The sequence below is a fragment of the Terrabacter sp. NPDC000476 genome (assembly GCF_040300125.1).
In the GTDB taxonomy this organism is placed as follows: Bacteria; Actinomycetota; Actinomycetes; order Actinomycetales; family Dermatophilaceae; genus Terrabacter.
The window spans coordinates 731683-772955 of the sequence record NZ_JBEPDF010000002.1 but is presented as its reverse complement, the minus strand read 5'-3'; the positions used below and the strand labels follow the sequence as shown (position 1 = coordinate 772955).

General features: G+C 72.6%; 40 protein-coding genes, 1 rRNA gene and 1 riboswitch (1 of these 42 running past the window's edge). Of the genes, 24 read left to right on the top strand and 17 right to left on the bottom strand.

Going from position 1 to position 41273, the window contains the following annotated elements:
• The 5 genes from ABT295_RS16030 to ABT295_RS16010 form a co-directional block, all read right to left on the bottom strand.
• Positions 1 to 79 (bottom strand): 16S ribosomal RNA (locus ABT295_RS16030); the annotation flags it as partial.
• A gap of 458 nt (positions 80 to 537) precedes the next feature.
• Complete coding sequence (locus ABT295_RS16025) at positions 538 to 1482, bottom strand: glycoside hydrolase family protein (RefSeq protein ID WP_352395394.1); 945 nt, start codon at positions 1480 to 1482, stop codon at positions 538 to 540.
• Between the two features lie 3 nt (positions 1483 to 1485).
• Complete coding sequence (locus ABT295_RS16020; RefSeq protein WP_502991175.1) at positions 1486 to 2448, bottom strand: carbohydrate ABC transporter permease; 963 nt, start codon at positions 2446 to 2448, stop codon at positions 1486 to 1488.
• The gene (locus tag ABT295_RS16015; RefSeq protein WP_502991174.1) at positions 2445 to 3380 is read right to left on the bottom strand and encodes a carbohydrate ABC transporter permease; all 936 of its coding nucleotides are present in this window, start codon (positions 3378 to 3380) and stop codon (positions 2445 to 2447) included. The genes ABT295_RS16020 and ABT295_RS16015 overlap by 4 nt, the downstream gene beginning before the upstream one ends.
• Before the next feature lie 9 nt (positions 3381 to 3389).
• Complete coding sequence (locus ABT295_RS16010; protein WP_352395393.1) at positions 3390 to 4685, bottom strand: ABC transporter substrate-binding protein; 1296 nt, start codon at positions 4683 to 4685, stop codon at positions 3390 to 3392.
• Between the two features lie 225 nt (positions 4686 to 4910).
• Here ABT295_RS16010 and ABT295_RS16005 point away from each other — a divergent pair, with 225 nt between their 5' ends.
• A complete protein-coding gene (locus ABT295_RS16005) occupies positions 4911 to 5939 on the top strand; it encodes a LacI family DNA-binding transcriptional regulator (RefSeq protein ID WP_352395392.1) in 1029 nt (342 codons plus the stop codon).
• A 67-nt stretch (positions 5940 to 6006) separates the two neighbouring features.
• Positions 6007 to 7812, top strand: a complete 1806-nt coding sequence (locus ABT295_RS16000; protein WP_352395391.1) for an HNH endonuclease signature motif containing protein — start codon at positions 6007 to 6009, stop codon at positions 7810 to 7812.
• A gap of 153 nt (positions 7813 to 7965) precedes the next feature.
• Here ABT295_RS16000 and ABT295_RS15995 read toward each other — a convergent pair whose 3' ends face one another.
• Both ABT295_RS15995 and ABT295_RS15990 read right to left on the bottom strand, forming a co-directional pair.
• Positions 7966 to 9009: a cation diffusion facilitator family transporter gene (locus tag ABT295_RS15995; RefSeq protein ID WP_352395390.1), complete on the bottom strand. Its 1044-nt coding sequence runs from the start codon at positions 9007 to 9009 to the stop codon at positions 7966 to 7968.
• 114 nt (positions 9010 to 9123) lie between these two features.
• Positions 9124 to 11457, bottom strand: a complete 2334-nt coding sequence (locus tag ABT295_RS15990; RefSeq protein WP_352395389.1) for a glycoside hydrolase family 31 protein — start codon at positions 11455 to 11457, stop codon at positions 9124 to 9126.
• Between the two features lie 64 nt (positions 11458 to 11521).
• Between ABT295_RS15990 and ABT295_RS15985 the strand changes: the two genes are divergently transcribed.
• The 3 genes from ABT295_RS15985 to ABT295_RS15975 all read left to right on the top strand — a co-directional run bounded on the left by ABT295_RS15985 (position 11522) and on the right by ABT295_RS15975 (position 13200).
• Positions 11522 to 11974: a cupin domain-containing protein gene (locus tag ABT295_RS15985; protein WP_352395388.1), complete on the top strand. Its 453-nt coding sequence runs from the start codon at positions 11522 to 11524 to the stop codon at positions 11972 to 11974.
• A complete protein-coding gene (locus ABT295_RS15980) occupies positions 11974 to 12372 on the top strand; it encodes an SRPBCC family protein (RefSeq protein WP_352395387.1) in 399 nt (132 codons plus the stop codon). The genes ABT295_RS15985 and ABT295_RS15980 overlap by 1 nt, the downstream gene beginning before the upstream one ends.
• Positions 12373 to 12555: 183 nt before the next feature.
• Complete coding sequence (locus tag ABT295_RS15975; protein ID WP_352395386.1) at positions 12556 to 13200, top strand: hypothetical protein; 645 nt, start codon at positions 12556 to 12558, stop codon at positions 13198 to 13200.
• Here ABT295_RS15975 and ABT295_RS15970 read toward each other — a convergent pair.
• Positions 13172 to 14521 (bottom strand): MFS transporter, encoded by a 1350-nt coding sequence (locus ABT295_RS15970; RefSeq protein ID WP_352395385.1) that lies wholly within the window; start codon positions 14519 to 14521, stop codon positions 13172 to 13174. The two genes, ABT295_RS15975 and ABT295_RS15970, sit on opposite strands and share 29 nt — an antisense overlap.
• 48 nt (positions 14522 to 14569) lie before the next feature.
• Here ABT295_RS15970 and ABT295_RS15965 point away from each other — a divergent pair, with 48 nt between their 5' ends.
• From ABT295_RS15965 to ABT295_RS15950, 4 genes are all read left to right on the top strand, one after another.
• The gene (locus ABT295_RS15965) at positions 14570 to 15598 is read left to right on the top strand and encodes a pirin family protein (protein ID WP_352395384.1); all 1029 of its coding nucleotides are present in this window, start codon (positions 14570 to 14572) and stop codon (positions 15596 to 15598) included.
• A gap of 115 nt (positions 15599 to 15713) precedes the next feature.
• Positions 15714 to 16730, top strand: a complete 1017-nt coding sequence (locus ABT295_RS15960; RefSeq protein ID WP_352395383.1) for a zinc-dependent alcohol dehydrogenase family protein — start codon at positions 15714 to 15716, stop codon at positions 16728 to 16730.
• Between the two features lie 92 nt (positions 16731 to 16822).
• A complete protein-coding gene (locus ABT295_RS15955) occupies positions 16823 to 17539 on the top strand; it encodes an alpha/beta fold hydrolase (protein WP_352395382.1) in 717 nt (238 codons plus the stop codon).
• A 140-nt stretch (positions 17540 to 17679) separates the two neighbouring features.
• Complete coding sequence (locus ABT295_RS15950; protein ID WP_352395381.1) at positions 17680 to 18066, top strand: iron chaperone; 387 nt, start codon at positions 17680 to 17682, stop codon at positions 18064 to 18066.
• A gap of 4 nt (positions 18067 to 18070) precedes the next feature.
• Here ABT295_RS15950 and ABT295_RS15945 read toward each other — a convergent pair whose 3' ends face one another.
• On the bottom strand, positions 18071 to 18478 hold the full coding sequence (locus ABT295_RS15945; protein WP_352395380.1) for a VOC family protein: 408 nt from the start codon (positions 18476 to 18478) through the stop codon (positions 18071 to 18073).
• 225 nt (positions 18479 to 18703) lie between these two features.
• On the opposite strand from ABT295_RS15945, the gene ABT295_RS15940 reads away from it, so the two are divergent.
• From ABT295_RS15940 to ABT295_RS15925, 4 genes are all read left to right on the top strand, one after another.
• A complete protein-coding gene (locus ABT295_RS15940) occupies positions 18704 to 19483 on the top strand; it encodes a CHRD domain-containing protein (RefSeq protein WP_352395379.1) in 780 nt (259 codons plus the stop codon).
• A 15-nt stretch (positions 19484 to 19498) separates the two neighbouring features.
• Positions 19499 to 20302, top strand: a complete 804-nt coding sequence (locus ABT295_RS15935) for a sortase domain-containing protein (protein ID WP_352395378.1) — start codon at positions 19499 to 19501, stop codon at positions 20300 to 20302.
• A gap of 231 nt (positions 20303 to 20533) precedes the next feature.
• Positions 20534 to 20726, top strand: a riboswitch (cyclic di-AMP (ydaO/yuaA leader).
• A gap of 4 nt (positions 20727 to 20730) precedes the next feature.
• Positions 20731 to 21621: a CHAP domain-containing protein gene (locus tag ABT295_RS15930; protein ID WP_352395377.1), complete on the top strand. Its 891-nt coding sequence runs from the start codon at positions 20731 to 20733 to the stop codon at positions 21619 to 21621.
• A 311-nt stretch (positions 21622 to 21932) separates the two neighbouring features.
• Complete coding sequence (locus tag ABT295_RS15925) at positions 21933 to 23003, top strand: alkene reductase (protein WP_352395376.1); 1071 nt, start codon at positions 21933 to 21935, stop codon at positions 23001 to 23003.
• A 367-nt stretch (positions 23004 to 23370) separates the two neighbouring features.
• On the opposite strand, the gene ABT295_RS15920 is transcribed toward ABT295_RS15925, so the two are convergent.
• On the bottom strand, positions 23371 to 23997 hold the full coding sequence (locus ABT295_RS15920) for a GNAT family N-acetyltransferase (RefSeq protein ID WP_352395375.1): 627 nt from the start codon (positions 23995 to 23997) through the stop codon (positions 23371 to 23373).
• A 98-nt stretch (positions 23998 to 24095) separates the two neighbouring features.
• Between ABT295_RS15920 and ABT295_RS15915 the strand changes: the two genes are divergently transcribed.
• On the top strand, positions 24096 to 25094 hold the full coding sequence (locus ABT295_RS15915; RefSeq protein WP_352395374.1) for a DUF389 domain-containing protein: 999 nt from the start codon (positions 24096 to 24098) through the stop codon (positions 25092 to 25094).
• Positions 25095 to 25140: 46 nt separating this feature from the next.
• On the opposite strand, the gene ABT295_RS15910 is transcribed toward ABT295_RS15915, so the two are convergent.
• Complete coding sequence (locus ABT295_RS15910; RefSeq protein WP_352395373.1) at positions 25141 to 25872, bottom strand: potassium channel family protein; 732 nt, start codon at positions 25870 to 25872, stop codon at positions 25141 to 25143.
• Positions 25873 to 25987: 115 nt separating this feature from the next.
• Here ABT295_RS15910 and ABT295_RS15905 point away from each other — a divergent pair, with 115 nt between their 5' ends.
• From ABT295_RS15905 to yidC, 3 genes are all read left to right on the top strand, one after another.
• Positions 25988 to 26560: an AAA family ATPase gene (locus tag ABT295_RS15905; protein WP_352395372.1), complete on the top strand. Its 573-nt coding sequence runs from the start codon at positions 25988 to 25990 to the stop codon at positions 26558 to 26560.
• A gap of 74 nt (positions 26561 to 26634) precedes the next feature.
• Complete coding sequence (locus tag ABT295_RS15900) at positions 26635 to 26970, top strand: hypothetical protein (protein WP_352395371.1); 336 nt, start codon at positions 26635 to 26637, stop codon at positions 26968 to 26970.
• 92 nt (positions 26971 to 27062) lie between these two features.
• The gene (gene yidC, locus ABT295_RS15895; RefSeq protein WP_352395370.1) at positions 27063 to 27896 is read left to right on the top strand and encodes a membrane protein insertase YidC; all 834 of its coding nucleotides are present in this window, start codon (positions 27063 to 27065) and stop codon (positions 27894 to 27896) included.
• Positions 27897 to 27954: 58 nt separating this feature from the next.
• Here yidC and ABT295_RS15890 read toward each other — a convergent pair whose 3' ends face one another.
• Positions 27955 to 28176 (bottom strand): hypothetical protein, encoded by a 222-nt coding sequence (locus tag ABT295_RS15890; protein ID WP_352395369.1) that lies wholly within the window; start codon positions 28174 to 28176, stop codon positions 27955 to 27957.
• Between the two features lie 82 nt (positions 28177 to 28258).
• Between ABT295_RS15890 and ABT295_RS15885 the strand changes: the two genes are divergently transcribed.
• Complete coding sequence (locus ABT295_RS15885) at positions 28259 to 29788, top strand: sulfatase family protein (RefSeq protein WP_352395368.1); 1530 nt, start codon at positions 28259 to 28261, stop codon at positions 29786 to 29788.
• Here ABT295_RS15885 and ABT295_RS15880 read toward each other — a convergent pair.
• The 4 genes from ABT295_RS15880 to ABT295_RS15865 are packed head-to-tail and all read right to left on the bottom strand — an operon-like array spanning position 29774 to position 34685.
• Positions 29774 to 31474, bottom strand: a complete 1701-nt coding sequence (locus ABT295_RS15880) for a glycoside hydrolase family 13 protein (protein ID WP_352395367.1) — start codon at positions 31472 to 31474, stop codon at positions 29774 to 29776. The two genes, ABT295_RS15885 and ABT295_RS15880, sit on opposite strands and share 15 nt — an antisense overlap.
• A 42-nt stretch (positions 31475 to 31516) precedes the next feature.
• On the bottom strand, positions 31517 to 32341 hold the full coding sequence (locus tag ABT295_RS15875) for a carbohydrate ABC transporter permease (protein WP_352395366.1): 825 nt from the start codon (positions 32339 to 32341) through the stop codon (positions 31517 to 31519).
• Positions 32342 to 32346: 5 nt separating this feature from the next.
• Positions 32347 to 33324 (bottom strand): carbohydrate ABC transporter permease, encoded by a 978-nt coding sequence (locus ABT295_RS15870; RefSeq protein ID WP_352395365.1) that lies wholly within the window; start codon positions 33322 to 33324, stop codon positions 32347 to 32349.
• Complete coding sequence (locus ABT295_RS15865) at positions 33321 to 34685, bottom strand: ABC transporter substrate-binding protein (RefSeq protein WP_352395364.1); 1365 nt, start codon at positions 34683 to 34685, stop codon at positions 33321 to 33323. Before ABT295_RS15865 ends, ABT295_RS15870 begins: the two co-directional genes overlap by 4 nt.
• A 241-nt stretch (positions 34686 to 34926) precedes the next feature.
• Here ABT295_RS15865 and ABT295_RS15860 point away from each other — a divergent pair, with 241 nt between their 5' ends.
• Positions 34927 to 36003, top strand: coding sequence for a LacI family DNA-binding transcriptional regulator (locus ABT295_RS15860; RefSeq protein WP_352395363.1), 1077 nt, complete (start codon positions 34927 to 34929; stop codon positions 36001 to 36003).
• Positions 36004 to 36015: 12 nt separating this feature from the next.
• On the opposite strand, the gene ABT295_RS15855 is transcribed toward ABT295_RS15860, so the two are convergent.
• Positions 36016 to 36969: a CHAD domain-containing protein gene (locus ABT295_RS15855; RefSeq protein ID WP_352395362.1), complete on the bottom strand. Its 954-nt coding sequence runs from the start codon at positions 36967 to 36969 to the stop codon at positions 36016 to 36018.
• Between the two features lie 106 nt (positions 36970 to 37075).
• Here ABT295_RS15855 and ABT295_RS15850 point away from each other — a divergent pair, with 106 nt between their 5' ends.
• The 5 genes in view from ABT295_RS15850 to ABT295_RS15830 are tightly spaced (at most 45 nt apart) and all read left to right on the top strand, a layout consistent with a single transcriptional unit that may run on beyond the window.
• The gene (locus tag ABT295_RS15850; protein ID WP_352395361.1) at positions 37076 to 38020 is read left to right on the top strand and encodes a S1C family serine protease; all 945 of its coding nucleotides are present in this window, start codon (positions 37076 to 37078) and stop codon (positions 38018 to 38020) included.
• Between the two features lie 45 nt (positions 38021 to 38065).
• Positions 38066 to 39217 (top strand): AAA family ATPase, encoded by a 1152-nt coding sequence (locus ABT295_RS15845; protein WP_352395360.1) that lies wholly within the window; start codon positions 38066 to 38068, stop codon positions 39215 to 39217.
• The gene (locus ABT295_RS15840; RefSeq protein WP_352395359.1) at positions 39196 to 40221 is read left to right on the top strand and encodes a DUF58 domain-containing protein; all 1026 of its coding nucleotides are present in this window, start codon (positions 39196 to 39198) and stop codon (positions 40219 to 40221) included. The genes ABT295_RS15845 and ABT295_RS15840 overlap by 22 nt, the downstream gene beginning before the upstream one ends.
• The gene (locus tag ABT295_RS15835; protein ID WP_352395358.1) at positions 40218 to 41225 is read left to right on the top strand and encodes a vWA domain-containing protein; all 1008 of its coding nucleotides are present in this window, start codon (positions 40218 to 40220) and stop codon (positions 41223 to 41225) included. Before ABT295_RS15840 ends, ABT295_RS15835 begins: the two co-directional genes overlap by 4 nt.
• A 1-nt stretch (position 41226) precedes the next feature.
• Positions 41227 to 41273, top strand: the 5' portion of a protein-coding gene (locus tag ABT295_RS15830) for a vWA domain-containing protein (protein WP_352395357.1). Its footprint extends 1108 nt past the window's final position; only the first 47 of its 1155 coding nucleotides appear in the window; the start codon lies at positions 41227 to 41229; its stop codon lies off the right edge, out of view.

Sequence of the window (41273 nt, the reverse complement as noted above, 5' to 3'; positions counted from 1 at the left end):
CCTGTCGTCACCGTTCGACTTGCATGTGTTAAGCACGCCGCCAGCGTTCGTCCTGAGCCAGGATCAAACTCTCCGTTGATGTTCAAACACCCACCAGACCACTCAAGGCCCAGTGAGCAAACTTTGAACCCGTGAAGGGCTCGAAAACCTGACTGAAGTCGAACAACCAGCTCAAAAAGAGTTGATCATTCAGTTTCAACCAAAGGATATTCGTACCGAGGCGCCACAGTCCCCACCCGAACGGATAGAACAATGCGACACTCTCGGGACGAGGTAATTGGCATCGATTTTTGACACGCTGTTGAGTTCTCAAGAATCGGACACACACCATCAACCGTCTCAGCGTGCCGGCCTCCGGGGCAACCCTTCAAACTTACCCGCTAGTAGCTATCAGGACCAAATCCGGCGATCCGGCCTTCAGGCCGTCCCAGAAAGTCCTGCGCAGTCCCAGCGGTTTCTGCTCGAGCAACTCTACACGAGCTTTGGGGGTGCTCTGACCACTCCACGGAGACCCCACGCGGACCCCCACGACGCCCCTCACGACAGGCGCAGGCGGTCGCCCTCCCAGGACACGGCATACGGGTCGGTGATCTCCCCGACGAAGGCCCCGTCGCGGTCGTGCACGAACGCGAGGAACCGCGTCTCGCCCGTCACCCGGTCGGCAACGAACTTGCCGACGTAGAGCGTCGGGTCGTCGACCACCTGAGCGCCGGCGATGTCGTAGGGCCCGAGCGGTGACTTCGCGTCGGCGATCCACACCCCGCCGGCCACGCCCTCGGCGCGAGCGGCCTCCGGCATGTCACCCACCATGCAGTTGAAGAGCAGCACCTGCCGCCCGTCGACGATGAACGGCTGCAGCACCTCGAGCTGGCCGAAGCCGGCGCCCGGCTGCGACAGCGGCTCGCGCAGCTCCCACGTCTCGAGGTCCGCGGACCACGCGTGCCCCACCACACCCCGGTCGACCACGTCACCGTGGTTGGCCCGAGCGGTGATGAGCATGTGCCAGCCCTCGCCGTCCGGGTCCTCGAAGACCCACGGGTCGCGGAACGCCTCGTCGTGCCAGTTGCCGTCCGCGAACTTCTCGTACCAGCGCGCATCGGCCTCGAGCACCGGGCCCGGCGCCTTGTCCCACACGTAGAGGTCGGTCGACACGGCATACCCGATCGACTGCACGTTGGCGCCCGCCTCGTTGAGGCGCGCCCCCGTGTAGAACATGAACCAGCGACCGTCCGGGTGCTGTACGACCGAGCCCGTCCACGTCGCGAGGTCGTCGAACGCCGGGGCGTCCGAGCGCACGAGCGCGTCGGTGACCCGCTCCCACGTGACGAGGTCGGTCGACACCGCGTGGCCCACCGAGGCCCGGTGATGGCGTGCGTGCGGGTCCTTGAGCGCGCGCGACGCGTAGAGGAAGAAGAGGTGGTAGCGCTCCCCGTCGTCGACGGTCCAGAAGTCCCACACCCACGCCTCGGGCAGCTTGAACACGATTCAGCCTTTCACGCCACTGCTGGCGATGGAGTTGATGAACGACCGCTGGAAGGCGATGAACAGGACGAGCACGGGAGCGGTGATCATCGACGCGTACGCCATGATCTGCCCCCACGAGGTGTTGAGCTGCTTGAAGTAGTCGATGCCGACCATGACCGGCCGCAGCTCCTCGCTCTGCACCGACATCAGCGGCCAGAGGTACTGGTTCCACATCGGCAGGAACGTCAGGATCGCGACCGTAGCGACCGCGGGGCCCGACAGCGGCATGACGATGTTGCGGTAGATCCGCCACCACCCCGCGCCGTCGACCTTCGCCGCCTCGTCGAGCTCCTTCGGGATCGAGTCGAAGTACTGGTAGAAGAGGAAGATCGAGAAGGCGTTCGCGATGAACGGCACGATCTGCACCTGGTAGGTGTCGAGCCACCCCTCGCTGAACCCGTCGGGCCCGAGGAACGGCAGCTTGTTCGACCACCACAGCAGCGGCAGCGCCAGCGTCTCGAACGGCACGATGAGCGTCGCGAGGATGATGCCGAGCACCGCCCCCGCGCCGCGGAAGCCGATGCGCGACAAGGCGAACGCCGCCATCGAGTTGACGACGATGCCGAGCACCACCGTGACGACGGTGATGACGACCGAGTTGATCATGAACTGCGCGAACGGAACCCGCCCGAAGACGCCCGAGTAGTTGTCGGTCGACAGGTCGCCCACGGGCAGGAACGCCTTGATGCTGCCGAGGTCGCCGAAGATCTGCAGGTCGGGCTTGAAGCTGCTGACGAACATGAAGAGCAGCGGCAGCCCGAAGACGAGGCAGAGCACGACGCGCAGCAGGATGCCGAGCAGGTGGCGTATGCCGTGTCGTCCCTCCCCGCCCCGGCGCGGCGCCGTCGCGGTGGCCTCGACGACGTGCGCGAGGTGGTCGGAGCCCAGGCCCGGCCCGACGCCGGGGGCGGTCGTGGTGCTCATCGGGCGTCCTTGTCTCGGGTCAGGTAGCGGTTGACGAGGGTGACGGCGAGCACGAGCACGAAGAAGACGAGCGAGATCGCCGAGGCGTAGCCGGTCTGCTGCTGCTGGAAGCCGGTGCGCACCGCCATGAGCACGACCGTCGACGTCGAGTCGAGCGGGCCGCCCTGGGTCATGATGTTGACCTGGGTGAAGAGCGCGAAAGCCGAGATCGTGATGGTGATGAGGATGAAGGTCCGCGTAGCACGCAGCCCGGGCCACGTGACGTAGCGAAACTTCTCCCAGGTGCCGGCGCCGTCGAGCTCGGCCGCCTCGTAGAGCTCTCCCGGGATCGTCTGCAGCCCGGAGAGCCAGATGACCATGTGGAAGCCCATCGCCTGCCACGCCGACATGAGGATGATCGCGAGCAGCGCCGTCTTCGGGTCGCCGAGCCAGTCGGGGCCCTCGATGCCGAAGGTCGTGAGCACCTGGTTGATGAGGCCGTTCTTCTGGTACATGAACAGCCACAGCATCGACACGACGACCATCGAGGTGACGACGGGCAGGAAGTAGACGGTGCGGAAGAAGTTCGTGCCGCGCATCTTGACGTTGACGAGCAGGGCGAGGCCGAGCGCGCACGCCGACTGCACCGGCACGATGACGGCCGCGAAGATGATCGTGTTGCGCAGCGAGGCCCAGAACGTGTCGTCCTCGAAGAGCCGCACGAAGTTGTCGACCCCGATGAACTCCGCCGGCCGCGGCGAGATGAGCCGCGCGTTGGTGAAGGCGAGCCCGAAGGTCAGCCCGATCGGGATGAGCAGGAACGTGATGAGCAGGACCCCGGCCGGCGCCAGCATGAGCAGCGCCGTCGTGGTGGAGGAGCGGGAGCCCTTGACGGGCTCCCGCCTGCGCCCGGTGACGGCCGAGGCGTTCTCGGCCGCGGTGATGGTCGTCATCTCAGTCACTCACTGGAAGTAGCCGTTGGACTTCTGGTTGGCGTCGATGTTCTTGACGGCCTGGTCGAGCGCCGTCTTCGGGTCCGCGCCGTTGAGGATGTCCTGCGCCGTCTTCGTGAACTCCGTGGCGATGAAGGGGTAGCCCGGGGTGACGGGGCGCAGCACCGCGAACTTCTTCGCGTACTCGAGGAAGACCTGGTTCTCGCCGCCCTTCTCGTAGCCCTTGACCTGCGCGGCCGCGGCGTCGGTGGCGGGGATGTTGTTCGTGTCGCGGGCGACGCTCGCGACGTACTTGTCCTGCGCCGCGAACTTCATGTAGTCGAGCGCGCCGGCCGTGTCGGAGCAGTTCTGCGAGATGCCCCACTGCCACGAGCCGCCACCGATCTTCGGGCCGTTGCCGAGGTCCGGCGGCGGGAGGAAGAGGGTGTCCTTGCCGAAGGCCTTGCGGGTGTCGACGGCGGTCCACGTGCCGTTGTAGAGGATCGCGGACTTGCCGTTGATGAAGTCCTTGGCCGGGTCGGCGCCGGACTTGAGCGGTACGAGCCCGTCGGTGACGAGGCTGCGGAACCACGTCGCCCACTCGACGGCCTTGGGACCGTTGAGCACGCCCTCGGCGCTCTTGTAGCCGTCGCGGTTGATGAGGTCGCCGCCGAAGCTCTGCAGCATGGGGCTGTAGGCGTACGGCCACCACTCGCCGGTGAAGCTCGTCGCGATGTCGAGCGGGTTCTGGAAGTCGCCCGAGGCCTTGATCTTCTTGAGGGCCGCGGTGAACTCGTCCTTGGTCCACGGCTTGTCGACCGACGGCACGCGGATGCCGTACTTGTCGAGGATCGTCTTGCGCGTGACCATGACGAGCGCGACGTCGTAGTAGCCGTAGGAGTACGTCTTGCCGTCGACCTTGCCGAGCACGGTCGGCAGGTACTTCGAGAGCGTGTCGTCCATGCCCTCGAGCGGGGCGAGGTAGCCGGCCCACGCCCAGTTCGGCACGTTGGGGCCGTCGATGTCGAGGATGCAGGGCAGCTTCTTGCTGGCCGCGGCCGCGACGACCGACTGGTTGTACGAGTCCTGCGGGAAGGCCTGGATCTTGACCTTGTACTTGCTCTGGCTCGCGTTGTAGTCGTTGACGATCTGGGTGATGGCCCCGAGCTCGCCCTTGTTCCCGGCGTTGTGGGTCCACATGGTCAGCTCACCTCCGGCCGAGTCGGACGAGCTGCTGCCCCCCTTGGCGCACGCTGCCATGGAGAGCGGGAGCGCAGCCGCGAGCAGGCCGACGGCGACGCGCTTGGGGGTGGGGACGAGCTTCATGGGTTCCTCCGTGGGAGTCAGGTCAGCTACGGTGCTAAAACCTTTCAGCACGAGAAGGTAGCGCGTCCCCGGACGGCGCACAAGGGTTTGCTAAAACCATTTCACCTGCGGTGATGCGGCGGAGCGCCGTTACCGGTGGGTTAGGCTGACCGCGGGTGCGTTCCGAACGGGACGCACCCGGCACACGGCCTCGGTGACCGACCGCGGCGACACGAGAGGGACTACGTGAACAAGCGACCGACGCTCGCCGACGTGGCCGAGCGCGCGGGCCTGTCGAAGACGGCCGTGAGCCTCGTGCTCAACGACCGCCCGGGCTCGCGGCTGTCGGCCGACGCCGTCGCGCGCATCCACGAGGCCGCGCGCGAGCTCGACTACCGCCCCAACGCCCAGGCGCGCTCGCTGCGGCTCGGCACCACGGGCACCGTCGGCTTCATCTCCGACGACGTCACCGTCACCCGCTTCGCGTCCGCGATGATCCGCGGGCTGCTCGACGCCGCCGACGACAGCGACCGCGGCGTGCTCATCGCCGAGACCTTCAAGCACCCCAAGCAGCTGCGCAAGGCGATGGAGGCGATGGTCGACCGCCAGGTCGACGGGCTCATCTTCGGCGCCCTCTCCGCGCGACGGATCGACCTGCCCCCGTTGCCTGCCGGCGTGCGCGCGGTCACCGTCAACTGCGTCAACCCCGACGTCCCCATCGCCGTCCTTCCCGACGAGGAGCAGGCTGGGTATGCCGTCACCCGCCGCCTGCTCGACGCCGGCCACCGCGAGGGCATCGCCATCATCGGCAACGCCCCTCTGGCGCGGGCGGATCCGCGCATCTCGGTGACGATCGGCCGTCGTTTCAACGGGATCCACCGGGCGCTCGACGAAGCTGGTGTGACTCCAGTCGCCGTCGCCGACATCGAGTTCTGGGAACCGTGGAACGGCTACGACGCGGTCAAGGGTGTGCTCGCGTCGGGTGCGCCGGTCACCGCCCTGCTCTGCCTGAACGACCGCGTGGCCTTGGGAGCGCAGCAGGCCATGCACGAGAGGGGGATTCGCATCCCCGACGACCTGTCCGTGGCCTCGTTCGACGACGACGAGATCGCCACCTACATGCGTCCTGGCATCACGACGGCACGGCTGCCCTACCTCGAGATGGGCCGCCGCGCGATGGAGCTGCTGCTCGACCCCGCGGCCGAGGAGCGCGAGCACCTGCTCGAGATGCCGGTGCAGGTGCGCGGCTCGATCTGTCCTGTTTCGGGTGGCTGATCCTCGGGTCCGGAGGGCCTGTGGATGAGCGCCGAGGACTGTCGGTGGTCGCCGCTAGCGTGAGGTCATGGCAAGGGAAAGCGAGACGCTCGAGCTCCTGAGGAGCCGGCTGGCCGCCATGGAGGCGGACCAGCACTCCCGGGCCGAGGGCGTCCCGAGCCCCTTCTGGGAGGGCCTCGCCGTCGGTATGCCGGCACCCTCCCGCGCGGCCGATGCCGGCACCGCGCCCGCTTCGGACGGCGACAACGCGACAGCAGCCAGGCAGTCCAAGAAAGAGCCGAAGGCTCGCCAGCGCGCCCGGCAGATCGCCCCTGACACCCGACCGGTGCAGCGCGGGCACGGCCCGTTCTCCGACGTCCCACTCGAGCGGATCCACGGCGCCGAGCAGCTCGGGGACCTCGGCCGAACGCAGCCGTCCGGGCAGACGGCGGAGCAGACGTCCGGACGGGCATCGGAACGGACGGGGTCGGGGCTGGGGCCGGGCGGGTTCGAGGCCATGGTCGACGACCCCGACTGGCTCCGCGCCATGGACGCCTACGCCGACCACCGCGCCGAGCAGATCGCCCGCGGCACCTACACGCCGACCTTCGAACCCGACGTCGGCATCCAGACCGACGCCCTGCTCGGCGCACCCCTGACCCGCCACCACGCACCCGACCTGACCCGGATGGCCGAATGGGTCACCCACCAACGCGCCAGCCACGAGGTCACCCTGCTGGGCATCCTCACCGAGCTCACCGCCCGCGGCGAGGAGCCGCCCGAGGGCCTGTCCCGGGTCGACTGGCTCCGCGCCCACGACGCCACCCTCACCGCCGGCCAGGCCCGCGCCTTCACCACCGTCGCCGCCGCGTTCGCCGACACCTGCACGCGCGCCGACACCAGCCCGACGGACGCCGGCACGCTTGGCATGTCCGACACCGCCGGCAGCCGGTGGGCGCGCCTGCGGCTGCTCGTCACCACCGGACTGGTCACCGTAGCCAAGGCCGCCCAGATCATCGACTTCCACACCCGCACCGCCCCCGTCGCCGACCCCGACGACCTCACCACCGCCCTCGCCGACCTCACCGAGCACGCCACCCGACTCCGCCCCGAAGAGCTCGCCCAGCTCGTGCGCCACCACACCGAGCAGATCCGCCCACCCCGAGACGAGGACGACGGCAGCCGCGACCGGCAGCGTCGTGACGCCCGTGGCCTGTGGTTCACCCAGCCGAACGCCACCGGGATGGTCGGCCTCAAGGGAACGCTCGACCCGGAGGGCGCCGCGATCATCAAGGCCGCCATCGACCCCCTGTCCGCACCCGCGCCCGAGACCGACGAGCAGGGCCGCACGGTCCGCCCCGACGAGCGGCCCGCTGCACGCCGACGCATGGACGCCCTGCTCGGGATCGTCCAGCGCGGCGTCGCTGCCGCCGAGGGGGTGCCCGTCACCGACAAGGCCAAGGTCGTCGTCCTGCTCGACTACGAGACCCTCGCCGGCCAGCTCACCAACGGATCCGGGAACGCGGGTGGCACGGGGACGACCCTCACCGGTGACGTCCTCTCACCGCGGACCGTGCGCCGGATGGCGTGCGACGCCGAGATCCTCCCGATGGTCCTCGGCGGAGACGGCGAGCTGCTCGACCTCGGCCGCAGCCGGCGCCTCTTCACCCGCGGACAGCGCCTCGCGCTCATCGCTCGGGACAGGGGCTGCAGCTTCCCCGGGTGCACCGTGCCCGCGACGTGGTGCGACGCCCACCACGTGCTGCCCTGGCAGCACGGCGGACGGACCTGCGTGTCGAACGGGGCCCTGCTCTGCCCGCGGCACCACACCACGGTGCACGAGCGCGACCTCACCGCGACGGTCACAGCCCGCGGCGTCACCTGGCACACCTGAGGCCCACGCCCCGCACCCCGCCCATCCCGGGCGGGGTCATCGGCACGTCTGGCGCCGGTCGCTCGGCTGGCGCCCGACCCCACAACTGGCGCCGACCCCTCAGCTGGAGCCGCCCCTCAGCACTCGAACAGCCCACGCCGTCGCACGAGCGGCTCAGGACATCCGTCCGCCGGCGGGCCGCGTCGCCGGCGTCGCGGCCTCGTCGGGGTCCAGCGTCGCCGCGTCGGGCCGAGACAGCGTGATCATGGCGCGCTCGACGAGCTCGCGCTCCTCGACGCGGCGTCCGAGCTCGGCCAGGCGGACGGCCACCTGCGACTCGGAGTCGTCACCGGTCAGGTCGACGGCAGCGACGAGGAAGACCCGTCCCGGGCCGACGAACTCGAGGTGCAGGAAGGTCACCCGCTCGACGTCCTCGCTGCCCGACAGGTCGTCGAAGGCGCGGCGCCACAGCTCGGGGCGCACCGCCTGGCCGACGAGGTAGTCGCGGTTGCGGCCGATGAGGAAGATCGCCACCACGCCGAGCAGCAGCCCGACGAGGATCGAACCGATGGCGTCCCACATCGCGTTGCCGGTCACCTGGTGCAGCACGATGCCGAGACCGGCGATGACGAGGCCGATCAGGGCCGCGGCGTCCTCGGCGAAGACCGCGCGCAGCGTCGGGTTCGAGGTGTCGGCGATGAACTTGAGCGGGCGCAGGCCCCGCGCCTTGGCCTCCGAGCGGGCCTGGCGCGTCGCCTGCACGAACGAGACGCTCTCGAGCACGAACGCGATGGCGAGCACGGCGTACGCCCACGTGTACGACGTCTCCGGCTCCTCGTGCCCGAGCACCGAGACGCCGTGCCACACCGACACGACCGCGCCCGCGCCGAAGAGCCCGAACGCCGCGAACATCGACCAGACGTACGCCTCGCGGCCGTAGCCGAAGGGGTGGGTCGCGTCACGCGGCTTGCCCGCCCTTCGCTCGGCCGTGAGCAGGAAGATCTCGTTGCCGGCGTCGGCCCACGAGTGCGCGGCCTCGGCGACCATCGACGCCGAACCGGTGATCACCGCGACCACCGACTTCGCGATGGCGATGAGCGTGTTCGCCGCGAGCGCGATGAGGACGGTGAGCAGGCTCTCGCTCGCCTGCCCCTGCTCCTTCGCGGGTGCGCCGCCCTGTCCGGGGGCGCCAGCCGTGCCCGATGCCGTGTCAGCCATGCTCGCCAGTCTTCCGCTCGGGAGGTCGCCCGCTCAAGGGACGTGCGAGGGGCACCGAACGGCATACCCGATGGGGGCGTATGCCGTTCGGTGCGGTCGCGCCGCGACGCCGGGTCAGGCGGGGGTGTGGTGCACGAGCTCGAAGCGGGTGCGCGCGTGACCGGCATACCCCGGCCCCGTGGTCTCGTGCTCGACGGTCACCTCGCCCGCGGCGCGCGCCACGGTGACGGCCGTCGTGAGCCGCTCCGGCGCGCCCTCGGCGACGGTGAGGCCGTCGTCCTCGACGAGCCGCGACTCCCAGCGGCCGTCGACGACGGGCTCGAACACGTGCAGCTCGACGGTCTCGGGGCGGTAGCCGTCGGTCGAGGCGGGCGCCTCGGTCCACATCGGGATCGCCGAGCCGGCGCGCGCGAAGAGCGGGATGCGCTCGAGCGGCGTGTCGACGGAGATCCGCTGGCCGCCGGGGTGCAGCTCGCCGGTGTGCCAGTCGTACCAGTCGCCCTCGGGGAGGTAGACGCTGCGCGTGCTCTGGCCCTGCTCGGTGACCGGCGCGACGAGCAGGTCGCGGCCGAAGAGGTACTCGTCGTCGAGGTCCACGACGTTCGGGTCGCCCTGGAAGTCGAGCACCAGCGGGCGCTGCACCGGCTCGCCCGTCTCGGTGGCGCGGACGAAGGCGGAGTAGATGTAGGGCATCAGCCGGTAGCGCAGCCGGACGGCCTCGCGGGCCAGGTCGTGCACCTCGGGACCGAACGACCACGGGTACTGGTCGATGTTGTCGATCTCGGAGTGGTTGCGGCAGAACGGCGTCAGCGTCCCCATCTGCATCCAGCGCAGGAACAGCTCGGGGTTGGTGTCGCCCTGGAAGCCGCCGATGTCGGCGCCGACGAAGGGCTGGCCCGACAGGCCGACGCCGCACGCCATCGGCATGCTGACCCAGAGGTGGTCCCAGCGGGCCTGGTTGTCGCCCATCCAGTTCGCGGCGTAGCGCTGGATGCCGGCGAAGCCCGCGCGGGAGAGCACGAAGGTGCGCGCCTCGGGCCGGGCGGCCTTGAGCCCCTCGATGGTGCCCATTGCCATGAGCAGCGCGTACTGGTTGTGGAAGCGCTCGTGCTTGGCCCGGCCCTTGTCGAAGAGCATCGCCTCGGCGGGGATGTTGCCGGTGGCGGGCTCGTTCATGTCGTTCCAGATGCCGGCGAGCCCCGACTCGACGTGCTTGGCGTTGAGCGCGCCCCACCACGAGCGCGCCTCGGGCGTCGCGAAGTCGGGGAAGGCCGTGTTGCCCGGCCACACCTGGCCGATGTAGGTGTCGCCGCCCTCGGTGCGGCAGAAGACGTCCTGCTCGAGGCCGTCGTCGTAGACCGCGTAGCCGGGGTCGTGCTTGACGCCCGGGTCGACGATCGAGATCGTGCGGTAGCCCTGGTTCGCGAGGCCCTTGAGCATGCCCGCGGGGTCGGGGAAGCGGTTCGAGTCCCACGTGAAGACGCGGTAGCCGTCCATGTAGTCGATGTCGAGCCACATCCCGTCGCAGGGGAACTCGTCGTCGCGGTAGCGCTTGGCGTTGCGCTCGACGTCGGCCTGGGTGTACGCGTGCCAGCGGCACTGGTGGTAGCCGAGCGCCCACAGGGGCGGCAGCGTGGCCCGGCCGGTCAGCCACGTGTAGCGCTCGATGATGCCGGCCATCGACGGGCCGGCGAAGACGTACTCGGTCCACTGCCCGCCGTGGAAGGTGACGCGGTAGTCGTCGTCGTGGCTGAACTCGTACTCACCGCGGTAGCCGTTGTCGACGACCGAGCCGACGGCCGCGCCTGTGGCGGCGTCGCGCAGGTGGAAGAAGGGGATCGTCACGTAGTAGGGGTCGAACTCGGTGCTCGTCATGTCGGCGCGCGGGTCGGCCGGGTCGAGCCCGGCGCGGAACTCGGCCGTCGCGTGCTCGTTGAGGACGTCGGTGTTCCACATCGTGAAGTCGCGGCCGCGGCGGTTGTGCCGGCCGCCCTTCTCGCCGAGGCCGTAGACCGCGTCGTCGCGGCCGATGCGGCGCCGGGTCGTCCACGCGTCGTTGAGGGTGGCGTAGGTCCAGTAGCGGCCCTCGGCGTCGGGCGCCGACTCGATGACGACCGAGCCGTCGGCGCGGTGCACGTCGACGCGGAACGGGTCGAGCCACAGCGTCACGACGAGCTCGTCCGTCGTCAGGCGCCATGCGGCGTCCGGGCCCGAGTCAGCACCCACCGGCTGCGCCGACCACGCGACGTCCGCCTCGAACGGGTCGACGCACACGGCATACGTCGGCTTGTCGTCGAAGCGACCGCCGCGGCTCAGCTGGAGCCGCACGACGTCGGGGCGCACGACGTCGACGCGCAGCTGCTCGCCGTGCAGGCGGGCGAGCAGCCCGCGGCCGGTCTCCTCGACGGAGTCGACGCGCTCGAATCGGATGAAGTGGTCGGTCCTCATGCACCAACCCTGTCAAAGTCCGGGGACCGTGACGACAGCGCGTCCACGCGGTTGGATGAGGGGCATGGACCCGCAGCCGGATGCCGCAACCACCGCCGCGACCCCGTGCACGCACGTCTCGCGCGACGCCCTCGAGCCGGCCGACCCGACGCCGGGCATGAGCCGGCAGGTCGCGCTCAGCACGGGAGCGATGTGGTCGGGCACCGTCGACACCGAAGCCGGCGCCGTGTCCGGTTGGCACCACCACGGCGACCACGACACGACGCTCTACGTCGTCTCCGGGCGGATGCGGCTGGAGTCGGGGCCCGACGGGCGCCACGTCGTCGAGGCGGGGCCAGGCGACTTCCTCCGGGTGCCGGCCGGGGCGGTGCACCGCGAGTCCAACCCCGGTGGCGAGACCTCGCGCGCCGTCATCGTGCGCTGCGGGTCGGGCACGCCGACCGTCAACGTCGACGGGCCCGCCGCGGCCGCGCCCGACTCGCCCGCCACACCTGCCCCGCCCGGGCAGGGAGCCTGATGCGCACGACGATCACCGCGACCGGCGACGCCCCGGCCGCGCTGGCGTGGCGGCGCTACGAGGACCTCCGGCTCTGGCGCACGTGGTCGCCGCAGATCCAGGGCGTCGAGGCCGCGCACGAGCACCTGCGGGGCGGGCTCACCGGCATGGTCATCGGCCCGCTCGGGCTGCGGGTGCCGTTCGAGGTCGTGTCGGTCGACCCCGAGGCCATGACGTGGCGGTGGCGCGTGCGACTCGGTCCGGTGCGCGCGGCCCTCGCCCACACCGTGAGCTCCACCGGTGGCGACGTCGCGGGGCCCGGCTGCACGACGACCCTGACGATCGAGGCCCCCGCGGCCGCGGTGCTCGCCTACCGCCCGGTCGCCGCCCTCGCGCTGCACCGCCTCGTCCGCGCCTGAACGGAGCCTCGTCGGCACCAGGTGCCGGAAGGCCTCCACCGTCGACCGTCCGGAACCCTGACGCCCACCTCGGGAGACCTGGCCGACCCCGGCCGGGCACGGGATGCCCCTCAGGGTCGGGTCCGGGGTGGCTGGGGGTCGACCCCGATGGGCCGGCCGTGGCCGGCGCGCCACGCTGGACGCATGACGACGAGCACGGCACCCGCCCCCACGGTCGCGATGACCGGCACGACCGACGTGACCGGCGTGACCGACGTCGCCGGCGTCAGCCGGCCGGTGGTCGCGTCAGGGGACCGCGTGCCGCTGCTCGCGCTGGCCGCGCCGCTCCTGCTCTTCACGCACGGCATCCTCCAGTGGGTCGACGACCTCGGCCGCCCCGCCGACGCGCTGCGGTCCGGCGACGCCACGGGCGCGTGGGGTGTGGCGGCCGGCGCGGTGCTCGTCGCCGCGGTCGCGGCCTTCTGCTGGCTCGCGACGAGCCTCGGCGGGCGCCTGGAGCACCTCGACGTCGCGACGCCGGCCGGCGTGCTCGCGGCCTTCGGCGCCGGGGCCACCGGCACCGTCTGGGTCGGCCACACCGTCGGGTTGCTCGGCGGCGACCTGCCCACGGCGCTCACGGCCGGAGGGCCCGTGCTCGTCGGCGTCGCCGTGGCGACCGTGCTCGGGGCACTGGCCGTCGAGGCCCGGATGCCGGTGCGCTCGCTCGCGCTCGCGGGAGTCGCCGCGCTCGTGCTCGCGCTGCCGTGGGGGCTCGAGCCGCTCGGCGCGCTGCTGCTGCTCATCGCCTTCGCGCCGCTGCTCAACCAGCCGGAGCCTCAGGCCGCGTGACACCTGCACCCGACGCACCCGAGGCATCCGGCGCGCCAGCCGCACCACCGGCCCGCACCGAACGCAGCGTCCGCAGCAGCAGGCCGAGCGCCACGAGCTGACTCACCGCGACGAGCACGACGAGCCCCGTGACCGAGCGGTCGTAGAGCCACCCGGAGACGAGCCCGCCGACGACCGCGAAGGCTCCCTGGATGCCCGCGAAGACGCCGTACGCGCTCGCCCGCCTGGGCGCGTCGACGACCTCGGCGACGAGGGCCTTCACCGTCGAGTCCTGGATGCCGTAGGCCAGGCCCCACACGCCGACGCCGGCGAGCGCGACCCAGGGCGTGCGGGTCAGCGCGAGCACGGGGACGAGGGCCACGAGCAGGGGCACCACGGTGAGCACGGCCGCGCCGCGGCGGTCGTAGACGAGGCCGACACCGAGGGCGGCGAGCGCCTCGACAGCCATCGCGCCGGCATACACGACCGGCACGGCGGCCACGGGCAGGAGGCCCGCGACGGTGAGGTGGTAGCCGAGGATGCCGAAGGTGACGAGGCCCCCGGTCATGAGACCGGCGGCGACGGCATACGCGAAGAAGGCGCGGGGCAGGTGCGACCCGACGGCGTCCGCGAGCCAGCCTCGCACGCCGCGACGGGGAGCCGTCCCGTCGGCGCGCGGCGGGGCCGGGGTGGGGGCGTCGGACGGAGCCGGGTCGTAGACCGACGGGTCGGGCACGCGCGCCCGCAGGACGGCGAGGAGCAGCATCGCGACCGCACCGGGCACGGCGAGGACGAGCAGGCCGGGCCAGATGGCGCCCGCGGCGGCGACGACCGCGGCCACGACGAGCGGCCCGGCGAAGGCGCCGACCTGGTCGAGCGCCTTGTGCACGCCGAAGCCGCGGCCACGGCCGACCGAGGCCGCCACGTGCGCGAGCAGCGCCGACTTCGACGGGCTGCGCACGGCCTTGCCCGAGCGCTCGAGCAGGATCAGCACGGCCGCGAGCGCGAGGCCCGCGCCGCCGACGAACGGCGTGACGGCGAGGAGCGGCACGCAGACCGCGGTGAGCCCGTAGCCGACGATCGTCAGGCCCCAGTAGCGGCCGGTGCGGTCGGCGAGCGGCCCGAAGACGAGCCGGAGCACGAGCGCCATCGCCTCGCCGGCGCCGGTCACGAGCCCGACGACGAGGGCGGTGGCCCCGAGGGAGGCGAGGAGCGGGCCGTACATCGCGCGGGCGCCCTCGTAGACCATGTCGGCGGCGAGGCTGACGAAGCCGAACCACCAGACGACGCGCCACGCCGACCAGCGGGCGGCGGGGAGCCGGGGGGCGTCGGGCTGGGTCACGCGGTGAAGGTAGCAACCCCGGCTGCGAGCGCGGCCTAGCCTGAGGGGGTGAGCAACCCGGACCGCCACCCCACCGAGGTCGTCTGCGGCGAGAACCCGCCGCCCCCGCACGCCGTGGAGCCCCGCCGGTCGGAGCAGCCGGCCGTGCTGCTGCCCTTCCGCGAGGTGCCGCTCGGCGGTCCGCGGGCGATGCCCGTGCGACGCAGCCTGCCGCAGCGCGAGCGCTCGCTCATCGGCGCGTGGTGCTTCGTCGACCACTACGGGCCCGACGACGTGTCGCAGACGGGCGGCATGGTGGTGCCCGGCCATCCGCACACCGGCCTGCAGACGGTGTCGTGGCTCTTCTCGGGCGAGGTCGAGCACCGCGACACGACGGGCGTGCACGCGTTCGTGCGGCCCGGCGAGCTCAATCTCATGACGGCGGGGTCGGGCATCGCCCACTCCGAGTACTCGACGCCCACCACGACCGTGCTGCACGGGGCGCAGCTCTGGGTGGCGCTGCCGGACGAGCACCGCGACACCGACCCGGGGTTCGAGCACTACGCACCGCCGGTGACGCGCTACGGCGGCGCCCGCGTGCTCGTCTTCCTCGGCAGCCTCTTCGGCCAGTCGTCGCCGGTGACGATGTTCAGCGACCTCGTCGGTGCCGAGGTGACGCTCGAGGCCGGCGCCTCGCTCGCCTTCGACGTCGACCCGGCGCACGAGCACGGGCTGCTCTGCGACGCCGGCGTGCTCACCGTCGACGACGTGGCGGCCAAGCCGGGCGAGATCGCGTTCTCGGCCACCGGGGCCGAGCAGCTGCGCGTCACGGCCGGGGCGGACGAGCCGGCGCGGTTCCTCGTGCTCGGCGGGGCGCCGTTCGGGGAGCAGATCGTCATGTGGTGGAACTTCATCGGCCGCAGCCACGACGAGGTCGTTGGGTTCCGCGAGGACTGGCAGCGCGAGCGCGAACAGCACGATCAGGGCGCGGGGGCTGGGGCGGGGGCCGGGGCGCGGTTCGGCGCCTTCCCCGACGCGTGGGAGCACACCCTGCCGGCGCCCGGCCTTCCCAACCTCAGGCTCCGCTCCCGCGGCTGACCCACCCGGCACCGGTGTCGGCGCAGGGCAGGGTCGGGGCAGCGTCGTGGGCTGGCCGGGGGCAGGGCAGGGGGCGGGGTTGGCGCGGCGACCGGGCGGGACGAGGATGAGGGTCATGCGCGCGACGACGATCCATGCCCCCGGTGACATCCGCCTCTCCGAGGTGCCGGACCCCACGATCGAGGAGCCCACCGACGCGATCGTGCGCGTCGTCGCGGGCTGCATCTGCGGCTCCGACCTCTGGCCCTACCGCGGCGCGAACCCCATCGAGGCCGGCTCGACCATCGGTCACGAGGCGGTCGGCGTCGTCGAGGAGGTCGGCTCCGAGGTCAGCACGGTCCGCAAGGGCGACTTCGTCGTCATCCCCTTCGTCCACTGCGACAACACCTGCCCGCACTGCCTCGCCGGCATGACCTCGGTCTGCGACCACCAGGGCTGGACCGAGAGCGGCCAGGCCGAGCTCGTCCGCGTCAACCAGGCCGACGGCAGCCTCGTCGCCACCGACGGCATGCCCGACGACGCGCTCATCCCGTCGCTGCTCACCCTCGCCGACGTCATGGCCACCGGCTGGCACGCCGCCGTCTCGTCCCGCGTCGCCCCGGGTGGCACCGCCGTCGTCATCGGCGACGGGGCCGTCGGGCTGTGCGGGGTGCTCGCCGCCCGCGAGCTCGGCGCCGAGAAGATCGTCGCGATGTCGCGGCACGAGCCGCGCCAGGCGATCGCCCGGGCCTTCGGCGCCACGCACGTCGTCGCCGAGCGCGACGACGCCGGCGTCGAGGCCGTCATGGAGCTCACCGGTGGCGTCGGCGCGGACTCGGTGCTCGAGTGCGTCGGCACCGACCAGTCGATGAAGACCGCCTTCCGCATCGGCCGGCCCGGCTCGACCGTCGGCTTCGTCGGCGCACCCCACGGCGTCGAGCTGCCGGTGCGCCAGATGTTCGTGCGCAACGTCGGCCTCGCCGGCGGCATGGCCCCGGTACGCACCTACCTGCCCGACCTGCTGAAGCGCGTCCTCGACGGCCGCATCGACCCGGGCCGGGTCTTCGACCTCACGCTCCCGCTCGACGAGGTGGCCGAGGGCTACCGCGCGATGGACGAGCGCCGGGCGATCAAGGTGCTCCTGCGCCCCTGATCGTCGCGCGGGGTAAGGGGGCGGCATGACCCCACCCCGTTCCGATCCAGCCGCCGAGCCATCCGCCGAGCCGTCGGGACCGAACACCCGGTGTGAGCGCTGAGACCGACGTGACGGCATACGACACCCCGACGCGCACGCACGCGCGACTCGTCGACACGACGGCCCCGAAGCGGCCACGTGGCGTCGCGCTCGTGCTCCACGGCGGCGCGGCACGCCAGCGGCCGGCGCGCGTCAGCCCCACCCAGCTGTCCGTGCTGCGGATGGTGCCCGTCGCGGGTCGCCTCGCCGTCGCCGGCCGCGGCGAGCTCGCGGTGCAGCGGCTGCTCAACTCGAGCCGCGGCTGGGACGCGGAGCACACGCCCGTCGACGACGTGCGCTGGGCGCTGCGGCAGGTGGCCGAGCGCTGGGGCGCCCACGTTCCCGTATGCCTCATCGGCCACTCGCTCGGCGGCCGGGCCGCGCTGCTGGCCGCGGATGCGGACCAGGCCGTCAGCGCCGTCGCCCTCAACCCCTGGCTGCACCCGACCGAGGGCCGCATCGACCTCACCGGGCGCGACGTGCTCGTCGTCCACGGTGACGAGGACCGCGTGGCACCGCCGGCGCACGCCGCCGCGGTCGCGCGCGACCTCGCCCGCACGGCCCGGATCGGCTTCGTCTCCGTCAGGGGCGCCAAGCACGCGATGCTGCGGCGGGGGCACGTCTTCGAGCGGCTGGCCGCCGACTTCGCCGTGTCGACCCTGCTCGACCGCCCCGCGAACGGGATCGTGGCGCGGGTCCTGGCCGGGGAGGGGTGGCTGGAGGCCTGAGCTGTTCCTTCTCGCCACTGTTTTGCGTAGGTTTGTCACCAAGAATCAAGATTGAACGTTTTTCTTTTGCTGTATCCGTGTGAGCCCCATACAGTCGAAGGACCCCGCGACCGGTCCCGACACAGAAGTGAGGACCTGGCTTGGCACCGAGATTCGCGTCAGTCGATGACTACATCGCCTCCTACGACGAGGAGACGCGGACTCAGCTCGCCGGTGTACGGGACGCCATCCGCGAGGTTGCACCCCAGGCCGGGGAGAAGATCAGCTACGGGATGGCCTCGTTCACCCTCGACGGCAAGCCGCTCATCTACTACGCAGGCTGGAAGAACCACGTCGGGCTCTACCCGGTGCCGACCGGCGACGAGGACTTCGAGGAGGCGATCGGGCCCTACCGCCGGTCCAAGGACACGGTGCGCTTCCCGATCAGCCGGCCGGTCCCGCTCGAGCTGATCGGCGAGATCACCGAGCTGTGCCTCGAGCGCCGACGGGCCCGCGCTGCCGCAGAGGCCGACGAGGCGGCCTCCTGAGGGCTCAGCCCTCGTCCGAGCCGGCGGGTGCGCTCTCGATGACCGACAGGACGTTGCCTGCCGGGTCGGTGAACCAGGCGATGAGCGGCCCACCCTTGCGGAACACGCCCTGCGCATCGGTCTCCATCGGCGTGCCCTCGTAGCGCTCGAAGACGACGCCGCGCCCGGTCAGCTCGCCGACGGTCGCCGCGACGTCGTCGACGGGGAAGTTGAGGATCGTGAAGCTCGCCGGGACGTGGTTCGGCTTCGGGTAGACGAGCACGGGCCGCTCGCCGCCCTCGGCCGCGAGGTGCAGCGTCAGCATGCCGTTCGCCTCGGTGACGGTGAGGCCGAGCGTGTCGGCATAGAAGGTGCGGGCCGCGTCGACGTCGTCGACGGAGAAGCCGCTGAACGCGTGGGAGCTCTCGAGCACGGTGGCGCTCCTCGGTCTCGGTGGTGCACGGGGACGCCGGTGGTCCCGACACCTCCCAGTGAAGCCCGATCGGCGACGCGATGGTGCGCCACCGCGAACTTTTTTCGGTGGAACCCCAATCCAGCCGTGCAGCGGCGGCGAACCCCACGCCGGAGACGGTCGACGACGACCCCGTCTGAAGCAGCGATGGACGGCTCTTGTCTCCTCGTCAAGGAGGAAGAACAGATGCGCACCACCACCACTCGGATCGCCGGCGCCACCCTCGCGGCCGGCGCCGCCATGGCCCTCAGCATCGGGCCGGCCTTCGCGGCCGACGCCTGGGTCAGCGCCAACCTCAAGCCCGTCGCGGGCAGCGACGTCGCCGGCAGCGGCACCGCCATGGTCGAGGTCGACGGCAACCGGATCACCGTGACGATGGCGGCGAACGGCCTGCTGCCCGACAACCCGCACGCGGCCCACATCCACTTCGGGGCCGAGGCCCGCCACGAGTGCCCGGTCCTGTCCGACGACAAGAACGGCGACGGCCACCTCAACACCACCGAGGGCGGACCGGCCTACGGCGACATCGTCGTCTCGCTGACGAAGACCGGCGACACGAGCCCCAAGTCGGGCCTCGCGATCGACCGCTTCGACACCGCGCCCGGCGGCAAGCTGACCTACCAGCGCGGCAGCATCAAGGTCTCCGACGCCGTCGCGACGGCCATCTCGGCCGGCCAGTCCGTCGTCGTCATCCACGGCGTCGACCACAACAAGGACGGCAAGTACTCCGGCGCCACCAAGAGCGACCTCGACCCGAAGCTGCCCACCGAGGCCACCGACCCGGCCCTCTGCGGCGCCCTGCGCGTGGCCCCGGCCGGCGGCATGCACACCGGTGGCGGCCTGCCGACCGACACCCTGAAGAGCGGCGGTACGAACGACGCGCTCCTGCTCGTCGGTGGCGGCGCGCTCGTCGCGGCCCTCGGCTCCGGCGCCTTCGCGGCCCGTCGCGCGCGGTCGCGCGCCTGATCGGCCGGATCCACCATGCCTGAGCTCACCGAACCGACGCCCCGCCGCACCACCTTCCGTGGTGCGGCCGGGGTGGCGGCCGCAGCGACCGTGATCCTGCTCGTCGTCGGGGTCGTCGCGCTGGTGCTCGGGCTCCGCGGGACGTCCGGCCCGCCGCAGCCCGCGGCGGCCGGCGTCCCGACGGCCAGCACGACGACGGGCCCGACCCAGAGCACTCCGACGGCCCAGAGCACTCCGACGACCGAGAGCACGACCCGCACGCCGGGCACGCAGACCTCCGGCCCGTCGGCGTCCCCCGGTCAGGGCGGGACACCGGCGGGCGGGACACCGGCGGACGGGACCGGCATCGGGCCCTTCCTCGAGGCGTCCGCCCTCACCTCGATCGAGATCCCGTCGATCGGGGTGCGCTCGAGCGACTTCGTGCCGTTGCACGTGCAGGGCGACGGGACCATCTCGGTGCCCGGGACCGCCCAGGAGGTCGGGCTCTACGACGGCGGACCCACCCCGGGCCAGCTCGGGCCGGCGGTCGTCGCGGCCCACGTCGACACCCCGTCGGGCGTTCCCGGCATCTTCGCCGAGCTCCGCAAGGTCGAGGTCGGCGACGTCGTCAAGGTGTCGCGCAAGGACGGCACGCACCTGACCTTCACGGTCGACCGGGTGCAGAGCTACCGCAAGTCGAGCTTCCCGACGGAGGCCGTCTACAAGGGCGACTTCACGCGTTCGGAGATCCGGCTCGTCACGTGCGGCGGCCCGACCGACGCGCGCAACGAGTACCGCGACAACGTCGTCGTCTTCGGCCACCTCACCTCGGGCGCCTGACGCGCCGTCCCACGCCGTGGACGCAGCGGACGCTGTGACGTGCGTCTCAATCCAGACCGGCCCTGGCAACGGTAAAGGGCTGGTCAAGTGCCTCAAAGCCGACATTCACGGCTGAGCACGGCGCGACACCGTTACCTTGGCGTGACTTTTGCCAGTTGATTCGTCTACAGTTCCGGGAGTCCGGCCACCGGTCGGACTCTCGTGAGGCGGACCGCCTAGTCCTGTCACCGCCTTCCGGGAGAGCACAGACCTTGTGACAGGAGCGGAGGAACCACACGTTTCTCCGGGCGTCCGGCGCAACGACTTCGGACGTCCTTGGGGTGAAGTCTTTCCACCGGGTCGCGACTCGCTCGCTCCCCGGCCACGGACCGGGCACCTTTCCGCCCGAACCCGACAGCTAACTTCGTAGGCGCGGAGAGGTAGAACCCGTGAACCACGAGACCACCCGCGGGCGCCACCGGGCGCCGGGCCGTCACAATCCCCTCAACGAACTCAAGCTCCTCGCCCGCGAGTCGGCCCAGCCGGCCATGAAGGGCGCGGCCGTCGTCGCCGCGACCGGTGGGCTCGTCGCCACCTTCGCGAACCCCGCGAGCGCCGACACCGTCTCGGCGGCCAACGGCGCGGTCGCCGCCGCCGGCGTCGAGGCAGCCCCGGCCGCGGTCGGCCCGGCCACCGCGGCCGCCAGCACGACCACCGCGCCGAGCGCCCTGTCGAAGATCGGCTTCGCGCCGGCCGTGCAGCAGGCGATCGCCAAGCGCACGCCCACCAAGGTGCGCGTGATCGAGGACGTGCAGGTCAAGGAGCAGCGCGCGGCCGCCAAGGCTGAGAAGGCCGCCAAGAAGGCCGCTGCCGAGCGCAAGGCCGCCCAGCGCGCCTCGCGCGACCTGACGCGTCGCAGCCTGACGCAGAGCACGTCGTCGTCGAAGTCGAGCAGCAACGACTACACGCCGAGCGCCTCCTCGGGCTCGCACTCCTCGCGCAACTGGGCCACCCGTGGCCAGTGCACGTGGGGCGCCCTCAACAAGTGGTACCAGTCCGAGGGCTACTACCCCGGCGGCTGGACCGGCAACGCCATGGCCTGGGCCTCGGGCGCCGCGAGCGCCGGCTACACCGTGAGCGGCACGCCGCGCGCGCGCTCGATCCTCGTCATGCAGCCCGGCGTCCACGGCTCCTCGAGCGTGGGCCACGTCGGCTGGGTGACCGCCGTCAACGGCAACGAGGTGACCATCGTCGAGATGAACGCCCTCGCCGGCCCGTACAACTACAACACCCGCACGCTGACCGACCAGGGCGGCATGCGCTACATCTACGCACCGTGACCCGCACGGTCTGACGCGGTCCCGCGCGTCCTGACCGGTCTCACGCGTTCCACGAAGGGGAGGATGCCACCGGCGTCCTCCCCTTCGTCGTGCCCCGGTGCGGCGGGACCCACCCGGGCGCACGCGGACGCGGTCCCAGGCACCCGGCATACGGCGGCGTGGCGCGCACCACACGGGCCCCGAGGAATGCGCGGCGACGGGTCGGACTTGTCTTTCGGGTAGGTGGTTGAAGGCTCTACCAGTCCGGTGGGCCCCATCACGTGAGTGACCACCCCGCACGACCGTCGTCCGCGACAGTGAGGAGCAGGCCAGTGTCCACGGCCTTCGAGAGCATCCGCATCGGCCGCTGGGACCTCCCCCAGCGTTTCGTCATGGCACCGCTGACGCGCAACCGCGCCGGTGAGGGCCAGGCGCCCACCGAGCTCAACGCCGAGTACTACGGCCAGCGCGCGAGCGCGGGCCTCATCATCACCGAGGGCACCCAGCCCAGCGCCGTCGGCCAGGGCTACCTCGACACCCCCGGCATGCACTCCGACGAGCAGGTCGCCGGCTGGCGCCTCGTCGCCGACGCCGTGCACGCGGGTGGCGGCCACGTCGTCGTCCAGCTCATGCACGCCGGCCGCATCGCGCACCCCGACAACAAGGGCGGGCTCGAGAGCGTCGCCCCGAGCGCCATCGCCGCGCCGGGCGAGATCGTGACCGCGAACGGCCAGCAGCCGTATGTCGTCCCGCGCGCCCTCGAGACCGAGGAGATCCCCGCGCTCGTGGCGGAGTTCGTGCACGCCGCCCGCCAGGCCGTCGCCGCCGGGCTCGACGGCGTCGAGGTGCACGCGGCCAACGGCTACCTGCCGCACCAGTTCCTCGCACCGAGCAGCAACCAGCGCACCGACGCCTACGGGGGCTCGCCCGAGAACCGCGCCCGCCTGACGATCGAGATCACCAAGGCCGTGGCTGAGGCCATCGGCGCCGACCGCGTCGGCATCCGCGTCTCGCCCGCGCACAACATCCAGGGCGTGCTCGAGCAGGACGAGGCCGACACCGCGGCGACGTACGAGGCGCTCGTCGAGGGCATCGCCCCGCTGGGCCTGGCCTACCTCAGCATCCTCGGCGACCCGGAGGCCGACGTCGTGCGCGACCTGCGCAAGCGCTTCGGCGGCCCGGTCATCCTCAACAGCGGCTTCGGCTCGGTGACCCAGCTTGCCGACGTCGAGGACATTCTCGAGCGCGACCTTGGCGACCTCGTCGCGGTCGGTCGCGAGTTCCTCGCCAACCCCGACCTCGTGCGGCGCTGGCGCGAGGGTGCCCCGCTCAACGAGCCGAACCCCGACACCTTCTACGGCGGCGGCGCCGAGGGCTACACGGACTACCCGACCCTGCCCTGACGCACCCGTCGAGCGAGCGCCCCGTTGCAGACCACCTGCGGCGGGGCGCTCGCTCGTCGCGGCGGCGGGCCGGCACTCCCGATGCGCGGGCCACGCCAACCCAGCCAGGGCGCACTTCCCGCGCGATCCACGCTCGATTCGGCACGCCAACCCAGCCAAGGCGAACTTCCCGCGCGATCCACGCTCGATTCGGCACGCCAACCCAGCCAAGGCGGACCTCCCGCGCGATCCAGGCTCGATGCGCCACGCCAACCCAGCCAAGGCGGACCTCCCGCGCGATCCAGGCTCGTGACGCCACGCCAACCCAGCCAGGGCGGACTTGCTGCGGCGGAATCGGGGGCAGGGGCGCTCACTCGATGGGCACGGGTCAGACGAGCGGGGGCGTGTCCCCGCCCTCGGGGACCGGGCCTCCCAAGGCGCGCTGCACCCACGTCACGTCGCGCCAGGCGCCGAGCTTCCAGCCGATGGCGCGGTAGGTGCCGACGGGCTCGAACCCCAGGGCCGCGTGCAGCCGAGCGCTCGCCTCGTTGGGCTGGGTCATCCCGGCCGCGGCCGTGCGGTAGCCGCGGTCGGCCAGCCGCCCGAGCAGCGCTTCGTAGAGCCGGCGACCGCCGCCGAGCCCCCGCCGGTCCCCGGCGAGGTAGACCGACACCTCGCACGACCACCGGTAGGCCGCGCGTGCCTTGAACGGGCCGGCATACGCGTAGCCGACAACCACGCCGTCCTTCTCGAGCACGAGGAAGGCGTGCCGTTCCTGAGCAGCCGCGATGCGCCGCGCCATCTCGGTGGCGTCCGGAGCCTCCGTCTCGAAGGTGACCGTCGTGCCGGTGACGTAGGGCGCGTAGATCGCCGCGCACGCGGCCGCGTCGTCGGCCGTGGCGTCACGCACGAGCGAGCCGCGCAGGTCAGGGGCGCCGGGCTGGTCGGTCTGGTCACCGGTGCCGCGCTGGCCAGGCAGGCCGCGCTGGTCGGGCAGGTCGGGCTGGTCGGGCATGGCGCCGATGCTAGAGCGCCTCACCGGTGTCAGCTCGGGCGCCGGGACCTGGCCCTGAAACGCCCACGTGCTCGGCCGGCCTCCAGCAGACTGGCGGCATGCTCACGGCCATCCGGGCCCGCGTGCTGCCCGAGCGGCAGCGCCGCACCTTCGAGGAGCTGACCGCCGACCTCGACCTCAACGAGGGCGACACGCTCTCGAAGCGATCGGCCTTCTGGACCATGCTCGTGCTCGCTGCGTGCATCGCGAGCGCCGGCATCATCGCGGACTCCACCGCCACCGTCATCGGCGCCATGATCATCGCGCCGCTGTCGACGCCGATCATGGGCACGGCCCTCGCCCTCGTGAAGCGCGAGCGCACGGGCGGCGTGAAGTTCGTCGTGCTCGGCGGGCTCGTCGTCATCGCGCTCGGCGCGCTCTTCTCCCTGCTCCTGCCGAGCCCCTACGACCTGCTGTCGAACTCGCAGGTGGCTGCCCGCACGAGCCCGCGGCTCGTCGACCTGCTCGGCGCCCTCGCGACGGGGTTCGCCGGGGCCATCGCGCTGGCCCGGCGCGACGTCGCCGCGATCCTGCCCGGCGTGGCCATCTCGATCTCGCTCGTGCCGCCGCTCTGCGTCGTCGGCATCTGCCTCGCCGAGGGCAGCCCGAGCCTCGCGTTCGGCGCGCTCGTGCTCTTCCTGTCGAACTTCCTCGCGCTCGTCTTCGCCGGCAGCCTCGTCTTCACGACCCTCGGCTACACGAGTGCCGTGCGCGAGCAGGGTGGTCGGGCGCGGCACCGGGTGCGCGTCACCTTCGCCCTGCTCGTGCTGCTCGTCCTCGTCCCGGTCGTGCTCAACAGCCTCGTCGCCCTCGCCGTGGCGAAGCTGACCGACGTCGGTCGCGCGTCGGCGCGCAGCTGGCTCGCCTCGACGCCGGGCGCGGAGGTCGTCGACGTCACCAACCAGGGCTTCAGCCTCGTCATCGAGGTGAGGGCACCGACCGACCTCCCGCCGACCGCCACGCTGATGAGCGACCTCAGCACGCAGCTGCCGACCGGCATCCCGGTCGTGCTGGAGCGCTCGGTCGGGGAGAGCCTCGACCTCGGCTCCACGACCTGACACACGACCTGACAGCACGACCTGATCTCAGTCGCCGACCCGAGCCTCACTCGTCCGCGAGGTCGGCGTCGTGACGCGCGCCCCGCGCGCCCCGCCCCGGTCCCGCCGCGAAGCGCGACACGATGAGGGCGACGAAGGTGACGAGGAAGACCTGGCCCACGACGGCCTCGCTCGTCGCGGCGAGCCGCGCGAGGTCGGTGGCCGCGACGAGGTCGCCGTAGCCGACCGTCGAGATCGTCGTCAGGCTGAAGTAGGTGTACGCGGTGGTCGACACCTGCTCGCCGAAGAAGTGCGTCGGCGTCAGCCCGTCGACGGTCTGGAAGAGCGTGGCGTACGCGACGGCGATCTGCAGGTAGGCCGCGACCGCGCCGAGCACGGTCTGCACCCGCACGACCGGGTGCTCGAGCAGGCGCCTGCCGATGATGACGGGCAGCACCACGGCCGCCCCGAGCCAGACGCCCTCGGGCTGCAGGGCGTCCGGCGGGACGGGCTGGCCTCCCGCCGGCAGGAGCAGCAGGACGTTGCTGACGAGCGTGACCACGACGAGCACGTCGAGGACGCGGCGCACGCGACGCCGCGCCGCGGAGGCGCGGGTCGCCACGACGAGCGCGAGACCGGTCGTCGCGTGCGTGACGAGCGACCCCCACACCGAGCCGCGCGTGTCGACGAGCGCCTGGCTCACGATGACGGCCAGCACGAGCAGCAGCACGAGGTCGAAGCGGTCGAACAGCCGGTTGCCCGCGCTCGTGCCCTGCCGACGTGGAGCCGGTGCCGTCACCCTGTCCGCCTCCTCCACGTCGTCCACGGTGCCCCGAGGCCGAGGATAGGACAACCGCCCCCTGCTCCGACTCCGGAACCGCCGCGCCACCCCGGCATACGACAGCATGGGCCGTATGCCGCCTCGTCCCGTGCTCGTGCTGACCGGACCGCCCGCCGTCGGCAAGTCCACGACGGCGCACGCCCTCGCCGCCACGCGGGAGCGGTGCGCGGTCGTCGACGTCGACGACGTGCGCCGGCTCGTCGTGTCGGGCGGCGCGGCGCCGTGGGACGGCGAGGAGGGACGGCGCCAGCAGCACCTCGGCGTCGTCAACGCGTGCGCGCTCGCGAGCTCGTTCACGGCCGCCGACATCGAGGCCGTCGTCGCGGACGTGCTGACGACGGCGACGCTCGGGACCTACCGCGAGCGGCTCGACGACGTCGTCGTCGTGCACCTCACCGTGACGCTCGAGGAGGCCTGGCATCGGGCCGCCAGCCGCACGGTCTGGCTCACCGACGACGAGTTCGTCGCCCTCCACCGCGCGGACGCGGCCCTCGGCGCCGGGGCCGACCACACCCTCGACGTCACGGGACTCACCCCGGCCGAGCAGGTGGCAGCCGTCGACGCGCTGTGGTCGACGGCGCTGTGGGCCGAACCTCAGCGGCATGCCCCGCCACGCAGTGGGACAATGGACCCGGACGAGCGCTGAAGCAGCACTGACGACAGCACTGACGACAGCGCTCGGACGGCTGGGACGCCCGAGACGACGCGCAGGAGGTGACCGTGGACGACCGACGAGACCGCCTTCGCGCGCTGGCGACCGATGCAGCCCGGGCGCGCCTCGCCGTCGAGACGCTCGTGATCTCACTCGTCGCCACGCTCGTCGTGCTGCTCGCGACGACGGGCGACGCGAGCGCCCTCCACGTGCTCGTCACGGCGGGCGCCGTGGGGCTGCTCGCGATCGCGCTCACCGCCCGGCAGGCCCGGCCCGTGCGGCCGGTTCCGGTGCGCGCGCGCCCCTCGGGCGTGGCCGACGCGGTGCCCGCGTCGAGCGCCTACTGGTGCGCGGTCGACGCGCCCCGCTGTCCTCGGCGACCCCGGGCACCGGGTCGGCGCTGACCCGTCCGCCGCGAGAGCGGCGCGCGGACTCCGTGCCTACCCAGTCACCCGGCCGCGTCGCCCGACGCCGGCCCGAGCCGAGGAGCTCACCCGTGCCCGACGTCCTGTCCACCCTCCTGACCCCCCTCACCCATGCCGTCGCGGCCGTGCTCGCGGCCGCCCACCACCTCGCCGCCGGCCTCGGGCTCGCGGCGAGCTCGGCCGGTGCCTGGCTGCTCGCCGTGGCGCTGCTCGTCGTCGCCGTGCGCACCGTGCTGCTGCCCGTGACGATCCACGGCGTCCGGTCCGCGCACGCCCGCGCCCACGCCGCGCCCCAGCTGCGCGAGCTGCGACGCCGGTATGCCGGCAGCCGTGACCTCGAGCAGCTGACGGCGATGCGCGCCGAGCAGCGGCGCATCCACGCCGAGCACGGCGTCTCGGCCTGGGGGCTCGCCCCGATGCTGCTGCAGCTGCCGCTGTTCTACGCGCTCTACCGCGTCGTGTCGGACCTCGCCGCCGGTCACTCGGTCGGCGCGCTCGACGCCGGGCTCGTCGCCTCCGCGTCGGCCGCCTCGGTGGCGGGCCTGCACCTCACGGGCCACCTCGGCACGACCTTCGCCGCGAGCGTGCCCGGCGGCCTGCTCCTCGTGGCGGTGGCGCTCGGGGCGGCCCTGCTCAGCCTGCTGACCCAGCGGTGGTTCGTGCTGCCGATGACCGACCCGACCGACCTGCCCGAGGCGATGGCGACGGTCCAGCGGCTCATGCCCTGGGTCGGCGGCATCGGCGTGCTGGCCGCCGCCGCGTTCGTGCCGGCCGGGCTCGTCGCCTACTGGTTCGTCAACAACGTCTGGACCTTCGCGCAGCAGGGCCTCGTGTGGCGCTTCGCGCCGACGCCCGGCTCGCCCGCCGCCCTCCGCCGCGCGGCTGCCACCACGCGCACGACCTGAACGCGGGCCCGGGCCTCGGTCTGGTCCCGGACCCCGACCTCGACCCGGATCCCAGGGCTCACTGCCGGTCGGGGCCGGGCACGACGACGGTCCCGCACGCGTCGCAGCGCAGCGCCCGGGCGCTGTGGTTGAAGATCCCGCGCGTGATGAGCGTGCCGGTGAGGTCACCCAGCAGGCCCGGGCCGGAGGACTTGAACTTGACCCCCGGCGAACGGCCGACGATGTCGCCGGGGGTCATCGTCGGGGCGGCGCAGATGGGGCACGGGAGGTCGACGTCCATGCCGTTCCGACTCCGCACCGGGCGGCCGAGTTCCACGATGCCCTTCGCAACGGCGCCCGACGGAGCCGTGCACGATGGGGTCATGACCGTCGAGCCCCCGACCCGCAGGCCGAACATCGTCTTCGTGCTGAGCGACGACCACGCGGCGCACGCCATCGGCACCTACGGCTCGGTCGTCAACCGCACCCCGCACATCGACGCGGTCGCCGCGGCGGGCGCACGGCTCGACAACCTCTTCGCGACGAACTCGCTGTGCGCGCCGAGCCGGGCCTCGATCCTCACCGGCACCTACAGCCACGTCAACGGCGTGACGACGCTCGACACCTTCATCGACGCCTCGCAGCCGACGTTCGTCACGGCGCTGCGCGAGGCGGGCTACCGCACGGCCTTCGTGGGCAAGTGGCACATGGGCCAGGGGGCGACCGGCGGCATCGAGCACGACCCGCAGGGCTTCGACCACTGGGAGGCCCTCATCGACCAGGGCGAGTACCACGACCCACGCTTCCTCTCCCCGGACGGCGTCCGGGTCGAGCCGGGCTACGCGACCGACCTCATCACCGACCTCGCCATCGACTGGGTGGAGTCGCTCGAGTCGCCCGAGTCGCCCGAGTCGCTCGACGACACCGGCGGCGACGACCCGTGGTGCGTGCTCGTCTGGCACAAGGCGCCGCACCGCCCGTGGGAGCCCGACGCGGCGCACGCGGGGCTGTATGCCGAGGGCGGGCCCCTCGGCGGCACGCCGATCCCGGTGCCGCCGACCTTCACCGACGACCTCGCCGGCCGGTCCGACACGGCCCGGCGCGCGGCCATGCGGGTGGCCGACCACCTCACGGCGGAGGACCTCAAGCAGCCCGTGCCGGACGGCCTCTCCGCGGAGGACGAGGCGCTCTGGAAGTACCAGCGCTACATGGAGGACTACCTCGCCTGCGTGGCCTCGGTCGACGACAACGTCGGCCGGCTCACCGGCTGGCTCCGCGAGCGGGGCGAGCTCGACGACACGATCGTCGTCTACGCCTCCGACCAGGGCTTCTTCCTCGGCGACCACGGCTGGTTCGACAAGCGCTTCATGTACGAGGAGTCGATCCGGATGCCCTTCGTGCTCTCCTACCCCCGCGCGGTGCAGCCGGGCCGGGCGATCGACCGGATCGTCACCAACGTCGACATCGCGCCGACGCTGCTCGGGGCGGCGGGGGTGCCGGTGCCGGACCGGATGCAGGGCCGGTCGTTCTGGGCCGACCTCACAGATCCCGCCGTCACGGCGGCTGACCGGGACCGCGCCGACGAGGGGTTCTACTACCGCTACTGGATGCACGACGACCGCAGCCACCAGGTCGGCGCGCACTACGGCTACCGCACCCACCGCCACACGCTCATCTACTTCTACAACGACGGGCTCGGCCTGCCGGGGTGCTCGGACCGCCGCTTCGCCCCGGAGTGGGAGCTCTACGACCTCGAGGCCGACCCGGACGAGCTGCACAACGTCGCCGACGACCCGGCCCACGCGCAGGTGCGGGCCGAGCTCGAGGCACGGCTGTGGCTGGCCCAGGCCGAGCTCGGCGACGAGCCCCACCCGGACCAGCCGGTGCCGCGCCTGCTCTCAGGCCGGCGCTGACGGCACGAACCACACCGCCCCCTCCGACGGCAGGGTCGGCCCGAGGTCGGTGCCCGACGACAGCAGGGTGCTCGACGACAGCAGGTTGCTCGACGACAGCGGGGTGCTCGACAGCAGCGGGGTGCCCGGCACCGCCACGGGCCGCGCCGAGAAGTTGACGAGGCACTGCCACCCGTCCGTTCGGGCGAACCGCAGCACCTCCGGGTTGCCGCTGTCGACCCAGCTGAACGCGTCGCCCGTCGCGAGCCGGCGGCGCAGCGCGAGGGCGGCGCGGTAGAGCTCGAGCGAGCTGCCGCGGTCGCCCGACTGCGCCGACACGGCATACGCCCCGAACCAGTCGGGCTGGGGCAGCCACGAGCCGTCGGCACCGAACCCGAACGACGGCCCCTCGCTCGTCCACGGGATCGGCACGCGACACCCGTCGCGCCCCTTGAGGCGGCGCCCGGTGCGCTCGAAGACGGGGTCGCGCAGGCTCTCCTCGGGCAGGTCGGCGACCTCGAGCAGGCCGAGCTCCTCGCCCTGGTAGAGGTAGGCGGAGCCGGGCAGGGCGAGCACGAGCAGCGTCGCGGCCCGCGCCCGGCGCCGCGCCGTCGCCGGATCGAGCGGGACGTCGGTGCCGTCGCTGCGCAGCCAAGCGTCGAGGTCCGTGCCGACGGGCAGGGCGTAGCGCGTCGCGTGCCGCGGCACGTCGTGGCTCGAGATCACCCACGTCAGGGCGCCGCCGATGCCGGCGTGCTCCTCGATCGAGCGCGAGATGACGGCCCGGAACTCGTCGGGGTGCCACGGCGCCTTGAGGAGCGAGAAGTCGAAGATCTGGCCGAGCTCGTCGGGCCGCGCGTAGAGGTAGGTGCGGCTCGACGTCGGGTGCCACGTCTCGGCGACCGCCATGCGCGGCGGGTCGTACTCGTCGAAGAGCCGGCGCCACGTGCGGTAGATCTCGTGCACCTCGTCGCGGTCGTAGAGCGGGTCGGAGCCGTCGAGCGGCAGGCTGCCGTCGAGGTTCGGCTGGCTCCGCAGCGGGTGCGAGAGGTCCTTGGCGAGGGAGTGCGCGACGTCGATGCGGAAGCCGTCGACGCCCCGGTCGGCCCAGAAGCGCAGCGTGCCGAGGAAGTGGTCGCGCACCTCCGGGTGGTCCCAGTTGAGGTCCGGCTGCTCTCGCGCGAAGAGGTGGCAGTACCACTGCCCGTCGTCGACCCGCTGCCACGCGGGCCCGCCGAAGTGCGAGCGCCAGTCGGCCGGTGGCTCGCCGCCGTCCTGCCCCGTGCCGTCGCGGAAGATGTAGCGCTCCCGCGCCGCCGACCCCGGGCCGGCGGCGAGCGCCTCGAGGAACCACGGGTGCCGGTCGGACGTGTGGTTGGGCACGATGTCGACGATCACCTTGATGCCGAGCGCGTGCGCGTCGGCGACGAGGCCGTCGAAGTCGGCGAGCGTGCCGAGCCTCGGGTCGACGTCGCGGTGGTCGGTGATGTCGTAGCCGCCGTCGGCGAGCGGCGAGGGGTAGAACGGGCTGAGCCAGACCGCGTCGACCCCGAGGTCGGCCAGGTAGGGCAGGCGGGTGCGCACACCCGGGAGGTCGCCGATGCCGTCGCCGTCGCCGTCGGCGAAGCTGCGCGGGTAGATCTGGTAGATCACCGCGCGGCGCCACCAGTCCCGGTCGGGCGTCGCGGACGCGAAAGAGGTGGACATGTCGGTCGGGCTCTCTGTGAGGAAGGGGGACGGCATCCGTGCTCAGCCCTTGACCGCGCCGGCGAGCATCGCCTGGATGAAGTACTTCTGGAAGACGAGGAAGACGAGGATCGTCGGCGCCATGATGAGCAGCGCGCCCGCGTTGAGCAGCACGACGTCGGTCGAGTGGGCACCGACGAAGCCCTGCAGCGCGCCGGCCATGGTGCGCTTGTTCGGGTCGTCGATGAGCACGATGGCGAGCAGGAACTGGTTCCACGTGCTGAGGAACATCAGCACCCCGAGCGAGGCCAGCGCCGGCACCGCGAGCGGCAGCTGGATGTGCCGGAACGCCTTCCACGGACCCGCCCCGTCGATCGAGCTCGACTCGGAGATCTCCGCCGGCACCGACTGGAAGTGCGTGCGCATCCAGAAGACGGCGAAGGGCATGTTGAGGCCGATGAGCGGCAGGATGAGGCCGATCTGGGTGTTGAGCAGGCCGAGCTGCTGCATCTGGTAGTAGAGCGGCACGACGACGATCTCGTAGGGCAGCGTCAGCCCGAGGAGCAGCAGCAGGAAGAAGACGTTGCCGAAGGGGATCCGCAGCTGCGCGATGGCGTAGGCGGCCATCGAGGAGATGAGCATCGCGATCGGCACGACACCGAGCACGAGCACGGCGCTCGACTGCACGAGGGTCGTGATGTTCGCGACGTTCCAGGCGTCGACGAAGTTGTGCCACTGCGGGTTCGTCGGGAACGAGATGCCGGCCGGCGCGCTGCCCTGCGGCTGCAGGGCGGCCGAGAACATCGACAGGAGCGGGAAGACGGAGAAGAGCGCGGCGGCGGTGAGCAGGACGGTCTTGGGCGCGGTGTCGCGCAGGCGAGCGAGCACGGGGATCACTTCTCCCTGAAGAAGCGCTGGATGGGCAGGATGACCGCGAGCACGATGAGGCTGAGCACGACGGCGAGGGCCGACGACTGGCCGATCCGGTTCTCGGTGAAGGCGAGCTGGTAGACCTGCACGCCGGGCACCTGGGTCGAGTAGCCGGGGCCACCCTGGGTCGACATGAAGACGACGTCGAAGCTCGCGAGGGCGGCGATGATCGTGATGGTGACGCAGACGCCGATCTCCTGGCGCAGGCCGGGCAGCGTGATGGCCCGGAACTGCTGGATGCGGTTCGCGCCGTCGAGCGAGGCCGCCTCGTAGAGGCTCGCGTCGATCTTGCCGATGCCGGCCATGAGCAGCAGCGTGCAGAGCCCGGTGGCGAGCCACGTGCCGATGATGCCGACGGCGGGCAGCGCCCACGTGAAGTCGCCGAGCCAGGCCCGCGTCAGCGACTCGAGGCCGAGCGCCCGGAGCATCTGGTTGACGGCGCCGTCGGGCGAGTACATCCACGTCCAGGCGATGGCCGACGCCGCGCCGGGGATGATCTGCGGCAGGAACATCAGGGTGCGGGCCGCGCCGCCGGCCCACTTCGACCGGATCTCGCGCACGATCGAGGCCACGACGAGACCGAGCAGGACGGGCAGGAACGTGAAGAAGATGATGAGGACGAAGGAGTGCACGATCGAGGCGAGCAGCTGCGGCTCGGTGAAGACCCGGGTGTAGTTGGCGAGGCCGACCGGCGTGCTGGCGCTGATGCCGTCCCAGTCGAAGAACGAGTACTGCACGGCCGTGACGATCGGGTAGAGCTCGAACACGCCGTACATGACCAGGGCCGGGAGGGCGAAGAGCCAGCCGGCCCAGCGGGCGCGGGAGCCGACCGACCCTCCCGCCGACCACCCCCCGCCCCCGCGCCGCAGGACGCGGCGCGAGGTCGGGTCGGTGGCGTCGGCGACGTCGACGGGGGCCGTGAGGCCGTCGACGGTGGTCATCGCTTCAGCTCGTCTTCGTACTTGGCCTGCACGTTGGTGAGGAACTGCTCGGGCGTCGAGCTGCCTCCGAGGAGCAGCTGGCTCTCGGGCGTCCACGCGCGGTTGCTGATGCCGGCCGTCGCGTTCTGCACGAAGGGCACCTGGCCGCCCGCCGCGGAGACCTCGCCGAACGCCTTCGTCACGTCACCGAGCACCGAGCCGCTCGGGATGGTGGGCGCCGCCTGCGAGCTGAGGCCGCTCGGCATGAAGCCGTTGTCGACGGCGATCTGGCGGGCCTCGTCGCTCGAGAGGAAGTCGAGGAAGGCCGCGGCGGCGTCCTTGTTCGCCGACTTCGACGGGATGCCGAAGGCGGTGGCGGCGTCGGACATCGCGGCGACCTGCCCGCCGGCCGTCGCGGGCGGCATCGGGAAGAAGCCGACCTGGCCGGGCATCGTCTTGTCGAGGTTGGCCGCGTCCCAGTTGCCCCACGGGAAGAAGAGGCCCTTGCCGGAGGCGAAGAGCGCGTCGGCCGCGGTGGCGTCGAGGGCGTTGACCGAGGCCGGGAAGAGCCCGGCGGAGTTCCAGCCCTGCACCGTCTTGGCGGCGGCCACGGCCTCCGGGGTGTTGATCGTCGCACCGGGAGCGTTGAAGACCCACTGCGAGACCTTCTCGGGGCCCATCGCGGAGTTGAGGAGCAGCTGGATCGGGAAGACGCCACCGCCCTCCTTGTTGTGCACGACCATGCCGGTCAGCCCGGCCGCCTTGGCCTTGTCCATGTAGCCGACGAGCTCGTCGACCGTCTTCGGCGGGGCGCTCATGCCGACCTGCTCCGCGAGCTTCTTGTTGTAGTAGAGGCCCGTCATCGTGAAGCCGCTCGCCTTCGCGTAGAGCGAGCCGGAGCCGGCCACGCCGTCCTTCGCGCGGAACTGCGCGAGCTGCGAGGGGGGCAGCTCGTCCCAGCCGTATGCCGTCGCGTAGGCGTCGAGGTTCGTCAGCAGGCCGTTCTTCGTGCCCGCCGTCACGGAGATGATGCGCACGAGGTCGGGCGGCGTGGCCGAGGCGAGCTGGCGCGGCTGGTTCTGCGTCGTCACGTTGTCGGGGTCGTAGGTCGGGGTGATCGTCACGGTGGGGTGCTTCTTCGTGAACGCGGCGATGAGCGCGTCGTCGACCGCCTTGAGGCCCTGCCCGTCGTAGAGCTTGAGGGTGACGGGGGCCGTGCCGAGCGACGTGCTGACCGAGGTCGGCGTCGAGTTCGCGGCCGCGCCGCCGGAGGCCGAGGGGCCGGGCGCCGAGCACGCGGCCACGCCGGCGACCCCGAGGACGCCGAGCATCCCGAGGATCGTCCGTCGGGTGGGACGGGAGAGCTGTGCTGCGATCTGCATGGTGATCCTCCTGCGCCGTTGAAGGGCCGGGGCCTCGTGCCTCCGGCGGTGCGTCCCCGTCGAGCGGCGGCCTTGGGACCGATGCTGGAAACGCTTCCAGTTCCGAGAGTGGGGCTCACCGAACGCGCTGTCAAGAGGTCACGTGCGACATCTCGTCACCGACCCTTTCGACGTTCGACATCGACGCGGGACTCGCCCACGACTCTGGTGGGAGCGTTTCCAGTGGCCTAGGGTGGGACAGGTGACGGACGCGACACCGCCGAAGGTGACCCTCGTCGACATCGCGCGCCTCGCGGGCGTCGGCGTCGGCACGGCTTCACGCGCCCTGAGCAACGCGAAGAACGTCGCACCGGCCACCCGGGAGCGCGTGCTGCGCGTGGCGGAGGAGCACCACTACGTCGTCTCCCCCGAGGCGTCCCGGCTCGCCAAGGGCAACACCGGCCGGGTCGCGCTCGTCGTGCCACACCTCTCGCGCTGGTTCTTCGGGGCCGTCGTCGAGGGGCTCGGCTCGGTGCTGCGCGGGGCGGATCTCGACGTGCTGCTCTACCAGGTGGGCGACGTCGCCGACCGGCAGGACTTCTTCGACCGGCTGCCCGCGCGCCGCAAGGTCGACGCGGTCGTCGTCATCGGCTTCCAGGTCGAGGAGGCCGAGCGCACCCGACTCGAGACCATGGGCGTGCACATCGTGGCGGCCGGTGGCCAGTGGGCGAGCTACCCCTCGGTGCACATCGACGACCACGAGGCGAGCCGCCAGGCCGTCGACCACCTGCTCCACCTCGGCCACACCCGCATCGGCATGCTGGAGGCGCTCGACCCGGACCAGCCACGGCTGCGCTCGACCCGCTCCCCGGCGTACTACGAGGCCCTCGAGCGCGCCGGCATCCCCGTCGACCCGAGCATCGTCGTGACCGCGCCGTGGGGCGGCGAGCACGGCGCGGCCTCGATGAGCCGGCTGCTCGGCCACCCGGACCCGCCCACCGCGGTCTTCGCGCACTCCGACGAGGTGGCCCTCGGTGCGATGCGCACGCTGCGCCGGGCCGGGCTGCGCCCCGGCACCGACCTCTCCGTCGTCGGCATCGACGACCACCCGCTCGCCGAGCTCTGCGACCTGACGACCGTGCGGCAGCAGCCGGGCGAGCAGGGCGCCATCGCCGGGCGCCTGCTGCTCGACCTGCTGGCGGGCGGCGCCGCTCCGCACCGCTCCACGACGGTGCCGACCGAGCTTGTCGTCCGCGGGAGCACGGCCCCGCCGCGTACGTCGGGCACGCGGCACACGTCGGGCACGCCGCATGCGTCGGGCACGCCGCGAGGCGACTGAGGCCGCGCGCGCTCAGTCGGCGAGGGCTCGCTCGGCGGCGTCCTCGAGCCTGGCGACGGCCTTGGTGGCGCGGCGCTCGAGGCGCGCGACGGCGCGCTCCTCGTCGGCCTCGAGGTGGCCGAGCAGGAAGGCGGCCGCCTCGCCCGCCCCCTCGTCGAGCGCGAGGTGGCGCAACGTGCCGACCGCGACGATCCCGTCGTGGTGGTCACCGAGCAGGGTCTGCACCTCTTCGGCGCGGCGGGCCACGCGACGCACCCGCTTGCCCGTCACGGGGGCGACGGCCTCGGCGGCGTAGCGCAGGCGCTTGACCGACTTGCGCAGCTCGTGCAGCCGCGCGGCGACCTCCTCGGAGGGGCCTCTCGGGCCCATGCGGTCCTCGTCGACCGGCCGGCCCTCCTCGGCCCGGCGCGCCGCGCGGGTCTCGACGACGGCCTCACGGACCGCCGCCACGCGGCGGCGCACGCGCTCCACCTCGTGGCGCATCACCTCCGCCGCCACGTCTGCGGCCGGCCGTGCAGCCTCCTCCGTGAGGGGCGGCGCGGCCACGACCGCGTCGAGCAGCGCGAGCGCCGCGGCGAACCGCTCCGAGCCGAGCGTGTCGTCGACCTCGTCCGCCGCCGCGACGGCATCGAGCTGCAGGCGCGCCCGCAGTCCCGAGACCGCCTCGCCGAGCCCGGCCGGCCGTCCGGCCCCGAGCAGCCTCCCGGTCAGCTCGGCCACGACCTCGGCGTCGCGCGCGGAGCCGAGCCGGCCCGCGGCCCAACGCAGCTCGTCACGCAGCGGCTCGGTCACCGCGGGGTCGACGAGGGACCGGAACGAGACGAGGGCGCTGCGGATGCGACGCATCGCCACGCGCACGTCGTGCAGCCCGGTGGGCTCACCCGACCGCGCCGCGGCCTCGGCCGACCTCAGCGCACCGCGCTGCTCGGTCAGGCGCTGGTGCAGCAGGGAACCGGCCGACGGCATAGGCCATGTCTACCCCAGCCGAGGCCACCCGCGGCTCCCTTCGCCGGATCCTGTGAACCCTCGGCAGCCCTCCCGCTCGGGCCGATCGAAACGTAGAGTCGCAAAGGTGGCCCGGGTCTCCGCTCCACCCCCCGTCGACGCCGACGCCCCCGGGCCCGGTGCCCCGGTCCCCACGCCCCCACGCGGGCTGCTCGACCGGGACGGTCCGGACGAACCGGCACGGGTCGACCCACCCGGGCGGTGGACCCGCGGCCGGCGCCGTCTCGCCGCCGTGCCGCGTCGGGCGTGGTGGTGGGCGATCGTGGCGCTGCTCGTCGTCGCGGTCGCCGGGGCGTATGCCGCCACCCGGCCTCCGGGGCCGCCCGTGCTGACGCAGCGCGACGTCGACGCGAGCGTGCAGCGCGGCCTCGCGAAGCAGGCGGAGGCCGAGGCCGCCGCCCCTCCCGACGGCGCGGTCGCGCACGCCGCCATCGCCCCCTCGCTCGTGCTCATCCAGACGGAGGACACCGTCGCCGGGCGGGCCCGTGAGGGCAGCGGCGCCGGCGTCGTCGTCAACGAGGACGGCACGGTGCTGACGGCCCTGCACGTCGTGGACGGGTCGACCGCCATCACCGTGACGTTCGCCGACGGCACCCGCTCGCCGGCCAAGGTCGCGAACGAGCAGCCCGAGAACGACATCGCGACGCTCACCCCGTCGCGCCTGCCCGAGACCGTCGTGCCCGCCACGCTCGGCGGCGGCGTGCAGGTGGGAACCCCGGTCTTCGCCGTCGGCCACCCGCTCGGGCTCGTCGACTCCCTGTCGGCCGGGGTCGTGTCGGCGCTCGACCGCTCGGTGCGCGTCGAGGGCAGCCGCCAACTCGACCACCTCATCCAGATCGACGCCGCCGTCAACCCCGGCAACTCCGGCGGGCCGCTGCTCGACCGGGCCGGGCAGGTCGTCGGCATCGTCACCGGCCTGGCCAACCCCACCGACCAGAGCCTCTTCGTCGGCATCGGCTTCGCGGTGCCGATCTCGACCGCCGGTGGGGCCGCGGGCAGCCCGCCCCGCTGACACCGCGCGGGCGCGCACCCGGCGCTCCCGGCATACGCGAACGACGTGAACGACCCGGACGACGAGGAGGACGAGATGGACGGTGACGCACCCACCGGTCGGGCGGCGCTCGAGCAGGCGCTCTACGAGGTGAAGCGCACCATCGTCGGGCAGGACGTGCTCGTCGAGCGCATGCTCGTGGCGCTCCTCGCGCGGGGCCACCTGCTCGTCGAGGGTGTGCCCGGGCTCGCCAAGACGATGGCGATCAAGACCCTCGCGCAGGCCATCGGTGGCGAGTTCCAGCGCATCCAGTTCACGCCCGACCTCGTGCCCGCCGACCTCGTCGGCACGCGGATCTACAACCAGAAGGACGGCGAGTTCCAGGTCTCGCTCGGGCCGGTCTTCGCCAACCTCGTGCTCGCCGACGAGATCAACCGCGCACCGGCCAAGGTGCAGAGCGCGCTGCTCGAGGTCATGCAGGAGCGGCAGGTGACGATCGGGCGCGAGACGTTCGCGGCGCCCGACCCGTTCCTCGTCATGGCGACGCAGAACCCAATCGAGTCCGAGGGCACGTATGCGTTGCCGGAGGCGCAGGTCGACCGTTTCATGCTCAAGGTGCTCATCGGATACCCCACTGCCGCAGAGGAGTTCGTGGTGGTGGAGCGTCAGATCGCCTCGGCGGTGGCGACGGTGCAGGTGCTCGACGCGGAGCTGCTGCGCGGCTTCCAGCGCCAGGCCGACGCCGTCTACGTCGACCCCGCCGTCATCGAGTACGCCGTCCGGCTCGCCACCGCGACCCGCGAGCCGTCAGGCGTCGGCCGCGACGACCTCGCCCGGCTGCTCACCTACGGGGCGAGCCCCCGCGCGTCGATCAACCTCGTGCTCGCGGCTCGCGCGCTGGCCTTCCTCCGCGGTCGCGACCACGCCCTGCCCGACGACGTGCGCGAGCTCGCGCGCGACGTGCTGCGCCACCGGATCGTGCTCTCCTACGAGGCGCTCGCCGAGGACCTCTCCCCCGACGACGTGCTGACGCCCCTGCTCGCGGCCGTGCCCGTGCCGACGGCGCCGATGCGCGAGCGGTCGCCCCGGGTCGACGACGCAGGGCCGGCGGGCGGGACTGCAGGTGGGACTTCGGGTGCGGCTGCGGGTGGGGCTGCGGCCGACTCGTTCGGCAGCCCGGGGGTCGAGGGCGCGACATGGACGCGACCGCCGCGCTGAGCGCCGAGAGCCTGCTCCGGCGCCTCGAGTGGCGGGTGGTGCGGCGGCTCGACGGTCGGCTCCAGGGTGACTACCGCAGCCTCTTCCGCGGGTCGGGGCTCGACTTCACCGACCTGCGCGAGTACGCGCCGGGCGACGACCTGCGCCACATCGAGTGGAACGTCACGGCCCGCCTCGACGAGCCCTACGTGCGCGAGTTCGTCGAGGACCGCGAGCTGACGGCGTGGCTGCTGCTCGACGACTCGGCGTCCATGGGGTTCGGGCCGGTCGACCGGCAGAAGGACCTCGTGCTCGCCGAGGTGGCCACGGTGCTCGCGCACGTGCTCGTGCGCGGGGGCGGCCGGGTCGGCGCGATCGTGCTCGACCGGAAGGTCGAGATCGTCGTGCCGCCGGCGTCGGGCCGCACGCAGGTGCTGCGCATCGCGAAGACCCTCCTCGACCGCCGCGAGGCCCGCTCGGCGGGACCGGGCAAAGACGCGGGGCAGGGTGCGCACGGGGCCTGGGGGCGGCTCGCGAGGTTCGGTCGGCGAGCGCAGGCGGCGGGTGCGCGCGGCGGGAACGAGGGCCGGGACACGGCATACGCGAGCGCGGGGGTGACCGACCTGTCGGTGCTGCTGACGGCGGCGGCCGGCATCGCGCGGCGGCGCTCGCTCGTGCTCGTCGTGTCGGACTTCATCTCCGTGGACGGCTGGGAGGCACCGCTCGCGCGACTGGCCCGGCGGCACGAGGTGGTCGCGCTGCAGGTGCTCGACCCGCGCGAGAGCGAGCTGCCCGACGCCGGTGGCGTCTACGTCGAGGACGCGGAGACGGGCGAGCAGATCTTCGTCGACACGAGCGACGCGGCGTTCCGGCAGCGGCTCGCGGCGGTCACGGCGGAGCGACAGGCCGACCTCGAGGCGCGCGCGACGAGGGCCGGGGTCGACCTGCACGTCGTGCGCACGGACGACGACCTCGTGCGGACGCTCCTGCGCATCGCAGAGCTGCGGCGCCGGAGACGGCGATGACGGGGATGAGCGGGATGAGCGGGGTGTCGCTGACCTGGCCGTGGGCGCTCGCGGGGCTGCTGCTCGTGCCGCTGCTCGTGATCGGCTACCGGCGGGCGCTGCGCTCGCAGGAGGTGCGCCGGCGCGAGCTCGCGGCGCAGGGGCTCGTCGTGGCGCGGCCACGGGGTCGGGGCCGCCACGTCGGGCCGGCGCTGCTGCTGGCGGCGGTCACCGTGCTGCTGCTCTCGCTGACGCGACCGGTGGCCGCCGTCGCGGAGCCGCACCGCGAGGGCACCGTGGTACTCGCCGTCGACGTGTCGAACAGCATGGCGGCGACGGACGTGAAGCCCTCGCGGCTCGAGGCGGCCAAGGCCGCCGCGCGCGCGCTCGTGGCGCGCCAACCGGCATCCGTGCGGATCGCGGTCGTGGCGTTCGGCGGCACGGGGCTCGTGACCCAGCGCCCGACCGACGACCGCGCCGCGGTGCTCGCGGCGGTGGCACGGCTGCGGCCGTCCGGCGACACGTCGCTCGCGGACGGCATCCTCGGCGGGCTCGGCGCGATCGTCGGCAAACCCGTCAAGGCGTCCGGTGACTCGGAGCGCGGGACGACCGACGAGACGCCCATCGGCTACCACGGCGGCACGGCGATCGTGCTGCTCACCGACGGCGAGGACACGACGGACGGTGGGCCCAAGGCGGCGGCCGAGCTCGCGTCGGCCGCGGGCGTGCGCATCGAGCCGGTCGGCCTCGGCACGCCGGCGGGGGCGACGATCTCGGTGGACGGCTTCAGCATCGCCACGGCGCTCGACGAGAACGCGCTGCGGCTGGTGGCCGACACGACGGGCGGGACGTACCGGCGGGCGACGGACGCGGCCTCGCTCGCGGCCGTCTACGACGCCATCGAGCTGCAGTGGACGACGCGGACGGTGCCGCACGAGGTCACCTCGTGGGTGGCGGCGCTCGCGGCGCTGCTGCTGCTCGGCGGGGCGACGGTCTCGGTGCTGCGGCAGGGGCGGGTGGTCTGACGTGTCGTTCGGCGTGCCGTTGCTGCTCGTCTCGCTGGCCTTCGTGCC

What these genes read in the sequence shown, in the direction of transcription:
- ABT295_RS15940 (WP_352395379.1), top strand. Translation starts at nt 18,704, where the DNA reads ATGCGCACCACCACCACTCGGATCGCCGGCGCCACCCTCGCGGCCGGC.
- ABT295_RS15935 (WP_352395378.1), top strand. Translation starts at nt 19,499, where the DNA reads ATGCCTGAGCTCACCGAACCGACGCCCCGCCGCACCACCTTCCGTGGT.
- ABT295_RS16020 (WP_502991175.1), bottom strand. Translation starts at nt 2,448, where the DNA reads ATGAGCACCACGACCGCCCCCGGCGTCGGGCCGGGCCTGGGCTCCGAC.
- ABT295_RS16015 (WP_502991174.1), bottom strand. Translation starts at nt 3,380, where the DNA reads ATGACGACCATCACCGCGGCCGAGAACGCCTCGGCCGTCACCGGGCGC.
- ABT295_RS15890 (WP_352395369.1), bottom strand. Translation starts at nt 28,176, where the DNA reads ATGGACGTCGACCTCCCGTGCCCCATCTGCGCCGCCCCGACGATGACC.
- ABT295_RS15960 (WP_352395383.1), top strand. Translation starts at nt 15,714, where the DNA reads ATGCGCGCGACGACGATCCATGCCCCCGGTGACATCCGCCTCTCCGAG.
- ABT295_RS15870 (WP_352395365.1), bottom strand. Translation starts at nt 33,324, where the DNA reads ATGACCACCGTCGACGGCCTCACGGCCCCCGTCGACGTCGCCGACGCC.
- ABT295_RS15905 (WP_352395372.1), top strand. Translation starts at nt 25,988, where the DNA reads ATGCCGCCTCGTCCCGTGCTCGTGCTGACCGGACCGCCCGCCGTCGGC.
- ABT295_RS15835 (WP_352395358.1), top strand. Translation starts at nt 40,218, where the DNA reads ATGACGGGGATGAGCGGGATGAGCGGGGTGTCGCTGACCTGGCCGTGG.
- ABT295_RS15920 (WP_352395375.1), bottom strand. Translation starts at nt 23,997, where the DNA reads ATGCCCGACCAGCCCGACCTGCCCGACCAGCGCGGCCTGCCTGGCCAG.
- ABT295_RS15975 (WP_352395386.1), top strand. Translation starts at nt 12,556, where the DNA reads ATGACGACGAGCACGGCACCCGCCCCCACGGTCGCGATGACCGGCACG.
- ABT295_RS15840 (WP_352395359.1), top strand. Translation starts at nt 39,196, where the DNA reads ATGGACGCGACCGCCGCGCTGAGCGCCGAGAGCCTGCTCCGGCGCCTC.
- ABT295_RS15865 (WP_352395364.1), bottom strand. Translation starts at nt 34,685, where the DNA reads ATGCAGATCGCAGCACAGCTCTCCCGTCCCACCCGACGGACGATCCTC.
- ABT295_RS16000 (WP_352395391.1), top strand. Translation starts at nt 6,007, where the DNA reads ATGGCAAGGGAAAGCGAGACGCTCGAGCTCCTGAGGAGCCGGCTGGCC.
- ABT295_RS16010 (WP_352395393.1), bottom strand. Translation starts at nt 4,685, where the DNA reads ATGAAGCTCGTCCCCACCCCCAAGCGCGTCGCCGTCGGCCTGCTCGCG.
- ABT295_RS15985 (WP_352395388.1), top strand. Translation starts at nt 11,522, where the DNA reads ATGGACCCGCAGCCGGATGCCGCAACCACCGCCGCGACCCCGTGCACG.
- ABT295_RS15855 (WP_352395362.1), bottom strand. Translation starts at nt 36,969, where the DNA reads ATGCCGTCGGCCGGTTCCCTGCTGCACCAGCGCCTGACCGAGCAGCGC.
- ABT295_RS15995 (WP_352395390.1), bottom strand. Translation starts at nt 9,009, where the DNA reads ATGGCTGACACGGCATCGGGCACGGCTGGCGCCCCCGGACAGGGCGGC.
- ABT295_RS15880 (WP_352395367.1), bottom strand. Translation starts at nt 31,474, where the DNA reads ATGTCCACCTCTTTCGCGTCCGCGACGCCCGACCGGGACTGGTGGCGC.
- ABT295_RS15885 (WP_352395368.1), top strand. Translation starts at nt 28,259, where the DNA reads ATGACCGTCGAGCCCCCGACCCGCAGGCCGAACATCGTCTTCGTGCTG.
- ABT295_RS15915 (WP_352395374.1), top strand. Translation starts at nt 24,096, where the DNA reads ATGCTCACGGCCATCCGGGCCCGCGTGCTGCCCGAGCGGCAGCGCCGC.
- ABT295_RS15990 (WP_352395389.1), bottom strand. Translation starts at nt 11,457, where the DNA reads ATGAGGACCGACCACTTCATCCGATTCGAGCGCGTCGACTCCGTCGAG.
- ABT295_RS15980 (WP_352395387.1), top strand. Translation starts at nt 11,974, where the DNA reads ATGCGCACGACGATCACCGCGACCGGCGACGCCCCGGCCGCGCTGGCG.